This window comes from Mesorhizobium sp. LHD-90 (assembly GCF_030929505.1).
Lineage (GTDB): Bacteria > Pseudomonadota > Alphaproteobacteria > Rhizobiales > Rhizobiaceae > Kumtagia.
Window position 1 is genome coordinate 1 of record NZ_JAVFVV010000006.1, and the last position, 56983, is coordinate 56983.

Below are 56983 nucleotides of genomic sequence, written 5' to 3' on the forward strand. Positions count from 1 at the left end.
CCTTACCGAAGAACATCGATGACCACCCGCACCGCCGCTCGCTCGCTACAGCGCTGTTGAAGGCGCGCTCCCGAGCGACGCCGCTACCGTCGAGCTACACCAATCGGTGGGACACGACCCGCTTCACGACAGCTCCGGCTCCGGCTTTCGCCTCGGCTGGCCGTGCTTAAGCACGTCGTCCAGTGCACCCCGCACGTAGTTGCGGAGGGGGAACCTTCGGACAAAACCTCCCCGGCCATGCTGCTTCGTCGGCAACATGACGGAGGCGCCGGTTCCTCCCCACTTGCGAACGACTCCGGAAGCGTTCCCGGCGGGAGAAACTGACGAGGATTATGGATGAGGTTTTGGGGAGGGGGATAAAGTGGGTCGGATTTTTCGACGAAAAAATCGCAAGCACCTGAAATCGCGTGGAATCATCTTGGCGCGAGAGTTTTTTCCATCCCCGTTTTTTGAAGAATCTGGAGTGCGTCATTGAGGGTCGAAAGGCTTGGAAGCTGAATTTGCCCATCTGGCTGGCGTGTTGAACTGGCCACAAGACCAATCCGCCGCCGGCATCGGGCGCGGCGTTGCTACAGGGAAACCCAAACATCGACCAGCATCAGCGGCACGTACAGCACGGTGATCCATGTCTGTGCCCGCCTCGACTTTGACAGGAAAGCGGCCACCGGCAATACGATCATCGGAATGTCGAGAACGCTCCAAAGGCCAAGTAGCGCCTCCCTGAAAAACCAAAGGTTGACCACGAAGCCGAGGACAAGAAAGCTGGCAAAGGCAAGTAGCCCGTACCGTCCATCGCGCTCGAAATATGTCCGCAACCCTTCGCTCTCATCCTCGGCACGGCTCGGGAGGAGGAGCGCCGCGGACAGGAACAACATCAGCGTCAAGGCCACGAGGAAAACAAAGTCGCCGAAAGCGAAAGCCGGCCTGATCGCGGGTAGCTGATTCACACCCCACCAGAATTGCAGTTGCACGACGAAGACGATGCCGGCCCAAGCCAACGGCATCCAGTCAACGGGCGCGGTCCGGCGAATTCGGAAAACGGTCACCAGCCCAAGCAGGAGCCGTGTCACGCCGAGGCCCAAGATCATGGACAGCACCGTGGCCATCATCCGGAATTCGTCCATGCGCACGTCTTTCCCTGCAACCAAACGTAGCTGTATCGCAGTTGCGGCCGAGTGTCGCCGCAGCTGGCGCGGCGCCTCCGCCGGCATAAAAATTTGGGCAAGGCGTGGGCCGATTCTGTGCCCAAGAAAATGCCCAAATTTGCAAAGCACTTTCTCGGCCCTCTCGGGCCTATCTGTAAGTCTTCGGAATTTCGGGGATTTTGGTGGGTGCGACAGGGATCGAACCTGTGACCCGCTGATTAAGAGTCAGCTGCTCTACCAACTGAGCTACGCACCCGGGCCGCCGCGAAGGCGATGGGCGCGATATAGCCATGACGATCCGGCCTGTCCAGCCCCCTGCGACCGGCATTTGCCGACAAAATGTGCGGCGTGCTGAAGCAGGGGTGCGGCAGCGTGAAATAGGCAGTCGTACCTGCCCGAAGGTCAGGTCGAGATCATCTTCTTCTCGATGCCGACGCCGGCGGCTATCGCCCGCTCGTATTCCAGCGGCACCGTTGCCGAATCCTGCAGCGCGATGCCGGTCGAATCGAAGAGGGTGATCTCGTCGTCGGAGGTGCGGCCCTGCTTCTTACCGGTGATCACCTCGCCGATCTCGCCGGCGATGTCGGCCTCGGTGATCAACCCTTCCGAGAGCGGCACGTTGATCTCGCCGTCGGTGCGGCACTGGCGGATGTCGTCGACGAAGATTCGGGCGCGCGTCAGCAGTTTTCCTTCCAGTTCCTGGTCGCCCTTCTTGTCGGCGCCGACTGCGGCGATGTGGGTGCCGGGCGCAATCCAGTCGGCCATGACGATCGGGTCGCGCGCCGGCGTCAGCGTCACCACCACGTCGGCGCCGCGTACCGTCTGTTCGAGGTTCTGGGATGGCTTGATCTCAAAACTTTCGAATTTCGGTTGCTGCTCTTTCACGAAATGATCGAGCGTGTCGCGGCTGCGGCTCCAGACGCGCACCTCCTTCCACTTGAACACCTCGTTGCAGGTGGCCAGCGCGCCCTCGGCCATGTGGCCGGCGCCGACGATGGCGAGTTTTGTCGAATCCTTGCGCGCCATCCATTTGGTGGAGACGGCCGCGGCGGCGCCGGTGCGCATCACCGTATGATAGCTGCCGTCGACGATCGCCAGCGGAAAGCCGGTCTCGGGGTGCGTGTAGATGAGGATCGAGAAGACGGTCGGCAAATTGTAGTTTTCGCGGTTCTTCTCGCGGATGGAGACCCATTTGCAGGCGGCGGCGTGCGGCTCCTCGATATAGGAGGGCATTGCCTCCCATTCGCCGGGAAAACGGTCGAGCACGATGTGGCCCTTGGGATCCATGTAGTAGCGGCCCTCGCCATGCATGCGGTAAGCCTGCTCGACGCAGTCGTTGTATTCGTGCGGCTTGAGCAAACCGATCATCTCGCTCCTGCCGAGGATCAGCGTCTTGCGGTTGGCCCAGTTTTCCATCGCCATGTTCCCTTGCGTCGGATGATTTTGGCGGGTCAGGTCATGTAGGCCCTGCCGACCCTCTGGCTGGTCTCGATGAAGCGGCGTTTGGCGCTGCTGATGCTGGCGCGCCGCCAGGCGAGATGGCTTTCCACGATCACCGGCGGATCGGTGACGATCGGCCTCGGCGCGATCGCCTGCTCGCCGCAGAAGCGCGGCATGCCGGTGAAGATGGTGATGCCGACGCCGGCCGTCACAAGGCCGAGGATGCCGACGAGGCTCGGCGCTTCCTGTGCGACGTTGAGCACCTGGCCCGCGGTCTGGAACGCGTCGACGACGATGCGGCGAAGCGTCGGCCATTCGGCGTTGGTGCCCATCACCAGTTGCTCGCGGGCTAATTCCTCGACGGTCAGTTCCGACTTGGAGGCAAGCGGGTGCTCCGGCGGCAGCAGCGCCATCAGGCGATGGCGGGCGACCGGGCGGGATTCGATCTCGGAATTCTGGAACGAACCTTCGATGAAGCCGAGGTCGATCTCGTCCTGAAGGATCTTGTCGCGTTGGGCGGGCGCGTGGAGATAGGTCAGTTCGACCCGCACATCGGGATTGGCGATCCGGAACTCCCGGGTGATGTCGGGGACCAGCGAATGACCGGTGATGGTGGTGTAGCCGACGCGCAGGATGGCCTTGGTGCCGGAGGCCAGCAGGCGCACCGTGTTCTCGGCAACATCGATGCGGCCGAGGATTTCCTGGGCCTCCTCCAGCAGATACCGGCCGGACTCGGTCAGCCGCACCTTGCGCGTCGTACGTTCGAGCAGCTTGACGCCGAGCCTTTCCTCCAGTTCCAGGACGATGCGGCTGACCGCCGGCTGCGCCATGGTCAGCCGTTCGGCGGCGCGATGGAAGTTCAACTCTTCCGCTACGGCAACGAACGTCGCAAGGTGCTTGAGGTCGTAGCGCAAGATTGATACCGATGTCAGATCAATTGTTGTGCAAATAATTATTTCACATCCCAAAGGAGGCTGTCTACGACTTATATCAATTGAAAAAAGCGCCGCACAATGGCGCTAGGGTGAACAGATCAATGGGTTCTTCTGCGTTTCGCTCGCGCGGACATCGCGTGGCCATGCCGGGCATCCTCCCAAGCCCGACCGGAGCGTCGGGGCACAGGGGACAGTTTACTTTCTTTCGGCAGAAAGGCTGCGGCGGTTCAGAAGTCGCGCGGGCCGAAGAAAATAAACTGCCCCCAACCGTTCTCTGGAGATACGCATGATCCGGGTTGGCGTGGACGTAGGCGGCACTTTTACCGATATCGTGCTGGAGCGGTCGGGCGAGGGCGGCGAGCGCAAGGTCGTCGTCACCAAGGTATCGTCGACACCCCACGATCAATCGGAAGGCGTGGTCGAGGGCATTTTGAAGGTCTGCGCATTGGCCGGCATGAAGCCCGGCGAGATCGACGCGGTCTTCCACGGCACGACGGTATCCACCAACATGGTGATCGAGCGCGCCGGCGCAAAGGTCGGCATGATCACCACCCGCGGTTTCCGCGACATTCTCCACATGGCCCGGCACAAGCGGCCGCACAATTTCTCGCTGCAGTTCGATCTTCCCTGGCAGTCGAAGCCGCTGGTGAGGCGCCGTGACCGGCTTGTGGTCACCGAGCGCATCATGCCGCCTACCGGTGAGGTCGCCGTGCCGCTGGCCGAGGACGAGGTGAAGCAGGCCGCGGAACTGTTCGCCAAGCGTGGCATGGACGCCGTCATCGTCGCCTTCCTGTTCTCCTTCCTCAACAATGAGCACGAGCAGCGCGCCAAGGAGATCGTGAGGGGCATATTGCCGGATGCCTTCGTCTCGGCTTCGTCGGACGTGGTCAACACGATCCGCGAATATGAGCGCTTCTCCAGCGCGGCCATGAACGCCTATATCGGCCCGCGGACGTCGGTCTATCTGCGTAGCCTCGAAGGCCGGCTGCGGGCCAACGGCATCGACGCCATCGTGCGCATCATGCAGTCGAATGGCGGCATCTCGACCATCGAAAACTCTTCCGAACTGCCGATCGGCCTGCTGCTCTCCGGGCCGGCGGGCGGCGTCATGGGCGGCCGCTGGACGGGCGCGAATTGCGGTCGCGACAACATCATCACCATCGACATCGGCGGCACGTCGGCCGACATCTCGGTCATCCAGGGCGGTGAACTGCGCATCAAGAACCCGCGCGACACCGAGGTCGCCGGCCTGCCGGTGCTGGTGCCGATGATCGACATCGACGCCATCGGCGCCGGCGGTGGCTCGATCGCCTATCTCGACCCGGGCGGCGCCTTCCGCGTCGGGCCGCGATCGGCCGGCGCGGCGCCGGGGCCAGCCTGCTACGCCAAGGGTGGCGAAGAACCGACCGTCACCGATGCGCAGGTGGTGCTTGGACGAATGGATCCGGAGCATTTCTTGGGCGGCGATCTGAAGATCGATGCGACGCTGTCGCAAAAGGCGATCGCAAGGTACATCGCCGAGCCGCTGAAGCTGTCTGTGGAGCAGGCCGCTCTTGGCGTGCTGAAGATCGTCAACAACAACATGGCGCTGGCGATCAACGCCAACTCGGTGGCGAAAGGCATCGATCCGCGCAATTTCTCGTTGATGGGCTTTGGTGGGGCAGGGCCGCTGCATTCGGTTTCGCTCGCCGAGGCGATCTTCGCCAAGGACGTGCTGGTGCCGATGCACCCGGGCATCACGGCCGCGACAGGCCTTCTCGTCACCGACCTGCAATATGAATACACCCATTCGCTGCTGCTGACGCTGGACAGGGCAAGTGACGCCGAGTTCCAAAAGGTCAACGCCGCGCTCGACGAGTTGATCTCGCGCGCCAACCAGCAGTTGGACGCCGATGGCATTCCCGCCGAAAAACGCCGTTTCCGCCAGGTGGCGGAGTGCCGATACGTCGGTCAGGGGTTCGAACTGCGCGCCGACATGCCGAACGGCCGCCTTGACGCGGCTTCGGCGGCCGTCATCAACGAGAATTTCTACCAGGCGCACAAACAGGTCTACGGCCACGCTTTTCGCGACCAGTCCTGCGAGATCATCACGCTGCGCGTCATAGCTACGGTGGAGGTGGACACTCTGCAACTTCCGAAACTGGCGAGGGGCGGACGCACAGACCCGGCCGAGGCCGTCCTTTACAGCCGCCGAACGGTGTTCGACGACGGGGAGGCGGCGGATACGCCGCGCTACCAGCGCGAAAAACTGCTCGCAGACGACCGCATCAACGGTCCGGCGCTGATCGTGCAGCACAATTCGACGACGTTGGTGCCACCAGGCTACATCGCCACCGTGATGAGCCGCGGCGACATGCTGATTGCGAAGGCGTGAGGGAGGCTGCGATGGCGAAAGAAATCGATCCCATCAGCCTGCAGGTCATCGGCGGCGCGCTGCATTCCATCGCCGAGCAGATGGGCAACGTGCTCTACCGCATGAGCTATTCGTCGATCATCCGCGAAAGCCAGGATCTCGGCGCCGGCCTGTTCGATCGCGACTACAACACGTTGTGCGAGAGCGATTCCACGCCGATGCATATCGGCTCGCTGCCGGGCTATCTGCGCGGCATCGAGAAGACGATCCCGCTGGATGCCTGGAAGCCGGGCGACTGCGTCATCCACAACCACCCGTACTACGGCGCCAGCCATTCGCCCGACATCGCCATTGTCATGCCGGTGTTTTCCGGTGGCGAACTCGTCGGCTTCTCCGCCAACACGGCGCACCATGTCGACATAGGTGCTGCAACGCCCGGCCTCGTCATCGACATTCCCGACGTGTTCGCCGAGGGCATGCTGCTCAACGGGCTGAAACTCTACAATGAGGGCGTGCGCAACGAAGTCCTCTGGAAATACATCCGCGACAACACGCGCGTGCCCGGCCTGGTCATGGGCGACCTGGAGGCGCAGATCGCCTCGGCCGAACTGGGCGTGCGGCGCTTCGAGGAACTGCTTTCGACCTACGGCAAGGACACGGTGATCCAGGCCACCAAGCAGTTGATGGACTATACGGAAGCCATGCTGCGCCGCGAGATCGCAAAAATCCCCGACGGCGATTATGTGGCGGAGGGTTTTCTTGACGATGACGGCCGCAACCGCGGCGTCACCTTGCCGCTGAAGGTGACCGTCAAGGTGCGCGGCGACGCTGTCGAGGTCGACACGACGGGATCGTCGGCGCAGGTGCCGACCGCCTTCAACGTGCCGTTCGACGGCTCGACCAAGGTCGCGTGTTTCTTTGCCTTCCGGGCGCTGCTGCTCGACACGTATACGCATGAGGAATTCATCCCGCAGAACGAGGGCTCGTTCCGGCCGGTGAAGGTCACGTCGCCGCTGGGATCGATCTTCAACCCGATCGCACCGGCGGCAGCGGAAGCCCGCTTCAGCCAGATCCAGCGTTTGTGCGACCTGATCATCAAGGCGCTGGCCCTGGTACTGCCGGACAAATGCACGGCCGGCAACGCGGCGGTGCTGTCCTTCGCGTCCTATTCAGGCGTGCGGCCCAACGGCGACTATTGGGTGTTCCTGGAGGTAAACGAGGCGGCGATGGGCGGGCGGCCGCTGTCGGACGGACCGGACACGGTGGAGGAGTTGATGCGCAACACGCGCAACAATCCGCTGGAGGATCTCGGCATGCACCTGCCGCTGATTTGCGACCGCTACGAAGTGCGCGATGACGCCCCTCCCGGCGCCGGAAAGTTCCGCGGCGGGGCAGGCGTGGTGAAGTCGCAGCGCTACCTGACGCCGGGTTTCATGACGCATGAGAGCGATCGCAACGAGGATGCGCCGTGGGGCGTGTTCGGCGGCAAGGAGGGCGCCTGCAGCAAGGTCGAGATCAGGAACATCCACACTGGCAAGGTGAGCTACCAGCCGGCGAAATTCTCGGGCCTGCGCACCGAGGAAGGCGACGTCGTCACCTATTATTCGCCGACCGGGGGCGGCTATGGCGACCCGCTGGAACGCGATCCGCAAAAGGTGCTGGACGACGTGCTGGACGGCTTCATCGGCGTCGACCACGCCCGCGACGATTATGGTGTGATCCTGAAAGAGATCGACGACGGATACGGGTGGACGCTCGACGCGGAGGCCACCCGCAGACTGCGCGCCGAACTGGCGCGATCGTAAGCCGGCCAACGGCGCTCGGCTGCGAGCCGGGAAAAGCGGTTGCCGGAAGAACCTCTGCGGAGGATAGTGAGGAAGGGACGTGCATCACTTTCGGGGCGGCGCTGGCCTATCGGCCCGGATCAAAAGACCGGTACAAATCGGCACCGAAGCGGCGGCGTCCAAAGCATACAGACATCTTCAATGGGAGACTTCGACATGAAAAAAACAGGCGGAATACCAAATAAAAGCATCTCGCGCCGCTCGGTGCTGAAGGGCGGGGCGGCGTTGGCAGGCGCGGCGGCCGGCTCGGGCGTCATCACCGGCTTCCCGACGGTCTGGGCTCAGAACATCAAGGACGTGACGCTGGTCCATACCGGCATGTCCTATTCGACCATCATCGACATCGCCAAGCAGGCCAGCCAGGATCTTGGCTTCAAGGTAGAGATGTCCGTGGTCGACCATCCGGGTCTGCTGAACCGCATGGTCAACGATCCGAAATCGATCGACATCGCCGACATGGAGATCTGGCAGACCAAGGTGGCGGTGCCACAGGGCGTCACCCAGGCGGTCGAGATCGACAAGATCAAGAACTGGGCGCAACTGACGCCGCTTTATACTGAAGGCACTTTCGCCGGCAAGCCGGTATCGCTGCAGGGCGACGCGCCGTTCAAGTTCATGTACCGCGACGCGGTCGATGCGACGACCTTCGCTTCGGGCAAGACCGGTTTCGCCACCTTCGTGCCGAGCGTCTACAACGCCGACACGCTGGGTATCCGGCCGGACCTCGTCGGTCGCGACGTCACCACCTGGGCCGACCTGTTCTCGCCCGACTTCAAGGGCAAGGCGGCGATCCAGAACATCCCGACCAACGGCATCATGGACGCCATGATGGCGATGGAGGCCGCCGGCGAGATGAAATACGGCGACAAGGGCAACCCGACCCAGGAAGAGCTCACCAAGACGATCGCGCGCCTGATCGAACTGAAGAAAGCCGGTCACTTCCGCGCGCTGTGGAGCACCTTCGACGAAAGCGTGAACCTGATGGCGGCCGGCGAGGTGGTCATCCAGTCGATGTGGTCGCCGGCCGTCACCGCGGTGAAGGGCCAGGGCATCAAGTGCGTCTATCAGGCGCTCAAGGAGGGCTATCGCGGCTGGGGCAACGGGCTGGCCATGATGGCGCATCTCGACGGCGTCAAGAAGGACGCCGCCCTGGAATACCTCAACTGGTACAATTCCGGCTGGGTCGGCGGCTTCATCGCCAAGCAGGGCTACTACAGCGCCAACGTCGAGACCGCCAAGGCGGCGCTCACCGAGAACGAGCGCGGCTTCTTCTACGAGGGCAAGGCGGCGACCGCCGACATCACCAGCCCGACCGGCGAGAAGACCAACGCGGCCGGCGAGGTGCGCGATGGCGGATCCTACGAGGAGCGTTTCTCGCAAGTGGCGGTGTGGAACAACCTGATGGATCAGGCCGAGTTCCTCTACGCCAAGTGGAACGAGTTCAACGCGGCGTGATGGGGTGACGCTTTTTCCTTCTCCCCGCTTGCGGGGAGAAGGTGGCCCGAAGGGCCGGATGAGGGGCAGCACAAACGTTTGAATGATCGCGCCGCCCCTCATCTGCCTGCCGGCATCTTCTCCCCGTAGAACGGGGAGAAGAAAGACTGCCGCACTGAACGCAATGCACAACCGGGTTCTGGAATGACGCCTACGCCATCCACCAGCAAAGCATCGCTCACGACCTATCTGCAGGTCGCGCCGCTGACGCTGGTCCTCATCCTGTTTTTCGCGATTCCCGTCGCGCTGGTCGTGGTGGTCAGCTTCTTCCGCTACCAGATGCTGGTCGGCATCGTTCCCGACTTCACACTCAAGAACTACATCGACCTGTTCTCCAACCCGACCACCTGGACGCTTTATCTCTCGACGCTGAAATTCACGCTGATCGTGCTGGTCATCACCTTCGTGCTCGGCTTCTGGATCGCCTATTTCCTCGTTTTCCACGTCCGCAACCTGATCACCGCCATCGGCCTGTTCCTGGTCTGCACGGTGCCGTTCTGGACCTCCAACATCATCCGCATGATCTCGTGGCGCCCGGTGCTCGGCACGGAGGGTTTGATCAACAGCGCCCTTCTCAAGCTGGGCGTCATCGACCAGCCGCTGCAATGGCTGCTCTATTCCGATTTCTCGGTGGTGGTGGCCTATGTCCACCTGTTCACGCTGTTCATGATCGTGCCGATCTTCAATTCGATGGCACGTATCGACAAGTCGCTGCTGGAGGCGGCCGTCGACGCAGGCGCCACCCGCTGGGGCGTTGTCTGGAACGTCGTGCTGCCGCTCTGCAAGACCGGCATCGCGCTTGGCGCGCTGTTCGTCGTCACGCTGGTGATGGGCGATTTCTTCGTGGTCACCGTGATGAGCGGCGGCCTGTCGGGCTCGGCCACCTCCGGCATCTTCAACGATCTGCAGTTCCTCAACTATCCGCGCGCGGCTGCCAACGCCGTCATCCTGCTGATCGTGGTGCTGCTGATCGCGTCAGCCATCTTCAGATTGGTCGACGTGCGCAAGGAACTGGTGAGGTAGTCCGATGTCCGCTTCACCATCCTACGGCTCGCGCCCCTGGACGTTCTACGCCCTGGCATTGCTGTTCACGCTGTTCGTCATCTTCCTCTACGGGCCGATGATCGCGGTTCTGGTGCTGTCCTTCCAGGGACCATCGGCGTCGCTGGTCTTCCCGCTGCGCGATCCCGGCTTCATGTGGTTCGACGAACTGTTCAGCCCGCGCCGCACCGGCGACGTGGCTGGCGCCTTCAACCGCTCGCTGCCGCTGGCGATCCTCGTCATGTTGCTGACGGTGCTGATCTCGGTCACCGCCGGCTTCGCCTTCCGCCGGCGCTTCCGCGGCTCGACGGCGATCTTCTACATGGCGATCGCCAGCCTGATCGTGCCCGGCCTGGTTCTTTCGATCGGCATCCTCGTCACCTTCCGTTATCTCGGCCTGTCGGCGACCTGGTACGGCTCGGCGCTCGGCGCGCATCTCTCCTGGGCGCTGCCCTTCGGCCTGTTGATCATGTTCGCGGTGCTCGGGCGCCTCAACCCCTCCTACGAGGAAGCGGCGCACGATCTCGGCGCCTCGCGCTGGCAGACGGTGAAGGACGTCGTCGTACCGATCGTCTTCCCTGGCATGATCGCGGTGGCTTTGTTCGGCTTCACGCTGTCCTACGACGAGTTCCCGAGAAGCTGGCTCACCGTCGGTACCAAGAACACGCTGCCGCTCGAAATCTGGACGATGACCACGAACGTCACGTCGCCCGCGCTCTATGCGCTGGGCACGGTGACCACGGTCGTCTCCTTCGCCGTGATCGCGCTCGCGCTGTCGTCGATCATCATCATCCAACGCAGACGTTCCCGCGGAAGATAGGAAAGCATGGCAAATTCACCACCCAAGAGCGGCGCGGCGCAGGGATCAGGCGAGATCCGCCTGGTCAACGTGACCAAGCAGTTCGGCAATTCCTACGCGGTCAAGGACATCAACTTGACCATCCCGCACGGGTCCTATTGTTGCCTGCTCGGTCCGTCCGGCTGCGGCAAGACGACGATCCTGCGCATGATCGCCGGGCACGAGACGCCGACATCGGGCGAAATCTACATCGGCAACGACATGGTGGTGGGAAAACCGCCGGTCGAGCGCGGAACGGCGATGATGTTCCAGAGCTACGCGCTGTTCCCGCACCTCACCATCCAGGACAATGTCGCCTTCTATCTGAAGATGCGCGGCGTCGGTAAGGAGGAGCGGCGGCGACGCGCGCTGGAGATGCTGCAGCGGGTGCAACTCGACCATCTCAAGGACCGCATGCCGGCGCAGCTTTCCGGCGGCCAGCAGCAGCGCGTGGCGCTGGCCCGCTCGCTGATCACCAACCCGAAGGTGCTGCTGCTCGACGAGCCGCTGTCGGCGCTGGACGAATTCCTGCGCCTTCGCATGAGGGGCGAGTTGAAGAGCCTGCAAAACGAACTCGGCATCACCTTCGTGCACGTCACCCACACCCAGCCGGAAGCGATCGCGCTGGCCGACATGGTGGTGGTGATGGACACCGGCCGCATCGATCAGGCTGATACGGCGAATGTCATCTTCGACCGGCCGGCGACGCCCTATGTGGCGCGCTTCATGGGCGGGCAGAACGTGCTGACCGGCACCGTCACCGGCGGTGGTGGGCCCGGAACGATCCGCCTGAAGGCGGCGGACGGCTCGCATTTCGAGACCATGGCCAATGGCGAGAAGCCGAAATCCGAACTGTCGGTGGCGGTGCGGCGCGATCGTATCGCCTTACGCCGGCGCAACGGTGACATAGCGTCCAACGCCGTCAATGCGCTGTGGGGCGTGGTTTCGGCCACCGAATACCAGGGCAGTTACGTCAAGGTTACGCTCGACGTTGGCGGGCAGGTGTTCGTCGCCAATGTGTCGGACCGTGACTATTTCGCCGAGCCGGTGGAGCGCGGCGATCCGGTGGTGGCGAGCTGGAAGACGGAGGACGTGCACATACTTGGCAAGGTCGATACCGGCGCCGCCGGCGATCCCTACCTGGATGCCGGGCACTAGCGAGCGCATGCGGCGGCGCGCCGCCGCGGCCTAACGGAAGACCGGTCCGGATCGCGGCAGCGATTTAACCGGCTCCCGACAAGAGATCACGGCCGCCCTCGTGCGGGCGGCAGGCATGCGGGCGTTTTGCTCGCGTGGAGGAGATGTGTTGGGCGGTCGGCGTCATGAACGGCGTTCGCACCGCGCGGAGATGCAAACGAAGACCGGTCCGCCGCGTTGCGGCGGACTAGACGTTGCGTGCATGCCGCGCGCGACGCGGACCAGGCATTGCCGGCGATCGTGTCGCCGCAGACAGGGAGCAGGACGTGTCCGATATCGAAAGCATAGCCAGCCGCACGGCCGCAGGCATAGCGCTCGCCTACAGGAGCGGCGAGGCCGGGCCGGTGGCGGTCACCGAATGCCTGCTCGACCGGATCCGCAAGGCGAAGGCCGACAATATCTTCATTGCTGTCACAGTCGACAGGGCGCTGGACGAGGCGCGCAGGGCCGAAGTCCGCTACAAAAGCGGCAATCCGCTGTCGGCGCTCGACGGCGTGCCGATCGCTTGGAAGGACATTTTTGACGTGGCCGGCACGCCGACCACGGCGGGCTCGATCCTGTTTCGCGATACACCGGCGAAGACTGCGGACATGCCCTGTGTGGCGAATGTCGCGGCGGCGGGCATGGTTTCGGTCGGAAAACTAAACATGACCGAGTTCGCCTATTCGGGCCTCGGCCTCAATCCGCATTTCGGCACTGCACTCAACCCGAACGACCGCGCCACGCCGCGCTCGCCGGGCGGCTCCTCCTCGGGTTCGGGCGCTGCCGTCGCCGCCCGGCTCGTGCCCTGCGCCATCGGCTCCGACACAGGCGGCTCGGTGCGAGTACCGGCCGCCTTCAACGGCACCGTCGGCTACAAGACCAGCACCGGCCGCATCGACAAGACCGGCCTCGTGCCGCTCGCCACGACCTATGATACGATCGGCCCGCTGGCGCGCTCGGTCGAGGACTGCGTTCTGGTCGACATGTTGCTGCGTGGTGAGGCCGTCTCGCCGGTGAGACGCGCCGATCTGCGCTCGCTGACGCTGGTCGCGCCCACCAATGTGGTCACGGACGACATCCAGCCTGCCGTGCTGGAAAATTTCGAGCGCTCGCTCGAGGCGCTGGCGAAGGCCGGCGTCACCATCCGCCGTCAGCGGGTCGAGGCACTCGACCGCGTGGTCGAGATGACCGCGCAATTCGGTACGCTGATCGCCGCGGAAGCCTACACCGAATACCAGGAAATCGCCGATGGCGAGCAGGGGCAGCGCATCGACCGTCGTGTGCTGTTCCGCATGCTCGGCGGCAAGAAAATGTCGGCGCGCGACGTGCTGTCGATCCAGCGCGGCCGGCAGCGGTTCATTCCAATGGTCGAGGCGGTACTCGCGGGTGCGCTGCTCGCCATGCCGACCACTGTCATCACTGCGCCGGAGGTTGCGCCGCTGGAGGCGGACGACGACCTCTTCCACAAGGTCAATCTGAGGACGCTGCGCAACACGGCGGTCACCAACGTGCTCGACCTTTGCGGTGTGGCGTTACCCAACGGCCACGACGGCGGCCGTCTGCCGACCAGTTTCCTGGTTTCGGCGCCGCATGGCGACGACACGCGCCTTCTCGGCTACGCATTGGAGATCGAACGCGTGGTGCGCGAGGCAGGCGCGATATGATGCAAGATCGGGAGTTTTGACCATGACGACCAGCAAACCCAGATCGGAAAAATTCGAGCGCGGACTGAAGACGCGTCGTGCCGTGCTTGGCTCGGAGTATGTCGACCGCTCGCTCGAACAGGCCGACGATTTCAACTGGGCGATGCAGCAGCTCACCACCGAATGGTGCTGGGACGAGATCTGGAACCGGCCCGGCATCGACCGGCGCATGCGCTCCGTGCTCAATCTCGGCATGATCGCCGCGCTCAACCGGCCGCACGAGCTCAAGCTGCATGTTCGCGGCGCGATCAACAACGGGCTGAGCAAGGACGAGCTGAAGGAAATTTTCCTGCAGGTCGGCGTCTATTGCGGCGTGCCGGCCGCGCTCGACAGTTTTCGCATCGCCAAGGAGGTGTTCAAGGAGATGGGAATTGACTGACGCCGCCGACCCGGGACCGGTCGCTTTCGTCGGGCTCGGCATGATGGGCCTGCCGATGGCCTCGCGGCTCGCCGCCGCCGGCTATTCCGTTCGCGGCAGCGACCTCTCGACAGACGCGCTTGCCGCTTTCGAAAGGGCGGGCGGCAAACCCTGTGCCTCACCACAAGAGGCGGCCGAAGGCGTCTCGGTGCTGATCACCATGTTGCCGAACGGCGCCGCCGTGCGCGACGTGCTGCTGGGCGCCGGAGCGGCCGCCTCCGCGCTCCGGCCGGGAGCGCTGGTGATCGACATGAGTTCCTCGGCGCCGATGGAAACCCGCTGGCTGGCCGAGGATTTGTCGGCGATTGGAATCTTCCTCGTCGACGCACCGGTGTCCGGCGGCGTCAAGCGCGCGGCGGCCGGCACGCTGGCGATCATGGCGGGCGGCGATCCGGTGCAGATCGAGCGGGCGCGGCCAATTCTTTCGGCTATGGGCAGCACGATCGTTCCGACGGGGGAGCCGGGCTCGGGACACGCCGTCAAGGCGCTCAACAACTATGTTTCGGCGGCCGGCCTCGTCGCCGCCTGCGAAGCCGTTTTGATCGCCGAGAAATTCGGCGTCGACCCCAACGTGCTGGTCGACGTGCTCAATGTTTCCACCGGCAAGAACAATTCCACCGAGCTGAAGTTGAAGCCATTCATCCTGTCCGGCAGCTTTGCGTCCGGCTTTTCGATGGCCCTGATGGCCAAGGATCTGCGCACCGCAGCCGACCTGTCGGAACAGCTTGGCGTCGACGCCGAGGGCGCGCGAGACGCGGCTGCGCTGTGGGCGGAAGCCTCGGCCGCGCTCGGAAGAGCTGCCGATCACACCGAAATCCATCGCTTCGTCGCCGGGCGAAGCGGAAAGCCGGAAAAGGGAGGCTGAGAAATGGCACGCATCGTTCATGCGGCGGCGGCGCAGATGGGACCGATCGCCAGATCGGAAACCCGCAAGGATACGGTCCGCCGCCTGGTCGCGCTGATGCGCGAGGCGAAGGGCAGGGGCGCCGAACTCGTTGTCTTCACCGAACTCGCGCTCACCACCTTCTTCCCGCGCTGGCTGATCGAGGATGAAGCCGAGCTCGACAGTTTTTATGAAAAGGAGATGCCGGGGCCGGAAACCCAACCGCTGTTCGACGAGGCCAAAAAGCTCGGCGTCGGCTTTTATCTCGGCTATGCCGAGCTGGTGGTCGAAGACGGCCGCAAACGGCGGTTCAACACCTCGATCCTGGTCGACCGTTCTGGCGCTATCATCGGCAAATACCGGAAAGTGCATCTGCCGGGTTTCGCTGAGCCGCAGCCGCGCGACCACCAACATCTGGAGAAGCGTTATTTCGAACCGGGCAATCTCGGTTTCCAGGTCTGGCGCGGTTTTGGCGGCGTCATGGGCATGTGCATCTGCAACGATCGGCGCTGGCCCGAAACCTATCGCGTCATGGGCCTTCAGCAGGTCGAGATGGTCATGCTTGGCTACAACACGCCGTACAATCACACCGGGCACCCCGACATCGACAGCCTGACGCAATTCCACAACCATCTGTCGATGCAGGCCGGCGCCTACCAGAACGCCACCTGGGTGATCGGCACGGCAAAATGCGGAGTGGAGGAAGGATCGAACATGGTCGGCCAGAGCGCCATCATCGCGCCGTCGGGCGAGATCGTCGCTCAGGCGGTGTCGCTGGAGGACGAGATCATCACCGCGCGCTGCGACCTCGACCTCGGCAAGCGCTATCGCGAGACCATCTTCAATTTTGCCAAGCATCGCGAGCCGGAAGCCTATAGGCTGATCGTCGAGCGCAAGGGGGCGGTGCCGCCGCCCGAGAAATAAGACGCCGGGAACCATCGGGATCGGTCGGATGACCGCAGAAAAAGGAGAAGCTTGATGTCGACAGTGATCAAGGGCGGGACGATCATCGCCGCCGACCGGACCTATGAGGCGGATATCCTCATCCAGGGCGAGACGATCGCCGCGATCGGCGACAACCTGAAGGGCGACAAGGTCATCGACGCCGAGGGTGCCTACATCATGCCGGGCGGCATCGACCCGCACACCCATCTGGAAATGCCGTTCATGGGCACCACCGCCGCCGAGACCTGGGAAAGCGGCACTTTCGCCGCGCTTTCCGGCGGCACCACGCTGGTCGTCGATTTCGTCATCCCCGGCGAGGCCGGGATGCTGGCTGCACTTGACGAATGGGAAGCCAGGGCGAAGCGCCAGGCTTCGTCCGACTATTCGCTGCACATGTGCGTCAACGGCTGGTCGAAGAAACATTTCGACGAGATGCCGAAGGTGATCGAGCGCGGCATCAACACCTTCAAGCACTTCATGGCCTACAAGGGCGCGCTGATGGTGAACGATGACGAGATGTTCGCCTCGTTCCAGCGCTGCGCGGCGCTTGGCGCGCTGCCGCTGGTGCATGCCGAGAACGGCGACATCGTTGCCGCGCTCCAGCAGAAGTACATGAACGAGGGCAATACGGGGCCGGAGGCGCATGCCTATTCGCGTCCGCCGGAGGTCGAAGGCGAGGCGACCAACCGCGCCATCATGATCGCCGACGCCGCCGGCGTGCCGGTCTATATCGTCCACACCTCTTCCGAGCAGGCGCATGAGGCGATCAGGCGTGCGCGGCAAAAGGGCATGCGTGTCTATGGCGAGCCGCTGATCCAGCATCTGACGCTCGACGAGACGGAGTATTTCAACAAGCAGTGGGACTATGCCGCGCAGCGCGTGATGAGCCCGCCCTTCCGCGACAAGAGCCACCAGAATTCGTTGTGGGCCGGCCTTGCCGCCGGTTCGCTGCAGGTGGTCGCTACCGACCATTGCGCCTTCACCACCGCGCAGAAACGCACCGGCCTCGGCAATTTCACGAAAATCCCGAACGGCACGGGCGGCCTCGAGGACCGGCTGTCGGTGCTGTGGACCAAGGGCGTCGAGACCGGCCGGCTGACGCAGAACGAGTTCGTGGCGGTAACCTCGACCAATATCGCCCGCATCCTCAACATCTACCCACAGAAGGGTGCGATCCTGCCCGGCTCCGATGCCGATCTGGTCGTCTGGGACCCGAAACTGTCGAAGACGATCTCGGCGGCCAACCAGAAGTCGATCATCGACTACAACGTGTTCGAGGGCGTCAAGGTGAACGGACAGGCTCGCTACACACTGTCGCGCGGCGATGTGGTGTGGTCTTACGGCCAGAACTCGCAGCCACAACCCGGTCGCGGCAAGCTGGTCAAGCGCCCGGCGTTCCCGGAGGTCAACCGCGCCCTGTCGACCTGGAAGGAACTTACCGCGCCGCGCGCCGTGACGCGCTCCGCCGAGCACATGCCGATCGGCGTGTAACCTCTTCCGCGGGCGGCGACCGCCGCCCGCTTCCCTAACGCTGGAAAGTTCATGACCGAAACCATTCTGCTGACCGGTGCGGCCGGGCTGATCGGCCGCGCCGTTCACCGCATGCTGCGCGAGCGCGGCGACCGCGTCATTGCGATAGACCGGATCGGTGGCCAGGACATCGTGGCCAGCGACCTGACCGAGGTGCACCGGCTCCACGAACTCGCTGCAAGCGCGACGGCGGTCGTCCACTGCGGCGCCATCTCCGGCCCGATGGTGGCGCGGGACAATCCCTATCTCATCGTCTCGTCGAACGTTGTCGGCACGGCGAACATTCTCGAACTGGCGCGGGTTCGAAAAATGCGGCGTGTCGTCTGCTGCTCCTCGGTCAGCGCCTATGGCAACACCCCGGCTGGGCTCGACCTCGTGCCCGAAGACGTGCCGCTCAAACCGACCAGCGTCTACGGCGCCAGCAAGGCAGCCGGAGAACATTTGCTCGACGGCTACGCGATCCAACATGGCATCGACGGTGTCAGCATCAGGCCGGCCTGGGTCTACGGGCCGGGGCGCACCACCGACTGCGCGATCCGCACGATGATCCTCGATGCACAGGCCGAGCGCGCTACGCCTTTCCCGTTTGGCCGCGATTTTTATCGGCAATATGTGCATGTCGACGACGTCGCCACAGCGCTCGTCTTGGCGCTCGACGCGGAAAAACTGCCGCGCCGCAGCTATACGATCACCGGCGGCAGCTACGTCACGCTGGCGGAGGTCGCGCGGACGGTCAAAGCCGCGCTGCCGCAGGCCGACATCACCATGGGCGCCGGCCCCGATCCGATCGACGACGTGCAGGCGCGGTTCGACATTTCGGCGGCCGAACGCGATCTCGGCTATCGCCCGCGCATTTCGCTGCTGGATGGCATCCGCTCCTATGCGCAGTGGCTGGCGGCGCGTCGCTGACGTTCGGACCGACCGGAAGCACCGCGCAGAGCGAGTGCGGCCTGTCTCACGAGCGGCGGACCACTTCATTGCAGCGTCCATGTCCGCAAGATGTTGTACTTCGTCAGCCACAACTCACTGTGGATCAAGGCAAATTCCGTGACCTGAAAGGCGATCGGCGCGATCGCTCGCGTCGGCACGAATTGTTCGTTGTAAGAAAGCGTCAGATGCGGCCGAAATTCCTCCGTGACACGGAACTGATATTTCCTCAAACCGCTGCCAAGCAGATCGTAGAGGCCTCTTATCGGCCCGTCGTCGGCCAGTAGGACCAGCGGATGCCGGAGCGGACGGTCCTTTTTCTGCATGCCTCGGAAGCTGCCCATTCGGCCGAAGGTTAGTTCGAAGGCAGGAATGCTGACGGCATTGGCTGCCAGTTCCGCTGCAAATCTGTCGGGGCTGCGCAGGCGCTTACGGTCGCTGACATGGATCAACGACGTGTGAAGCCGCAAGGCTTTCAGGCGTTCGCCGGTCAGTCCGATCTCCGTCGAGAAACGTCCACTGAATCGGCCGATCGCATTCGCGGTAACTTCGTCGGGAAATACCCCGAGGAACAGCCGCTCGCGATATTGGGGCCGGGGCGGCTGGCCGGCCATGAACTCGAATTCACCCTGACGAAACATGTCCGTACTCCTTGACACGGCATGCCGTTGATGACTAGAACAAATCATGAACATAAGGAGGAGTCAATGCTCATGTCCGGATTTGGGCGTAGGGCGCAGTCTCGAAATAGGGGAGTGAGGAGGATGGTTCGCGGAGGCTCCGGAATGAACGCGTGGCCTATCCGTTGCGGAAGCGGATCGGCTGCGCGCCTTCCCACAGCGCCAGCCGGCCGATCTCCAGCAGCCGCTCAAGCCCGGATGTCAGCGTGATGAAATGATTGCCGGCGAGTTGCCCCATCTTCGATGCGAAATGCACGCCGCCATAGGCGAGCAAGATCTCGGTCTCGGAAATGCCGCCGGGATAGAGCAGGATCTGTCCGGGCGCTGGATAGCTCGTATGGTTCTCGTAGCCGACGCCGAAATCGGTGTCGCCAAGCGGTATCCACACGGCCTCGCCGCTCCAGCGCACATGTACGACCTTGCCGTCGAAAGGCAGGCGGCTGGCGAAGGCCGCGCAGGTCTTCGGGGCCTTTTCCGTCTCGAAGCGGGCGTCGAACGCCATTCCAGCGATCTCGATGACAAGTTTCATGATGTTTTTCTCTCTTCCCAAATGGTGCGCAAGCCCGGCGATATGAATCCCGCATCAATTGATGCGGCATTCATCTTAATGTTCAGCCTTCTCCGCCTAAACCCTTATCAGGGATAAAGAAAAATCTGGATTTTTCAATATTCTCATGATCCTATTCGGACCGGGAATGAGACATCGGACGCGCTGCGAAAGCAGGCAGAATGGGAGAAAGACGATGGCGAAGAAAGAAATCATCTGCGCATTCGGTACTGATATCGATTCGGTCGCAGGCCAGATCGGCTCTTACGGCGGCGGCGATTCCCCGTCGGACATCCAACGCGGCATTTTCGCCAGCGAGGTCGGCAACATCCGGCTGCTCAACCTGTTCAAGAAATACAAGCTCAAGACCAGCTTCTTCATCCCCGGCCATTCGATCGAGACGTTCCCCGACCAGGTGAAGCGCATCGTCGACGAAGGTCACGAGATCGGCGCGCATGGTTATCTGCATGAGAACCCGATCGCCATGACCCCGACCCAGGAAGAGGCGGTGCTGGCGAAGTCGGTCGACCTGATCGAAAAACTTTCCGGCAAGAAGCCGCGCGGCTATGTGGCGCCGTGGTGGGAAATGTCGGCCTCGACCGCCGCGCTGCTGCAGAAATACGGCTTCAAATACGACCACAGCCAGGGCTATCGCGACTTCCAGCCTTTCTACGCCCGTGTCGGCGACTCATGGAACGTCATCGACTACTCCAAGAAGGCCGAGGAGTGGATGCACCCGCTCAAGCACGGCAAGGAGATCGACCTCGTCGAGATCGGCGCCAACTGGTATGTCGACGACCTGCCGCCGATGATGTTCATGAAGAAGGTGCCGAACAGCCACGGCTTCATGAACCCGCGCGACATCGAGAGCATGTGGCGCGACCAGTTCGACTGGGTCTATCGCGAGATGGATTACGGCGTGTTCCCCTTCACCATCCACCCGGACGTCAGCGGCAGGCCGCAGGTGCTGTTGATGCTGGAGCGGCTGATCGAGTACATCAACGGCCATGACGGCGTGAAATGGATGACCTTTGAGGAGATCGCCGAGGATTTCCGCAAGCGGTTCCCGTTCGCTGGCAAGGCGCGGCCGGAAGTCATCTGACGACCGTCGACAAGGGGAGGGCGGCATCGCCGCCGTCTCCGCTACGGAGACGAAAAGATGTGCGCAAATTGCGGAAATCCCGCCGCGCCGGGCCACTGGACCGAGGCGGGCGCCGCGGGTCCGGGCGAGCGGTTGCGCGCGCGCTTCCGCCGTTCGCAGGTACTGAAGTCTGTTCTGCCGGCCTACGGCCTCACCGCGCATGACGGCGCGATCATCCCGGGCATCCAGCTTTCGACGCTGTCCGGCCAGGAAGTGATCGTGCAGAACCTGGAAGAAGTCTGGGCCGAGGCGGAGCGGATGATCGGCCGGCCTGTCGACCCGCTCGATCCGCGTTTTTTGGGCGCCGCGCAGGAGCGCGAGGTGGCGTGATTGTGGACGGGGTCGAGACCCGCATGCGGCTTACCGTGCTGGGCGGCTTTCTCGGTTCCGGCAAGACGACCTGGCTGCGCCATCAACTGCATCACGGCCGGTTCCGGGATGCGCATGTCGTCGTCAATGAGGCCGCGGAGACGCCGGTCGACGACGTGCTTCTGGGCAAATCATCGGCCCTGACGGTGCTGGCAGGCGGCTGTGCCTGCTGCGAGGGACGGGCCGATCTCATCGCCGCCTTGCGAAAACTGTGCGACGAACGCAGCCGCACGTTTTCGAGCGAGAGCCGGTTGCAGCGCATCGTGCTGGAAACCAGCGGGCTGGCCGACCCCGGCGCCATCGTCGAGGCGATCCGCGCCGACGCCATGCTGATACACCACATCGTCGTCAGCGAGATCATCGTCGCCGTCGACGGGCTGAACGGGCTCTCGCAGCTAGCGTCTGAGCCGTTGGGGCGGCGGCAGGCGGAAATCGCCGACCGTCTGGTGGTCACCAAACTCGACGCAGCCGATCCGGAGACGATCGCGCGGCTCGCAGCCACCTTAAAACACCTCAATCCCGGCGCGGCGATCGGTGGTGCGATCAACGGGTCGGACGTTCCGCCGCCGGATGGCACAGGCGTGGAGCCGGCCGATCTGCCGGACCTATCGGGCGAACGCGCCGCACCGATCTTTGCCACGCGGCTGGCTCTCGACGAGACTGTGGACTGGACGGCCTTCGGCGTCTGGCTGTCGGCCCTGCTGCATGCGCGCGGCGACCAGGTCATGCGCGTCAAGGGCGTGGTGCGCACGCCGGCCGGCCGGCTGCTGCTGCAGAGCGTGCGCAAGATCGTGCAGTCGCCCGAAATCCTGCCGGGGCAGGACGACGATGCCTCGCGCGAGGACGACACGATCGTGGTGATCGGCCGTGGCTATCGCGCGGAGGATTTGCGCAGGTCGCTGAATTATTTCGCCGGCTTGCGCTGACAACGGGTTGGGAGGGGACGATGACCGACGACGCGGATGTCTACAGCAGGCAGCAGTTCGGCGGCAGGACTGGTTTTGGAAAGTCGGCGGCGCTGCTCGTCATCGATTTCGTCAACGGGTTTCACGATCCCGAAATCCTCGGCGGCGGCAACATCGCCGAGGCGGTCATTGCCACCCGCCCGCTTCTCGAATTTTTCCGCGCGCGCGGCCTGCCGGTCGTCTTTACCCGCATCGTCTATGCCCAGGACGGTTCGGATGCGAGCCTGTGGTCGGAAAAGCTGCCGCGCCTGCGCAGCCTCACTGAGACCGCCCATGAGAGCCAGGTAGTGGAGCATCTCGCACCGCTGCCGGGCGAGATCGTCGTGCGCAAGACACAGGCCTCCGCCTTCTTCGGCACGCCGCTCGCGGCATGCCTGTTTCGTCACGGCGTCGACACGCTGGTCGTCACCGGCTGCACGACAAGCGGCTGCGTGCGCGCCAGCGTCATCGACGCCATGAGCCTCAACTACCGCACGGTGGTGGCCACCGATTGCGTCGGTGATCGGGCGCTGGGACCGCACCACGCAAATTTGTTCGACATGGGCCAGAAATATTCCGACCTGCTGACCGCCGACGAGATCATGGAAGCCCTTTCCTGATTTTTCGCGGGCATGACTGCCAGGCGAAGCGGCTGATATCCGCCATGATCGGCGCTATCGTCGTGGCCATGAAGGCAGTTCTTTTCGCCTTGGCATTGGCCGCGGCCGATCCGTCCCAGGCGCTGGCCTGGGGCCGTTCCGGACATGCGATCGTCGCCGAGATCGCCGGCGCCATCTTTCGCCCGCTGCGCGCGCCGAGGTCGAGGCGCTGCTCGGCACCGAAGGGGCGAAAAGCATGGCGGAGGTGTCGCTGTGGGCCGACCTGATCAAGGCGCTGCGCATTCCCGACCAGCCGTCGCATGTAGTGCGCCTGCCGCTCGACCGTTCCGGCTACGACCCGGCGACAGTATGCAAACGGAACCGCTGCCTCGTTGCCGCGATCGACACCTATGCGGCGGTGCTGGCCGACCGTACCAATCCGGCGACGGCGCGCGTCACCGCACTCAAATACCTGATCCATCTCGTCGGCGACCTGCACCAGCCGCTGCATGCGAGCGCCGACACTGGCGCCCGCGCCGTCGTGCTCCACGGCACGGTGACGACGCTGCACGACGTCTGGGACGATGCGATCGTCGACAGCCGCGGCAAGGATCGGCAGGCGCTGGTCGACGTCGTCGAGGCAGCGTCGATGCGCCCGGAGACAGGCTCGACGCCGGCCGACTGGGCGCTGGAGGGCAGGGACATCGCCCGCGACACGATTTTCGAGGATCCCCGCCTGGAGACCCGCCGTCGCGACGTGCTGCCATGGCTGCCCAAAACCTATCTCGACGACAACTGGCCGATCGCGCGCGACCGGCTGAAAGAGGGAGGCTACAGGCTGGCCGCGTTGCTCGACCGCATCCTCGCAAATGGCGGTGCGGCCGACTGAAGGCTCATGCCTTCTTCTTGTTGTAGAGATCGAAGGCGACCGCGCCGAGCAGCACCAGGCCCTTGATGACCTGCTGCCAGTCGATGTTGATGCTCAACAGGCTCATGCCGTTGTTCATCACGCCCATGATGAAGGCGCCGATGACCGCGCCTGCGACTTCGCCAACGCCGCCCATGGCGGATGCGCCGCCGACGAACACGGCGGCGATGACGTCGAGTTCCATGCCCGCGCCGGCCTTCGGCGTCGCCTGGTTCAGGCGGGCCGTATAGATCAGGCCGGCAAGTGCGGCCAGCATGCCCATGATGACAAAGATGTAGAAGGTAAGCCGCTCGGTGTTGATGCCGGAAAGGGCGGCCGCCTTTACGTTGCCGCCCATCGCAAAGACACGCCGCCCGAAGGTCATCCGTTTGGTGATGAACACGAAAAGGGCGATCAGGATGCCCATGACGATCAGCACGTTGGGCAGACCCTTGTAGGTCGCGAACTTGTACATCAGGAACAGGATGATGCCTCCCATCACCAGGTTCTTCAGGATGAAGAAGGCAAAGGGTTCGGCCTCGTAGCCATGGCTCTCCCGGTCCCGGCGGCTGCGCAGCGCGAAATAGAGCATCGCCACAATGATCAGCACCCCGATCAGCATCGTGGTCGAATGCAGCACGAGGCCGGTGTTGGGCATCGGATTGCCGGCTGCGTTGAGCGTGGGCGCGACGATGGTCCACGGGCCGATGACATCGGGAATGAAGCCGGCGCTGAGCATCTGGAACTCGGTGGGGAAGGGGCCGACGGATTCACCCCCCAACAGCCAGAGCAGCAGTCCCTTGAACACCAGCATGCCGGCCAGAGTCACGATGAATGAAGGGATTTTCATATAGGCGATGAAATAGCCCTGCGCCCCGCCGATGACCGCGCCCACTCCGATGGAGACCAAGGCGGCAACCAGCGGGTTCAGGCCGTATCTGACCATGAGCACCGCTGCGACCGCGCCGATGAAACCGGCGACCGAACCCACCGACAAGTCGATATGGCCCGCCACGATGACCAGCAGCATGCCGAGCGCCATGACGATGATGTAGGAGTTTTGCAGCACCACGTTGGTGAGGTTGACGGGTTTGAACAAGATGCCGTCGCGTAATGCCGGGTAGATACCGCTGATGGCGTCGCCGAAGGATAGATGGGCAAACCACCCGTCTTTCATCGACGCGCCTAGCCAGCCTTGAAACTGCGGACTGCTGGTCAACTGGAAGAAGATCATGATGGCGATGAGCGCCAGCACCAGACCATATTCGCGCAGGTTCGACATCATGGCGTCGCGCGCCGAGGCCCGCGATGCATCGACCGTGGCGGTGGTGGCTTCGGTGCTCATGACGCGGCCTTCTCTTCCCCGCGGACGATCGCCCGCATGATCTTTTCCTGGCTGGCTTCGTCGGCGGCGAGCTCGCCGACGATGCGCCCTTCGTTCAGCACGTAGATGCGGTCGCAGATGCCGAGCAGTTCCGGCATCTCGGAGGAGATCACCAGTATGCCTTTGCCTTCGCCGGCCAGCTTGTTGATGATGGTGTAGATTTCATACTTGGCGCCGACATCGATGCCGCGTGTCGGCTCGTCGAGGATCAGCACGTCGGGATTGGCGAACAGCCATTTCGACAGCACGACCTTCTGCTGGTTGCCGCCGGAAAGGTTGCCGGTGATCTGGTAGACGCTGGAGGAGCGGATGTTGGTGCGCTTGCGATAGTCGTTGGCGACCTTGAGTTCGCCCATGTCGTCGATGACGCCCGAGCTCGACACGCCGGGCAGGTTGGCGATGGTCACATTGTGCTTGATGTGGTCGATCAGATTGAGGCCGAACACCTTCCGGTCCTCGGTCGCGTAGGCGAGCCCGCTCGCGACAGCCCGGTGAACCGTCGAGGTATCGGCCGGCTTGCCGTGCAGGAATACTTCTCCGGTGACGTTGACGCCATAGCTGCGGCCAAAGACGCTCATCGCCAATTCGGTGCGCCCGGCGCCCATCAGGCCGGCGATGCCGACCACCTCGCCCTTCTTGACATGCAGGTTGATGCCCTTGATCACCTGCCGCTCGGGATGCTGAGGATGGTAGACGGACCAGTTCTTCACCTCGAAGATGGTTTCGCCGATATTCGGCGTTCGCGTCGGGTAGCGGTTCTCCAGCGTGCGCCCGACCATCGAGGTGACGATGCGGTCTTCGGTGATGTCGGCCTTGTCCATCGTCTCGATCGACTGCCCGTCGCGGATGACGGTGATCTGGTCGGCGATGCGTTTGATCTCGTTGAGCTTGTGCGAGATCATGATCGAGGTCAGGCCCTGCGTCTTGAATTCAAGCAGCAGGTCGAGCAGCGCCTGGCTGTCCTTTTCCGAAAGCGACGCCGTCGGCTCGTCGAGGATCAGCAGCTTGACGTCCTTGGCCAGCGCCTTGGCGATCTCGACAAGCTGCTGCTTGCCGGTGCCGATGTTGGTGATCAGCGTGTCGGGGTCCTCGCGCAGGCCGACCTTGCGCAGTAGCTCGGCGGCACGCCGTCTCGTCCTGTTCCAGTCGATGACGCCGGCGCTTGCCTGCTCGTTGCCCAGGAACATGTTCTCGGCGATGGAGAGCATCGGCACAAGTGCCAGTTCCTGGTGGATGATGACGATACCGACCTTTTCGGAATCGTGGATGCCGTGGAAGCGGCACTCGTTGCCTTCGTAGCGCACGTCGCCGTCATAGCTGCCGAAGGGATAGACGCCGGAAAGAACCTTCATCAGCGTCGACTTGCCGGCGCCGTTTTCGCCGCAAATGGCATGGATGTCGCCGCGCCGGACCTTCAGATTGACGTTCTCGAGCGCCTTCACGCCCGGAAAGGTCTTGGTGATGCCGCGCATCTCCAAAATGATGTCGTCCATGCCCTCGTCCCGCCAAAAGTCCTCCCGTGGCAATCTACGGGAAGCGGAAAGGAAACGAAAGAACCCCGCGCGGGAGGCGCGGGGTTCTTCGATGCAGTCGGTCTTATTTCAGATCTTCGGCCTTGATGTAGCCCGAGCCGACAACGATCTGCTCGTAATTCGACTTGTCGACGGAGACCGGGACGAGCAGGTAGGACGGGACCACCTTCACGCCGTTGTTGTAGGTCTTCTCGTCGTTGATCTCGGGCTTGCCGCCGGAGAGCGCGGTGTCGACCAGCGCCGCGGTCACCTTGGCCAGTTCGCGGGTGTCCTTGAACACGGTCGAATACTGCTCGCCGGCGATGATCGCCTTCACCGAAGGCGTCTCGGCGTCCTGGCCGGAGATGATCGGCCACGGCTGATCGGCCGATCCGTAGCCGACGCCGCGCAGCGACGAGATGATGCCGCGCGACAGGCCGTCATACGGAGCCAGAACCGCGTCGACGCGGCTGCCGTCCGAGTAGTTGGCCGACAGGATGTTGTCCATGCGGGCCTGCGCGACCGCGGCGTCCCAGCGCAGCGTGCCGACCTTTTCCATGCCCATCTGGCCCGACTTCACCACCAGCACGCCCTTGTCGATCAGCGGCTGCAGCACGCTCATGGCGCCGTCGTAGAAGAAGAAGGCGTTGTTGTCGTCCGGGGAGCCGCCGAACAGCTCGATGTTGAACGGACCCTGCTTCTCCGGATAGCCGAGACCCTTGAGAAGCGACTCGGCCTGCAGCACGCCGACCTTGAAGTTGTCGAAGGTGGTGTAATAGTCGACATTCGGGCTCTCGCGGATCAGGCGGTCATAGGCGACAGTGATCGCGCCGCCGTCCTTGGCCTGCTGCAGCACCTGGCTCAGCGTGGTGCCGTCGATCGAGGCGACGACCAGCGCCTTGGCGCCCTTGGTGACCATGTTTTCGATCTGGGCGAGCTGGTTCGGGATGTCGTCCTCGGCATACTGCAGGTCGACGGTATAGCCCTTGGCTTCCAGCGCGGCCTTCAGTTCGTTGCCGTCGCTGATCCAGCGCAGCGAAGATTTCGTAGGCATGGCGATGCCAACGAGGCCCTTGTCCTGCGCGAATGCCGGCATGGACAACGCGGAGCAGGCGGCGAAGCCCGCCGCCGCGACGGCAAGAATGGTTCTTCTGGTAAAGTTCACGATAGTTTCTCCCTTTAGGAATTTCGAGGCGCCTTGCGCGGTCGCCCGGTCACTGAGCCGGCCCTTACGGGCATTGTTGTTTTTCTGCTTATTCCTCCCGCCGCTCGGGCCGCCCCGTGGCGCACGCAAACCCTCGCGCTGCCAAGGGAAAACCCCGAGACGATCCGACCCTGTTCTCAAATCGATATAACTGTCAAATTAAAACTATGACGATCATTATAACAAATTCGGTATAAGGCTGGCTGCCGCCGCGGCAGGGAGGATTTTTGTGATGTCGGCCATACGAACCGATTTAGGTGTGTCCGACCGGCTCGAAATCCCGGGATTAGGCGCCGATACGCTGCTACGCAGCGGCCTGAAGCTCGCCCATATGCGCATGATGGTGGCGTTGGACGACCACGGACAGGTGAGCGCCGCCGCGCAGGTACTCGGCATGTCGCAGCCGGCTGCCTCGCGCATGATTTCGGAGATGGAGGGCATTTTGAAGGTGCCGCTCTGCGAGCGGCTGTCGCGCGGCGTCGGGCTCACGCCGTATGGCCAGGTGCTGGCGCGGCGGGCGCGCGCCATCCTGCTCGAGCTGCGTGAGGTCGACCGTGAGATTTCCGACCTGCGGCTCGGCAAGGGCGGCTCGGTCTTCATCGGCGCGGTCACAGCGCCCGCGATCGAACTCGTCGTACCCGCGATCCGCAAGATGCGCGAGAAGAACCCGCGGCTGGAGGTCAACATCCAGGTCGACACCAGCGCCGTGCTGGCGCGCGAGCTGCTCGCCTCGCGCCACGATTTCATCGTCGCCCGCATACCCGACGACCTCAATCCGCGGCTGTTCGAGAGCCGCGAGATCGGCGTCGAGCGCGCCTGCCTGATCGTGCGGCGCGGCCATCCGCTCGCCGGGCGCGGCATGGTCGCGGCGGAGCGGCTGGCCGATTACGACTGGGTGTTCCAGCCGGCGGGGTCGCTGCTCCGCAGAAGCATGGAGCGCATCCTGCTGTCGCGCAGCATCCCGCTACCCGAACGCGTGCTCAACACCGGGTCGCTGCTGCTCACTCTGGTTATGGTGGCGCAGTCCGACGCCATCGCACCCGTGTCGGTCGAGGTCGCGCGGTTCATCGGCGGCGAGAACGGTCTTGGTGGCGCGATCGACGTGCTGCCCATCGATTTCGACATCGAGGTGCAGCCCTATAGCCTGATCAAGTTGCGCGACCGGGTGCTGTCTCCCGCCGCGGCAGGGCTCTACCGGCACGTGCTGGAGGAGATCGGCGCGCCAGCGGCCGCTTAAGAGGTGGGGCGTGTTGCAGTGCCGTGCGTTGTCGAGGCACCTTTTCTCTCAAATTCCCGGCCCTTCTTTTGCTATGCAGGAGAGGGCCAGTCTGCTTTTAATCGCTGGACCGCTCAAAAGTCATACTATATAACTTTAAGGGACGATCGGACTCGTCATTCGCGAGATTGGAGGAGCCGGCGGCCCGCCGGTGCGTACTTAATGGCTTTGAGATTGGTTCAGCTCGTTCATGATGGCGAGCGTCGGGTGGCGGCTGCCGAAGACGACGGCGCGGCGAGGCTGGTGGGCGGTGTCTCCTCCACCTACGACCTGGCGCAGCGCGCCATCGCCGACGGCAAGAGCCTTGAGGCGACGGTTGCGGCGCTGCCGCAGGGACCCTATGTCGATCTCGCCGCTGCGCTGGGCCAGGGCAGGGTACTTGCCCCGATCGACCATCCCGATCCGTCGCACCTGATGCTGGCTGGAACCGGCCTCACCCATCTCGGCTCGGCCGAGGGCCGCGACAAGATGCACAAGGCCGCCGCTTCCGCCGAGAAGCCGACCGATTCGATGCGCATGTTCCTGATGGGCGTCGAGGGCGGCAAGCCGAAGCCGGGCGCGACCGGTGCACAGCCCGAATGGTTCTTCAAGGGCGACGGCTCCAGCGTGATCGCGCCGGAGGCTCCCTTGGTGTCGCCTGCCTTCGCGCAGGACGGCGGCGAGGAGCCCGAGATCGCTGCCATCTACGTCATCGGCCCGAACGGCACGCCGTTCCGCGTCGGTTTTTCGCTTGGCAACGAGTTCTCCGACCACATCACCGAACGTCACAACTACCTGTGGCTGGCGCATTCGAAGCTGCGTCCCGCTTCGATCGGCCCGGAACTGCTGACCGGGCCTCTGCCCGGCCATGTCGAAGGCTTTTCGCGCATCCGGCGCGGCGGCAAGGTGATCTGGGAAAAGCCGTTCCTGTCGGGCGAGGACAACATGTCCCACACCATCGCCAATCTGGAACACCACCACTTCAAATACGATCTGTTCCGCCGCCCCGGCGACGTGCATGTCCACTTCTTCGGCACCGCGACGCTGTCCTTCTCCGACGGCATCAAGCCGGAGAACGGCGACGTGTTCGAGATCGAGGCAAAACCCTTCACGCTTCCGCTGCGCAACCCGCTTGCCACCGACAAGGCGAGGCCGGTGGCGGTGAAGGCGCTGTAGGCCGGCCATGACTCCCATCCGCATCGCCATCGTCGGCGTCGGCAAGATCGCGCGCGACCAGCACGTCCCGACCATCGCCCGCGACGCCGGTTTCGAGCTTGTCGCCACCGCCTCCCGCCACGGCAGCGTCGAGGGCGTCCCAGGCTTCCCCGACATCGAGACGCTGCTCGACAGCGTCGGAAAGCTGGATGCCGTCGCGCTCTGCATGCCGCCCGGCCCGCGCCACGCCGCCGCGCTGAAGGCGCTTTCCGCCGGCAAGCATGTGCTTCTGGAAAAACCTCCGGGCGCCACGCTGTCGGAACTCGACGATCTCGTCGCCGCGGCGACGGCGTCGAAAGTCTCCCTGTTCGCCACCTGGCATTCGCGCCACGCCGCCGGCGTCGCCGCCGCGAAAGACTGGCTCGCCCACCGCTCGATCCGCTCGATGCGCGTCGACTGGAAGGAGGACGTGCGCCGATGGCATCCCGGCCAGGCGTGGATCTGGGAGCCGGGCGGCTTCGGTGTGTTCGATCCGGGCATCAACGCGCTGTCGATCGTCACCGAGATCCTGCCGATGCCGATCTATCTCACCTCGGCGACGCTGCTGTTCCCGAAGAACCGCGCCCAGCCGATCGCCGCCGACCTCACCTTCGCCGACGCCGCCGGCGCGGATCGGGTCACCGCCACCTTCGACTGGCGCCAGACCGGCCCACAGACCTGGGACATACGCGTCGCCACCGACGAAGGCGAACTTTTGCTGCAATCCGGCGGCGCGAAATTGTTCATCAAGGGCGAGGCGGTCGTGAACGAGGGCGACGTCGAATATGCCGGCGTCTACCGGCGTTTCGCCGGCCTGATCGCCGCCGGCAAAAGCGACGTCGATCTCAGGCCGCTGCGCCATGTCGCCGATGCCTTCATGGCCGGCCGCCATGATTTTACCGACGCCTTCGAAGACTGATACCGGACCGGAGGGCACGCCAGCTACCACGCTGACGCCCTCCACGAGGAAACGCCAGGAAAGCAAGCATATGAGCAAGCCAGGAAACGGAGCCCACCACCCCAACGGAAAGCTGACGCGCCGCTCCCAGGCGTGGTTCGACAATCCCGGCAACCCCGACATGACCGCGCTCTATCTCGAGCGCTACATGAATTTCGGCATCAGCCAGGAAGAATTCCAGTCGGGCCGGCCGATCATCGGCATCGCCCAGACCGGCTCGGACCTGTCTCCCTGCAACCGCCATCACCTCGACCTCGCCAAGCGCGTGCGCGAAGGCATTCGCGAGGCGGGCGGCATCGCCTTCGAATTCCCCGTCCACCCGATCCAGGAGACGGGAAAGCGCCCGACCGCGGGTCTGGACCGCAACCTCGCCTATCTCGGCCTGGTCGAGGTGCTTTACGGCTATCCGCTCGACGGCGTCGTGCTCACCATCGGCTGCGACAAGACCACGCCGGCCTGCCTGATGGCGGCCGCCACCGTCAACATCCCGGCCATCGCGCTCTCCGTCGGGCCGATGCTCAACGGCTGGTTCCGCGGCGAGCGCACCGGCTCCGGCACGATCGTCTGGAAGGCGCGCGAGATGATGGCCGCCGGCGAGCTGGACTATGCCGGCTTCGTCAGCCTGGTGGCCTCCTCGGCGCCGTCGACCGGCTACTGCAACACGATGGGCACGGCGACCACGATGAATTCGCTTGCCGAGGCGCTCGGCATGCAGCTTCCCGGCTCGGCCGCCATCCCCGCGCCGCACCGCGACCGCCAGGAAATGGCCTATCTGACGGGAAAACGCATCGTCGACATGGTGAACGAGGATCTGAAACCCTCCGACATCCTTACCCGCGACGCCTTCATCAACGCCATCCGCGTCAATTCGGCCATCGGCGGCTCGACCAACGCACCTATTCATCTCAATGGGTTGGCGAGGCATGTTGGAGTCGAACTTTCGATCGACGATTGGCAGACCTACGGGGAAGAAATCCCGCTGCTGGTCAATTTGCAGCCAGCCGGCGAATATCTCGGCGAGGACTATCACCATGCGGGCGGCGTGCCGGCCGTGGTCAACCAGTTGATGCGCAAGGGCCTCATCAACGAGAGCGCGCTCACCGTCAACGGCAAGACCATGGGCGAGAATTGCCGCGACGCCAAGATCGAAGACGAGCGGGTCATCCGCCCGATCGACCGGCCGCTGAAGGAACATGCCGGCTTCCGCGTGCTGCGCGGCAATCTGTTCAACTCGGCCATCATGAAGCTCAGCGGAATCTCGGCGGAATTCCGCGACCGCTATCTCTCGAACCCCAAGGACCCGAACGCGTTCGAGGGGCCGGCCGTGGTGTTCGACGGGCCGGAGGACTATCACGCCCGCATCGACAATCCCGATCTCGGCATCGACGAACATACGGTGCTGTTCATGCGCGGCGCCGGCCCGATCGGCTATCCGGGCGCGGCCGAAGTCGTCAACATGCGTGCGCCCGATTACCTTATCAAGCGCGGCATCAAGGCGCTCGCTTGCATCGGCGACGGCCGCCAGTCCGGCACGTCGGGTTCGCCGTCGATCCTCAACGCCTCGCCGGAAGCGGCGGCCGGCGGCGGCCTCGCCATCCTGAAGACCGGCGACCGCGTGCGCATCGACCTCGCCAAGGGCACGGCCGACATCCTCGTCCCCGACGAGGAATTGGCGCGCCGGCGCACCGAACTGGAGGCCAGCGGCGGCTACAAATACCCCGCCCACCAGACGCCGTGGCAGGAAATCCAGCGCTCCATGGTCGGCCAGATGGAGACCGGCGCGGTACTGGAGCCGGCAGTGCACTACCAGCGCATCGCCCAGACCATGGGCATTCCGCGGGACAACCATTGAGAGGCTGATGTCAGGAACACCCTTCGTCTCGGATGAGGGGTGTTCCAGATACTGCATAGCTAGCCGGCCGGAATGGTCCACTATCGAGATTGACGAGGTATTTGGAGGCTTACGAAAACCGACAATGGGCCTTCTCCAGACGGTGATCTCCGGCCAGAGGCTGCGCAACAACCATGCGCACATAGTCGATTCGCTCGGCCGCGACATCGTCTCCGGCGCCATCCCCAGCGGCGAGACCCTTCCCGGCGACGCCGAACTGATGGCCCGCTTCGGCGTCTCGCGCACCGTGCTGCGGGAAGCGCTGAAGACACTGGCCGCCAAGGGACTGATCGTGCCGCGCGCCCGCATCGGCACGAAGGTGACCAGCCGCGAAAGCTGGAGCCTGTTCGACCCCGACATCCTCAACTGGCACTTCGAGGCCGGCATCGACGAGTCCTTTCTCGTCCATCTGAGCGAGATCAGGCTGGCTTTCGAACCCTATGCGGCGGGGCTGGCCGCCCGCCATGCCACGGCCGACGACATCGCCATGCTGGAGCGCCTGGCGATGGACATGGGCGACACGGAGCACACCGCCGAGACCCACGCCATGGCCGACCTGCGCTTCCATCTCGCGGTGGCGGAAGCCTCGCGCAATCCGTTCATGCGCTCGGTCGGCGCGCTGATCGAGGCGGCGCTCGTCGGCGTGTTCAAGCTATCATCGCCCAGCGCCGACCTGCGCGAAATCCACAAGGCGGAGTCCACCCACCGCCGCATCGTCGACGCCATACGCCGCCGCGACGCAGACGGCGCGCGCGATGCAATGGAGGCGGTGATCGTCAACGGCGTCGAGCGGGTGCGAGCGGCGTTGCGGAGCGCGTAGTTCCTTATGGCACCTCTACCGGCTCCGCCGCCTTGCGCCGCACGGCGAGGTTCAAAAGGTTGCCGGACAGGATGAGCACCGTGCCCAGGACCGTGAACAGGTCGACCTTTTCCGAATAGACGAAATAGCCCAGCGCCGCCGTTGCCGGCACGCGCAAAAAGTCCATCGGCGTCACCACGGTTGCGTCTGCGTTGGAGAGCGCCTGCGCCATGCAATAATGCGCGTAGCTGCCGCCGAAGGCGATCAGCAGGATCCACGGCCAGAGGCTTGCCGACGGCGTCTTCCACACCAGAACGGCCGGCACGAGGCCGATGAGCGACTGGATGACAAGCATCCAGAAGATGATGCGCACCGCCGACTCGGTGCGCGTCAGCGATTTTGTCATGGTCATGGAGACGCCGAAGGCGACCGCCGCGGCCAGCACGATCATTTGGCCGGCGTCGAAACTGGCGACGCCCGGCCGCACGATCACCAGCACGCCGATCAGGCCGAGCGCGATTGCGATTGTCTTGGGCGGCGTCATGCGCTCGCCCAGAAAGCTGACCGCCAGCAGCGCCGTCCAGATCGGCGTGGTGAACTCGATGGCGATCAACTGCGCCAGCGGAATCATCGTCAGCGCCATGAGCCACAGGAACTGGCCGGCATAATGCGCCACGTTGCGGCCGACATGCTGAAGCGGCCGTTTCGCAGCCATGGCGCGGAACCCGCCGGCCAGGCGGATCAGCGGGTAGAGCATCAGCAGGCCGATCAGCGAGCGCATCTCCATCACCTGGAACACGTCGAGTTCGCGCGTCGTCTCGCGCCCGGCCCATGTCATGATGAGCATGCAGCCCAGCGAGCATGCCATCCAGAAGGCCGCCTTGAGATTGGATTGGGTTTGCATGCGGGCCGTTTGGCAAGCATCGGCGGGCGATGCAACTGTTAGTCGCCGGCAAAGGCTGGTCCAGGCGGTGCGTCATCGTGGTAAACCAAGCCTTAAGCCATTGCGGTCATGATGAACGCATGGCCAAGAAACCGGCAAAAGCAAAGTCCCGTTCGAAATCTGCGGCAGCATCCATGATGAAGCTGCCGCGATTGCGATGGCTGGTGCTTGGCGCCGTGGTGGCCGGCGCCTGGGCGATGATGCAGGAGCCGCCGAAGCGTGAGCACTGGCAGCGCCAGCGCGACGAGCACGCGTCGGTTGAAAAGAAGAAGCCCTCGCCGCCGGCGGCTGTTGCCGCCGCGCCCGCGCCAAAGCCGGCGGAGATCGTCACCGCCTCGATCCCGCGTCCGCAAAAACCGGTCGCGCGCACCGAGACGCTGCTGACCAGCGAGAAGGTGCGCCTGCGCAAGGAGGCGAGCACGTCGAGCGCCGTGGTTGCGACGCTGAAGGGCGGGCAGCCGGTAGAGGCTACCGTCGCCGAAGGTAAATGGCGAAAGGTTTCCGTCGACGGTCTGGTCGGCTGGGTGCATGGCGATTACCTGAAGGCCGGCTCTCCCTCGGTCGCGCGGCCGGCCGACCCGATGAGACCGACGCCTGCCGTGGCCACCGTGCCGCAGGTCGCACCGGCTCCTGAACTCGCTTTCGCGCCGCGACCCAAGGAGGACGTCGCGCCGGAGCCTGGGGCTGAGCCCGCCGTCGCGGAGGAGCCGACGCCGACGGCTATGCCGATCTCGCTGCCCGAGGACAAGTCGATGTGGGGCGCGCTGCGTCCCGCCCGTGCGCCACAGGAGGGCGACTGCCAGTGTCCCTACGACCTGATGCTCAACGGCAAGCAGTGCGGCGAGCGCAGCGCCTACGCCAAGGGCAAGGGCCCGCAGTGTTACTTCTAAGTAGAGCCTGAAGATCGGCAGGGGTCGGCTGTGGCCGCCCCGGACAACAAGACCCTTCGCAAGGCAGCAAAAAGGCCGGACGCAACGCCCGGCCTTCCTGAATTGGATGCCTTGAAGCCTAGAAATGCAGGCCGAGGCCGACCTGCACACGATGGTCACTGGCGTCGACATTGCGACCGCCGCCGACATCGAAATCCGCGTTGCCGTAGTCGGTGTAGCGGTACTCGAGGCGGCCGAACACCTTTTCGGTGAGCTTGACGTCGGTGCCGACGCCGGCGGTCCAGCCGAGTTGGGTCTGCGAATCCGAGTCGCCGGCCGCCTCCACCTTCATCTGCTTGGCCGCGCCGCCGGCCGTCACATAGGCCAGCCAGTCCGGTGTAACGGTGTAGCCGAGGCGGCCGCGCAGCGAACCGTCGACGCCACCCTTGACCCTCACGCCGTCATTGCTGCCTTCGACGCCGCTATAGCCGACGTCGCCTTCGATGCCGGTCACGACGCCGTTGCCGAGGTCGTAATTGTAACCCGCGAAGGCGCCACCGACGAAACCGTCGGTCTCGACCCTGGCGCCGGTGCTGTCATCGTCAGAGCGGCCGGCGAAGCCATAGCCTCCCGTGACGCCGAGATAGGCGCCGGTCCAACTGGCGACGGGCGGCACTTCCATCGGCACCGCCGGTTCCGGCACGGCCTCGATGGCGTCGGCGGCCTGCGCCGCGGTTGCGCCCAGCAGGGCGACGAGGCCGATTGCGGCCGCGGCGGGGCGTGCGAATTTTAGTCTTGCTGACATATTTATGCTCCTTCGCCACAGATACGCGTTACGCTGTGGTCACGTTCGGAAGAGCCCAGCCCGAGACGGGAGGAACAGGGCGGGGTGCTCGACGGTTCCGAATGTCGCGTTCAATTGAGGCCGCAGCGCACAAAAAATTTGATCTTTCGCGGGCGGGATTGAGGCCATGCCGACCTGTTGCGCCCGTGCAACGGACGTTTGTCAGCAACCTCGCGCGACCGCCGCCCGCGCCGCTTGGTGCAAGGGTTTCGGCGCCTTATATAGCCGGTTCCGATAAGCCGGCTTGTTCGCCGCACGGCGGTAAATGTGGCGGCCTCGTCATAATCCCGCCCGATCAACGAATGAGCGGTAAATCGGTTTTCCGGCGACTGCGCTGCGGACGCCCATTCACCACAGAGGCAGGAAAATTGTCCCAACATTCCGCAAACGTGCTGGTGACTGGAGGCGCGAAACGCGTCGGCCGGGCCATCGTCGAGGATCTGGCGGAAAACGGCTTCGGCGTCGCTGTCCACGTCAACCGGTCGCGGGCGGAAGGCGAGAGGCTGGTCGCCGATATCCGCGCGCGCGGCGGCAGGGCGGCGCTGGTGACGGGCGACCTGACCGACATGGCGGTCGCAGAAAGTCTTGTCGGTGAGGCTGAGACCGCGCTTGGTCCAATGTCGATCGTCGTCAACAACGCGTCGGTCTTCGTGGACGATTCGGCGACCGATTTCGACTGGGAGGTCTGGGACCGGCATTTCGCCATTCACGTCAAGGCGCCGGTGGCGCTGGGGCGGGCGCTTGCCGAGCGCCTGCCGGACGACGGAGAGGGGTTGGTCGTCAACATCGTCGACCAACGGGTGCTGAGGCCCAATCCGCGCTATTTCTCCTACGCGCTTTCGAAGTCGACGCTGTGGGCGGCGACCCGCACCATGGCCCAGGCGCTGGCCCCGCGCATCCGTGTCAACTCCATCGGGCCGGGGCCGACCTTCGCCAACGAGAAGCAGCAACCTTCCGATTTCCAGGCACAGGTCGACGGGCTGATCCTGAGGCGTGGCCCGGAACTCGCCGAGTTCGGAGCGACGATCCGCTACCTGTGGCAGGCGCGCTCGGTCACCGGCCAGATCGTCTGCCTCGACGGCGGCCAGCATCTTGCCTGGGAGACGCCGGACGTGTCAGGCATGGTCGAATGAGCTCAGCCGCCCGCCAGACCGGAATGCCGCCGATCCCGAAGAAGGGCGAGGCTGCGGACGACGTTGCCGGCTATCTGCCCGACGCCGTGACGGATGAGGAAGACGACATTCCGGTCGAGGTCGCTCCGGCGGCGGGTCCGGAACTGCCGTTCACCGCGATCGACTGGAGCGCGCACCGCGGCGACGCCGATGGCAAGGTCGGCGCCGACGTCATCCAGACGCTGGTCAAACGCCTGCCCAACGCGCCCGGCGTCTACCGCATGATGAACGCCGCCGGCGACGCGCTTTATGTCGGCAAGGCGCGCAGCCTGAAGAAGCGCGTCACCCAATATGCGCAGGGCCGTTTCCACACCAACCGCATCGGCCGGATGGTGCGCGAGACCGTCACCATGGAATTTGTGGTGACGCGCACCGAGATCGAGGCGCTGCTGCTTGAAGCCAATCTTATCAAGCGCTTGCGGCCGCGTTTCAACGTGCTGCTGCGCGACGACAAGTCGTTTCCCTACATCCTCGTCACCGGCGACCATCCCGCGCCCGGCATCTTCAAGCATCGCGGCGCGCGTTCGCGAAAGGGCGACTATTTCGGCCCCTTCGCTTCCGCCGGCGCTGTCGACCGCACGATCAACGCGTTGCAGCGGGCATTTCTTCTCAGGAGCTGCACGGATTCGGTTTTCGAGGCGCGCACACGGCCCTGCCTGCTGTTCCAGATCAAGCGCTGCTCCGGCCCGTGTACCAGCGAGATTTCCTCGGGCGACTATGCCGAGCTGGTCGGCGAGGCGAAGGATTTTCTGTCCGGCCGTAGCCTCAAGGTGAAGACGCAGATCGCCGAGGCGATGCAACTGGCCTCGGGCGATCTCGATTTCGAGCGCGCCGCCATCTATCGCGACCGCCTCGCCGCGCTGTCGCATGTGCAGAGCCACCAGGGCATCAATCCGCAATCGGTCGAGGAGGCGGACGTTTTTGCTCTCCACCAGGAGGGCGGTCAGAACTGCATCCAGGTGTTCTTCTTCCGCACCGGCCAGAACTGGGGCAACCGCGCCTATTTCCCCAGGGCCGATCCGGCGCTGGAGGCGGCCGAAGTGCTCGGCTCCTTCCTGGCGCAGTTCTACGATGACAAGCCGCCGCCGCGCGCCATCCTTCTCGCGCAGGCGGTCGAGGAACAGGAACTGCTGGAGCAGGCGCTGTCGACCAAGGCCGGCCACAAGGTGGCGATCGCCGTTCCGAAGCGCGGCGAGAAGAAGGACCTGACCGACCACGCGCTCCAGAACGCCCGCGAGGCGTTGGCGCGCCGGCTGGCCGAGACCTCGACCCAGGCCCGCCTGCTCGAGGGTCTGAAGGAGACGTTCGGGCTGGAGAAGACTCCCGTACGCATAGAAGTCTACGACAACTCGCACATCATGGGCACCAACGCCGTCGGCGCGATGATCGTCGCCGGCCCGGAAGGGTTCGTGAAGAACCAGTACCGCAAGTTCAACATCCGCTCGACCGACATCACGCCCGGCGACGATTTCGGCATGATGCGCGAGGTGATGGAGCGCCGGTTTTCCCGCCTGCTGAAGGAAGCGGCTTCCGAAGGAGAACCGGCCGCGACTGCCGACTTGGAAGATTTCGAGCCGGCCGGCGGCGTCTTTCCGGCCTGGCCGGACGTGATCTTCATCGATGGCGGTCAGGGCCAGATGTCGGCCGTCCGCTCCATCCTGCAGAACCTCGGCATCGCCGGCCGCGTCACCGCCATCGGCGTCGCCAAGGGCCGCGACCGCGAGGCCGGCCGCGAGCAGTTCTTCGCCGAAGGCAAACCGTCCTTCTCGCTGCCGGTGCGCGACCCCGTGCTCTATTTCGTGCAGCGCCTGCGCGACGAGGCCCACCGCTTCGCCATCGGCTCGCACCGCGCCCGCCGCAAGAAGGAGATGACGAAAAACCCGCTCGACGAGATCGCCGGCATCGGCCCCGGCCGCAAGCGCGCGCTGCTGCTCGCCTTCGGCACCGCCAAGGCGGTCAGCCGCGCGGCCATCGACGATCTCATGGCGGTGGAGGGCATTTCGGAGTCGGTTGCACGGACCGTCTACAACCACTTTCACGAGAGCTGAGGAGTGGCTGGGGCCGGCGTGCGCAAAGCGCGATGTCGCGCGAATACAAATGTCCGCGTCGACAAGCCGCAAGCCGGTTTTGGATCGTGCAAAGCGCGTTTTTGGGGCCGAAAAACAAGCCCGCCGGCGCTTTTTCGACTTGCTGACAGGCTAACATCATGAAGATGTTGAATCTTCCGGACTTCACGCGCGTCGCGGAGCGTTCGGCCTTGGCCGGACGGGCGGGGATAAATAGCGATGCCCGGGAAACGAAAACCCTTGCATTACAGGCTGGTCCATCCGATTTGGCCAGTTGACCCCCCACGTCCTCGTCTGATTTGAGTACGGCTAGGCAAAAGCGACGAAAACAATGGCCAAACGCGCGTTCAATCTCCCGAATATGCTGACCTACGGGCGGATTCTCGCGGTTCCGCTGGTGGTTCTTTGCTTTTTCCTCGAAGGCCGCCTGCAATCCAGCGAATTCGCCCGCTGGAGCGCCTTCGCGATTTTCATCATCGCCAGTCTCACCGACTACCTCGACGGCTACCTGGCGCGGGCCTGGCAGCAGACTTCCAACATCGGCCGCATGCTCGATCCGATCGCCGACAAGCTGCTGGTCGCCACCTGCCTGCTGCTGCTTGCCGCCGACACCGACCATCGCGGCGGCATCGCCGGCTGGTCGCTGTGGGCGGCCATCATCATTCTCTGCCGTGAAATCCTGGTGTCCGGCCTGCGCGAATATCTGGCGGAACTGAAGGTCAGCGTGCCGGTGACAAAACTTGCCAAGTGGAAGACAACCGCGCAAATGGTTGCAATCGCTTTCCTTTTGCTCGGTCCGGTCGGCGACCGGATCCTGCCCTACTGGACGCAGATCGGCATCTTCCTGCTTTGGGTTTCGGCTATCCTGACCCTATATACCGGCTACGATTATTTCCGCGCCGGGCTGAAGCACATCGTTGACGAATGAGCGAAAAAACCGTCAAGCTGATCTATTTCGCCTGGGTGCGCGAGCGCATCGGAACCGGGCAGGAAGAGGTCAGCCTGCCGGCCGAGGTGGAATCCGTCCGCGACCTTCTGCTTTGGCTGCGCGAGCGCGGCGAAGGTTATGGCGACGCCCTGAAGTATCCCGAGGCCATCCGCGTCGCCATCAACCAGGAGCATGTCGGCCACCACGAGCCGCTAGCAGGAGCGCGTGAGATCGCACTGTTCCCGCCGATGACGGGAGGTTGATCTGTTGGGCGTGCTCGAGCCCGTCGTGCGCATCCAGGCGGAGGACTTCGACACCGCCGCCGAGATCGGCCGACTGACCGAGGGCAGGGCGGATGTTGGCGCAGTCGTCACCTTTTCGGGCCTGTGCCGCGACGAGGCCGGAACCCTGGCCGCGCTGGAACTCGAACACTATCCCGGCATGGCGGAGGCCGAAATAGCCCGCATCGCCCGCCAGGCGATCGAGCGATGGCCCTTGCTCGGGCTCACCGCCATCCACCGGCACGGTCGCATCGAACCCGGCGAAAACATCGTGCTGGTCGTTGCGGCCTCCTCCCACCGCCAGGCGGCATTCGAGGCGGCGTCCTTTCTCATGGACTTCCTGAAAACCCGCGCCCCTTTCTGGAAGAAGGAGCACCGCCGCGACGGATCGGCCGGCGACTGGGTCGAGGCAATGGAAGCGGACGAGGCGGCGGCAAAACTTTGGAATCCGCGCGCATAGGCCGGTTTTCGCGCGGATTTTAGCCGTTCGGTTTCCTACGCGCCGTTTAGACTATTCTAATGTCCGCCTCCTATGGTTGCGTCGGGGAAATCGTTCGCGGCGGGTCATGCAATCGCTTCTGAGCGCAGTCTACGAGCTTGGCACCGGCAAGGAATGGCTGCTCGCGGCGAGCCTGTTGTTTTCCGCCCTGCTTGCCTATTGGGTGGTGCGTTATCGGCGCCTCTATTTCAGCAGCCTCGATGACCGAGAGAACAACAGGGAACTGGTCGAGAACCTTTCCGAGGGGATCTACCGCTCGTCGCTGGAAGGCAAGCAGTTGAGCGCCAACAAGGCGCTGGTAAAGCTGAACGGCTACGACAACGAACCCGAGATGCTCGCCGGCGTTCTCGACATCGGCAAGGAATGGTACGTTCGTGCCGATCGGCGCGACGAGTTCCGTGCCATCCTCAACCGTGACGGCAAGGTCGAGGATTTCGTCTCGGAGATCTATCGTCACAAGTCGCGCGAACGCATCTGGATCACCGAATCCGCTCGGCTCGTCCACGACAGGACGACGGGCAAACCGCTGTTCTATGAAGGCTCTGTCCGCGAGATCACCGAGACGATCAGGCGTTTGGTCATTGAAGAACAGTTCCGAAAGCTGACGCAGCGGCTTCCAGTCGGGCTTTTCCATTTCGTCCGCCGGGGCGACGGGCATAGCGACGTGCTGTTCATAAGCGAAGGCGCCTCGCGCATAAGCGGCATTCCGCCGGAGGAGCAGATCGCCAATCCGAAGATCTTCGACGAACTGCTCTTCGACGAGGACAGGTCCCATTTCTACGAGACTTACTGCAGATCCGCCGACGAACTCGTTCCCTGGGACTGCGAATTCCGCATCCGCGCACGGGACGGGACCGAGAAATGGGTGCGGATCAACGCCCATACCGAGGCGGTGAACGGCGAGATCAACTGGTATGGCTATATCTCCGACATCTCCGCCCGCAAACGGCAGGAAATGGAGATCGAGGAACTGGCCTATTACGATCCGCTCACGAAACTGCCGAACCGGCGCATGTTCCTCAGCCGCATGACGGAGGCGCTGGCGCATTGCGAGCGCAGCGGCGAGCACGCGTCGATGCTGTTCATCGACCTCGATAACTTCAAGGTGCTGAACGACACGCAGGGGCACGACATGGGCGACCTGTTGCTCGTCCGTGTCGCGGACCGGCTTCGTTCCTGCGTCGAGACCAAGGATATCGTCGCGCGTATCGGCGGCGACGAGTTCGTGGTGGTCGTCGACCAGACCGAAAGCGAGACGGCGCTGGCGACCCTGAAGGCCATCACCGCCGGCAACCGCATCCTGGCGGAACTGAACCAAGGCTTCGACCTAGGCGGCCAGCACCATGTTGCGACAGCAAGCATCGGCGTTGTCGTTTTCAACGGCGTCAGCCAGCGCGCCGACGAGATCATGAAACGCGCCGACCTTGCCATGTACCAGGCGAAGGCCGCTGGGCGTAACGGCCTGGCGCTGTTCGATGCGGCGAACATGGACCGGCAGTCGGAACGCTTCGAACTTCTGTCGGACTTGCGTAATGCCTTCACGCGCGACCAGCTCGACCTGCATTTCCAGCCGTTGGTGGACTTCACGGGCCGCGTCGTCGCGGCGGAGGCGCTGGTGCGCTGGAACCACCCAAAGCACGGTCAAGTTCGCCCGGACCAGTTCGTGGCGCTGGCCGAACAATATGGTCTCAACGACGACCTGACGCGCTTCGTCTTCGATGCGGGTTTCAGGGCGCTGGCCGACTGGAGCACCCGGCCGGCGATGAGCCACTTGCGGCTGTCGTTGAACGTCAGCGTGCAGTCCTTCTCCAGCGACGATTTTTCGCCAATGGTCCGCAGGCTTGTCGCCAAGCACGGCATCGACCCGCGCATGCTGACCTTCGAACTGACCGAGCACGTGATGGCAAAGGATCATCAGCATGTGCGGTGGCGCATGGCGGAGATCAAGGAACTCGGTATCCGGCTTTCGCTCGACGATTTCGGCACTGGCTACTCGTCGCTGGCCTATCTGAAGCAGCTTCCATTCGACGAGGTGAAGATCGATGGCGGCTTCGTCGCCGACATCGAGCACACGGAAAGCGATCGGGCGCTGGTCAAGACAATCCTGGCCATGGCGCGCACGCTCGGTCTGAAATCGGTGGCCGAGCATGTCGAGAACGTCCGCCAGGAAGCGTTTCTGCGGGCCTTCGGCTGCGACTATCTGCAGGGTCACCTGTACAGCCGGGCGCTGCCCATGCCGGAATTCGAGCAATTGTTCCTGCCGGCGACGACGGGTGACCAGGCGGCCCCCGGAATGCAGCGTCAGCTCGCCTGACGGGCGACCAAAAGAAAAGAGCCGGCGAGCGCCGGCTCTCGAAACGAATCAGGCAGTTGCGTCCGTTTCCGGACGCATTGTCTCAGCCGACGATCTCGGTGTCGGAGAACCAGTAGCGGATTTCCTGCGCCGCGGTCTCGGGAGCGTCCGAGCCGTGCACGGAATTCTCGCCGATCGACAGGGCGTGCACCTTGCGGATGGTGCCGTCGGCGGCGTTGGCCGGGTTGGTGGCGCCCATCACTTCGCGGTTCTTCGCGATCGCGTTCTCGCCTTCGAGGACCTGGACGATGGTCGGGGCCGACGACATGAACTCAACGAGTTCGCCGAAGAACGGCCGGTCCTTGTGGACGGCGTAAAAACCCTCGGCCTCGCGGCGGCTCATCCACACGCGCTTGGAGGCGATGACGCGCAGTCCGGCGTCCTCCAGCATCTTGGTGATTGCGCCGGTGAGGTTGCGCCGCGTCGCATCGGGTTTGATCATCGAAAAAGTGCGTTCGATCGCCATGGAAAATCCTTGTGAACCATCGGAAAGGGGGAATGGCGGAGCCTATACAGGCGGTCCGCCGCCTTGCCAAGGGGAGGGACGTCAGGCGGCTGCGGCAACGCGCCGGCCGGTGCCGTCATGCAGGTCGAGGCAGCGTTCGAACCAGGCGGCCACCGGATCGTCGGCGGCGAGCACCTGGAACGGCGAAACGATGCGGAGCCACTGGAAGGCGCCGAACACGATGTAGTCGGCAAATAGCGGCGAGGCTCCGCCGATGAACGGCTGGTAGGACAACATGCTGCGCAACGGCTCCAGCGCGGCGCGGAAGTTCGCGAGCTTCTGCTCGCGGTCGCCCGGCACCTGTTCGATAGGCTTGCCGAAGCGTTTTTCGCGGCTCTCGCGAAAATAGGCCTGGTCGACTGGCGCCAGCATGCCGTGGATGTCCATCAGGGCCGCCGCGCCGAGGAAGGGGTGCACGGTGAGTTGCGACCAGCGTTCGATAAAGCGCGCGGTTGCCATGCCGCCGGGACCGCCGAACAGGCTGGGGCGGTCGGGATAAGTCTCATCGAGATAAATCGCGATGGCAAAGGAATCCGGGACGACGCGGTCGCCGTCGCGGATGACGGGCACGGTTTTCGAGACGCCGCCCTCGACCCGCGGAACCTGCGTGAACGGGGTCGCGACGGTCTCGTAGGGTAGGCCTTTGTGCGCCAGCGACATCACCGTCTTCCAGCAATGCGGGCTGAAGGGCCGCGAAGAATCGGTTCCGGCGAGTTCATAGAGCAGAATGGTCATTGGCGGCCCTTGATTTCACGAATAGGACTGCTGCCAACTTCGCCGCGCCGGTCGCAAAAGGAAAGCCGATGAAGCAGCATTTCGAGATGTTCGCGGCCTACAACCGTTGGGCCAACCAGCGCGTCTACGACGCCGCGGCGGACCTGACGCCTGAAGAATTCAACCACGAAACCGGCGCCTTCTTCAAATCGGCGATGGGCACGCTGAACCATCTGCTGGTGACCGACCGGATCTGGATGAAGCGGTTCAGCGGACTGGGCGATGCGCCGACGGCGCTGGATACGATCCTCTGCACCGATCTTGAAAAACTGCGACAGGCGCGGATTGCTGAGGACTGGCGTATCATCGGCTGGATCGCGGGCCTTTCCGCCAGGGACCTCGCCGGGCGCTTCACCTACACCACGCTTTCGGAAATGCGCACCATCTCGCAGCGGCTGGCGCCGGCACTGGCCCACGTCTTCAACCACCAGACGCACCATCGCGGCCAGATGCACATGATCTTCACCGCGCTCGGCAAGCCGAGTCTTTCGCTCGACCTCGTTCAGTTCCAGCGAACGGAGGAGGGCAGGGAGTTTGTGTGAGGGCGGCCTGTCCAGCACCACTCAGGTCAGACGGTTGTAGATCTTCAGTCCGAGTTCGGATTCCATGATGGTGAAGTCGCGATCATTGTGCAGCAACTCGGTGTCGTTCTCGATGCACCAGGTTGCGATAATCATGTCGATGGTGCCGCGAACGGTTATGCCTTTCCCGCGTAGCCGCCGGTAATTTGTCGCCGCCTTGCCGGCAATCTCGATCCCGCACAGGTCTCTGGTGGGAAGTTGCAGCAGAGCCGAGGCGATCAGCTTTTCTTCCCTTGCGCCCTTTATGCCTTGCAGAACTTCCGCGGCGATCAAGTCGCCGGCGAGAACTTCCTTCGCCGCCAGCAAGCTATCCAGCGCGAGCGTATAGGGTGAATCGGCCTGTCTGAAGAAAGCGATCCAGACCGACGTATCGACGAGGATCAAAAACGGTCGCGCCGCATTGCGTCGAGGTCGCCCTCCCATTCAACCTTGCCGCGCAAGCTGCGCAAGACGTCGATGGCACGCTGCTGCCGTAACTGATCGCGCACTGCGTTGTTGACGGCTTCCTTCATTGTCTTGGCGCCGGTGAGGGCCATCAGTTCCTTCAGGGCCTTTTCGTCGATATCGATGTTCGTACGCATCGGCCGTATCCCGTGTGTATAGATCGCTACGAATATACACATCGCGGCTTGCGCATTCAACTTCGGTCCTTGATCTTGCGGGCCGTGTCCGCCACAAGCGCGCTGCCATGCTGACCATAAACGACCTTTCGCTCCGCATCGCCGGGCGCCTGCTTCTCGACCATGCCACCCTGTCGCTGCCCGAGGGAGCCAAGGCCGGGCTGGTCGGCCGCAACGGCACCGGCAAGACCACGCTGTTCCGCGCCATCACCGGCGATCTTTCCAGCGAGACGGGTTCGATCTCGTTGCCGAAGAACACACGCATCGGCCAGGTGGCGCAGGAGGCGCCCGGCACCGAGGAGCCGCTGATCGACATCGTGATGGCCGCCGACACCGAGCGGGCGGCGCTGCTTGAGGAGGAGAAGACGGCGACCGATCCGGGCCGCATCGCCGAGATCCACATCAGGCTTGCCGACATCGACGCGCATTCGGCGGAAGCGCGCGCCGCGACCATCCTTGCCGGTCTCGGCTTCGATTCCGAGGCGCAAAGGCGGCCGGCGTCGTCCTTTTCGGGCGGCTGGCGCATGCGCGTGGCGCTTGCGGCGGTGCTGTTCGCGCAGCCGGACCTTCTGCTGCTCGACGAGCCGACCAACTATCTCGACCTTGAAGGCACGCTCTGGCTGGAAAACTATGTCTCGAAATACCCGCATACGGTGCTGCTGATCAGCCACGACCGCGACCTTCTCAACCGGGCGGTCAACTCCATAGTCCACCTCGACCAGAAGAAACTGACCTTCTGGCGCGGCGGCTACGACCAGTTCGAGCGCCAGCGCTCGGAGCAATTGGAGTTGCAGGAAAAGAGCCGGATCAAGCAGGAGGCGCAGCGCAAGCACCTGCAGTCCTTCGTCGACCGTTTCCGCGCCAAGGCCTCGAAGGCCCGGCAGGCGCAGTCGCGCATCAAGGCGCTGGAGAAGATGAAGCCGATCGCCGCCGTGCTCGACGATACGGTGCGGCCGTTCAGCTTTCCCGAGCCGGTGAAGACGGTCGCCTCGCCTATCGTCGCGCTGTCGGGCGTCAATGTCGGCTATCAGCCGGGGCAGCCGATCCTGAAGAAGCTCAACCTGCGTATCGACAACGACGACCGCATCGCGCTGCTGGGTGCCAACGGCAATGGCAAGTCGACCTTTGCAAAACTGCTTGCGGGCCGACTGAAGGCCGAGACCGGCACGATGACGGTTGCGCCGGGGCTGAAAGTGTCGATCTTCGCCCAGCACCAGCTCGACGATTTGCGGCCGGAGGAGAACGCCTACGAGCATGTGCGCCGCATGATGCCGGAGGCGCCGGAATCGAAGGTGCGGGCGCGCGTCGCCCAGTTCGGCCTGACCACCGAGAAGATGAACACGCCGGCGAAGGATCTTTCCGGCGGCGAGAAAGCGCGGCTCTTGATGGGGCTGTCGGCCTTCGACGGGCCGAACCTGTTCATCTTCGACGAGCCCACCAACCACCTCGACATCGACTCCAGAGAGGCGCTGATGCTGGCGCTGAACGATTTTCCGGGCGCTGTCATCCTGATTTCCCACGACCGCCACCTGATCGAGGCGACGGCCGACCGACTTTGGCTGGTGAAGGACGGTTCGGTTGCTCCGTTCGACGGCGACATGGCGGATTACCGCCAGGTCGTCACCGGCGTCTCGACCGACCGGCGCGAGAAACGCGAGGCCGACAAGGCATCGAAGGCCGACCGCCGCCGCGAGGCCGCCGCGCGCCGTGCCGCCGCCGAACCGTTGGCCAAGGAGATCCGCGCAACCGAGGCGCTGATGGACCGGCTGCGCAAGCGCATCGACCAGCTCGAGGACCGGCTCGCCGACCCGACGGTCTACGAAAAGGATCCGACGACCGCCACCCAGCTCGCCAAGGAGCGCTCGCAGCTTGGCGCTCAACTCTCTCAGCAGGAGGAACGCTGGCTGGAGATGTCGGCGGAGTATGAGGAGGCGATCGCCGAGTAGGGAGGCAGAGCCCCGCATCCCGTTTGCTTGTCGACCGGCAGGAACGCAAAGCCGCAACGCCAGGCGGAATTGCGATCCCCATCTCGCAACTACAAATGTCGCGAATTGTCAGGAGAGGTTTTTGCGGAAGCTGCCTGGCAGCCGCAAAGCTGGTATAGGCGTCGGCTCGCTTGGCAAGCCAAGCTGAAAAAACCTCTTTGCTCCCCAGGGATCGATCGCGATGAACGATGCTTCCTCTGCAAGGACCCTCAGCTATGTCACCGAGGCCGTGCCCTTGGCCATTGCCGCGCACGGCATGAAAAAAGCCTTCGGCGACGTGCGTGCGGTCGATGGAATCGACCTGGAGGTGCCGCGCGGCATCATCTTTGCCATTCTGGGTCCCAATGGCGCTGGCAAGACCACGCTGATGCGCATGCTCGCCACCCTTGCCCGTCCCGACGCCGGCTCCGCCACCATCATGGGGCACGATCTCGTTCAGGCACCGCACAAGGTCCGCGAGGTCATTGCCATGACCGGCCAGTTCGCCTCGCTCGACGAAGACCTGACCGGCCGGGAAAATCTCATGCTGCTCGCCCGGCTCTGGGGTTTTCGCGGCCGCGCCGCGAAAGCCAGGGCCGACGATCTGCTGGCTACGTTCGGCTTGTCCGACGCGGCCACCAAGCAGGTGAAGGATTATTCCGGCGGCATGCGGCGACGGCTGGACATCGCCGCCTCGCTGGTGGTGACGCCGGACGTGCTGTTCCTCGACGAGCCGACCACCGGCCTCGATCCGAAAGCCCGCAAGGACGTCTGGGCGATGATCCGCGGGCTTGCCGATTCCGGCGTCACCATCCTGCTCACGACGCAATATCTGGAAGAAGCCGATCAGCTAGCGGCGCGCATCGCCGTCATAGATCACGGTAAAAAGATCGCCGAGGGCACCAGCCGCGAGTTGAAGGCGGCCACCGGCTCCGGCGTGCTGCATGTCGCGCTTGCCGATCCGGCGCATCTCGACCGGGCCGCTGCCATTCTCGAAAGCCGGCTGGGGCATACGGTCCAGCGCAGCACCGAGGGCGCCGAGCTGTCGATACTCGCCGGGACGGCAAAGGCCGCCAACGAGGCTGTCGCCGTGCTGGTCGCCGAAGGCATCGAGCCTTCGGACTTTTCCATGGGCCAGCCGAGCCTTGACGAGGTGTTTTTCGCCTTGACCGGCCAGCCGGGCTCGGGTGAGAGCCAGAAGGACGAAAGCCGATGAGCGAAACGATCGTCTTGCGGCGCCCGCAGAAGGTCGCCCGCCCGGCCCGACCCTCCGCCATTTCCAATGCACTCGTCTTCGGCTGGCGCGCGGTGCTGAAATTCAAGCACGTGCCGGAGCAGCTTTTCGATCTGGTGATGACGCCGATCATGTTCACGCTGCTGTTCACCTTCGTCTTCGGCGGCGCGCTTGCCGGCTCGCCCGGCGATTATCTGCAGTTCTTCCTGCCCGGCATCCTCGTGCAGACCGTTGTCTTCAACTCGGTCTATTCGGGCATGGGCCTGTCGACCGACCTCGGAAAAGGCCTGTTCGACCGTTTCCGCTCGCTGCCGATCTGGTCGCTCTCGCCCTTTGCCGGCCTGATGGTCGGCGATGTGCTCCGCCATCTGATCGCCGGGTCGATCATCCTCGGCATCGGCCTGATCCTCGGCTACCGGCCGCAGGAAGGTTTTTTCGGCGTGGTTGCAGCCTTCGCGCTGCTGATCGCCATCGGCTTCGGCGTCGGCTGGATTTTTATCGTGCTCGGCCTTTTGATCCGCACGCCGATGACGGTGATGACCATCGGCTTCACCTTCATCTTCCCGCTGGTCTTCGCCTCCAACATCATGGTCGACCCGGGCACCATGCCCGGCTGGCTGCGCGCCTTCGTCGACGTCAATCCGGTGTCGTCGATGACCACGGCCCTGCGCGGGCTGATGGACGGCGGCGCGACTCTTGGCCAGATCGGTCTGGCACTGGTCGCACCCATAGTGCTGACTGCGATCCTGGCCCCGACCACCGTGTGGCTGTATTTGAGGCGGTGAGGGAGCGGCGCTGGCACTGTGCTTCAAGTAAGGGGGCAATCGCCGGAAATTTAGGCTCCGTAGGCGGACTAAATTGAGAAGTGGAGTCAATATGCTCTGCGGACAGAAGTGATGCTTTGCATTCCGACCACAACCCCACGTATCGTGAGGCGAATCAACTTCTCACACTGCTGCAAAAGGGCCGTCGCCTCCCATGCCGCTCCTATCCATCTGGCAATCCAATCCTGAGGCGATTGATCAATTCACAATCGAGCAGGTCGTATCCTCCGCGGGAGATGGGAACCTTCGGGATGGTTCCGTCTGCTCGTCAGAGTTAGTGACATTTTTCTCAGAGGTTCCTTCGGAAAAGCTGGCCAAATATGTCCAACACTGCCTAGGTTCAAAATTTGAAAAGGGAGGGATGGTTCTCCAAGATTTGGTCAATGAGCTTGGCCGACGCCTCGACTATGAGGTGGCCAATGGTCGCTATCAAGGTACATCAAATTCCATTGGATTCGACGGTCTATGGAAGTCACCCGAAGGAAGAACCGTCGTTGTTGAGGTGAAAACTAGCGACGCCTACCGTATCTCATTGGATACGCTCTCTGAGTATCGACAGAAATTAATCTCTTCTGCGGTAATTTCCGAAAATTCATCTATTTTGATAGTGGTTGGTCGTCAGGATACCGGTGAGCTCGAAGCTCAGATAAGAGGTTCACGTCATGCATGGGACATTCGCCTGATAAGCGCCGAAGCGCTGATCAAGCTTGTGACCTTGAAGGAAGACTCCGACGAGCCGGAAACGGGTAGCAAGATACGGAGCGTGTTGACGCCAGTCGAGTACACCAGACTCGATGGCCTGGTTGACGTGATGTTCACGACGGCAAAGGACATAGAGCAAGATCTAGCGGCGGAGGTCGCAACCGATTCAAAGGTTGAAATAAGAGAGGAAACGCGGACTGAATCAGCCTCTATCACTCATGGAATGACAGACAGCCGCCAGTTGCAGATCAAGCGGGACGCGATTGTGGCGGCGATGTCGTCCCACCTTGGTGATCCGTTGGTCAAGAAGAGCCGTGCTCTCTACCAAAGCGCAAATCATGAAAAACGAATCGCCTGCACGATATCCAAGAGATATGCAGCCGGCTCAACATATTGGTATGCCTACCACCCGAAGTGGGATGCCTTTCTGAAGGATGGAGTTGAGGGATTCTTTGTTCTCGGTTGTATGGATTTAGACCTAGCGTTTGCACTGCCGAGAAATGCGGTAGCCGAAATCCTAGATGATCTGCATGTGTCGGAAACGGCTTCCGGGATGTACTGGCATATTCACATCACAGAGCGCGGCAAGTCGAGATACGAGCTGGTTATTCCAAGGAAGCAGAACATAGATCTCAAACGATTTGAGGTTAGCTTGTGAAGCTTTTTGTCTGACTGGGTGCGTAGCAGTGGTCCAGCCATCCAGTCCGAACAAGTGACTGGCTCTACACCTGCGTTGCAAAACCGGCTAGACACGCGGCCATGAACCAGCACGCCAGCATCGCGCAAGCCAAACTCCGCATCGGCCATTCGGCCTGTCCGCACGACTGCCCGTCGACCTGCGCGCTCGACGTCGAATTGCTCGACGAGCGCACGATCGGCCGCATCCACGGCGCCAAGGCAAACACCTACACGGCCGGCGTGATCTGCGCGAAGGTCGCGCGCTACGCCGACCGCGTCCACCATCCGGACCGCCTGTTGAAGCCCTTGGTGCGCGCCGGCGCAAAGGGCGATGGCATCTGGAAGGAGGCGAACTGGGAATCCGCGCTCGATCTCGTCGCCGAAAAATTCGTCGCGGCGGAAGAGAAATACGGCAGCGAGACGGTCTGGCCGTACTATTATGCCGGCACAATGGGCCTGGTGCAGCGCGACGGCATCCATCGGCTGCGGCACGCAAAAAGATATTCCGGCTTTTTCGGCTCCATCTGCACCAATCTCGCCTGGACCGGCTGGATGATGGGCGCCGGAAAACTCGCCGGGCCGGATCCGCGCGAGATGGCGAAGTCCGATTGCGTGGTGATCTGGGGCACCAATGCGGTGGTCACGCAGGTCAACGTGATGACCCACGCGGTGCGCGCCCGCAAGGAGCGCGGCGCCAAGATCGTGGTGATCGACATCTACGACAACGCCACCATGAAGCAGGCCGACATGGGCCTGGTGCTGAAGCCCGGCACCGACGGGGCACTGGCCTGCGCGGTCATGCACGTGCTGTTCCGGGACGGACTGGCCGACCGCGCCTATCTCGAAAAATACACCGACGATCCGAAGGGGTTTGAAGCGCATCTGGCCGACAAGACGCCGGAATGGGCGGCTGACATCACCGGTCTCTCCGTGGCAGAGATCGAGGCCTTCGCGCGACTCGTCGGCACCACCAAACGCACCTTCTTCCGGCTCGGCTACGGGTTTTCGCGCCAGCGCAACGGCGCGGTCAACATGCATGCAGCGCTGTCGATTGCCGCGGTGACCGGCTGCTGGCAATACGAAGGCGGCGGCGCCTTCCACTCCAACTCCGGCATTTTGAAACTCAACACCGATCTCGTCGAGGGCACGAGGCTGCGCGATCCGAACATCCGCTATCTCGACCATTCCCGCATCGGGCCGGTGCTGACCGGCGCGCCGGACGCGCTGTTCGGCGGGCCGCCGGTGACGGCGATGCTGATCCAGAACACCAATCCGGCCAACGTCGCGCCGGAGCAGCGGCTGGTGAAACAGGGCTTTTTGCGTGACGACCTGTTCACCTGCGTGCACGAGCAGTTCATGACCGACACGGCAAAACTCGCCGACGTCGTGCTGCCGGCGACGATGTTCCTGGAACACGACGACATCTACAAGGGCGGCGGCAACCAGCACATCACGCTCGGCCCGAAACTGATCGATCCGCCGGAAGGGCCGCGCTCCAACCATTTCGTTATCGAGGAACTGGCGAAACGCCTCGGCGTCGCCGACCGGCCGGGCTTCGGCCTGACCGAGCGTGAGCACATCGACATCATGCTGGACAAGAAGGGTCTTGGAACCTTCGAGACCTTCAAGGAACAGCGTTGGGCCGACCTGCAGCCGGAGTTCGAACAGGCGCATTTCATTAGCGGGTTCGGCCACCCGGATGGGAAATATCGCTTTCGTCCTGATTGGACCGGCACGCCAGCGCCCAACCGCCCGCCGAAGAGCATGGGTATCTTCGGTCCGCACCAGCGGCTGCCGGAATTCCCGGACCATGTCGACCTGATCGAGGTGGCCGATGACGAGCACCCGTTCCGGCTGGCGACCTCGCCGGCGCGCAATTTCCTGAACTCCAGCTTCACCGAGACGCCGGTCTCGATCGCCAGGGAAATCCGCCCGCAACTCTTGATCCATCCCGACGATGCAGCGTCGCTTGGGCTGGACGAGGGTGCTCGAGTAGAGATCGGCAATCCGCGCGGCGAGGTGGTGCTGCACGCAAAGCTCTTCGACGGCGTCAGGCGCGGCGTGGTGATCGCCGAAGGCGTATGGCCGAACAGTGCGCATGAGCGCGGCGAGGGCATCAACGTGTTGACCGGCGCCGACGCGCCGGCGCCTTATGGTGGTGCTGCGGTTCATGACAACAAGGTGTGGGTACGGGCGGCGGCGTGAGCCCGCTGACCGATCGGCGATTCGGCGCGAAACCTGCCGTCCGGCGGTCATTCAGCGAAAATCCTTAGGCCTCAGGAAATGCGTGAGCCGCGCCGCGCCGGGGCCGAGTTGGTCCCATCTGCCGGCGAAGACGAAACGGACAAGCCCCGCGGTCGGGAATTTTTCGCGCAGGCGGGTCAGCGCTCCGGATTCGGAATCGGCGGACGCAAGCAATCCGGAAAAATCCTCCAGCGCGGGATTGTGCCCGAGCACCAGCAGGGTATCGGCTGCCTTGGGCGCCTTGCGGATCTCCGTCAGCAGCCCATCGGCCGAGGCTTCATAGATGCCTTCCGCGAAACCGGGCTTCGGCGGATCGGGCAGTTCAGCGGCCACGAGGTCCCACGTCTGGCGTGTCCGCAGCGCCGGCGACACCATTGCGGCGTCGGGCAGCCAGCCGCGCCAGACCAGTTCGCGCGCCATTCGCGGCGCTGCCTGGATGCCGCGCGGCGCGAGCGGCCGATCGAAGTCGGCGAGCCCGGCGTCCTCCCAGCTCGACTTGGCGTGACGGAGGAGGAGCAGCGTTTTCATGGCGCTCAGCTTTGCGCGCGCTGCCACGGGTTGACGCGTCCCGCCGCCTTCCAGATGCGGCGGCCCAGGCCGAGGCAAACGAGCATGTCCTCCAGCCACCAGCCGATCAGAACCTTGCGGCCGCGCACGAGGGGAATCCATGCGGTGTCGAGGAAGGTCAGCGGATTGAAGGGGTTCGGCCGCATCGACGCATAGATTTCCACCCTTGTGGACGATCTGGCGGACAAGCCTCTGGCATGCAGTCCAAATGTGTCGGCGACGACGAGCGTGTTGCCCGGTACGGCGAAGACGTGACGGGGCGGCAGGTGCAGATGCCGCAGTTCGGCGTCGGTAACGCGGAAGGCCCCACCCTTCAGCGCGCCTTCCGAAGAAAGCACGCTGCGCCTCTTGTGCCATGCCTGCCGGCGTTCGGTCGGAAGATGCGAACCGGGAACATAGGTGAACGGCCCCTGATCCGGCGCGACGTCTTCCAGGAACAGCCACGCCTTCATCGTCGGATGAAACGTGTCCGTGTGCAGCCGAGTCTGGGGATCGGAGCTTGAGCCACCGCTCGCGGCTTCGCCGAAGATCGTCTGGACACAGACGATCGGCTCGGCATCGAAGCCGCCGACATAACGGGTGAGGCCGGACCATTCCGGCGAGGCCAGAAACTGCCGCAGGGCGGGCATGTCGGCGAGAAGGTCGGGCGTTACCCCGATGCGGCGGGTGACGGCAGCGCCTTCCTTCATCTCGCGGGCCGGCGCGGACAAGCTACGAAGTTCGGCCAGTAGCGCGGCATGATCGGGCGCGGCAAGCGCATCGCGGATTTCGACAAAACCGTTGGCGGCGAACTCGTCCCTGTGCCGGTCGGAAACCAGCTTCTCCAGTCGCTTCCTTCGATGCCTCGTCACGGCGTGGGCGAGGCGCAAGCGCCATACGTGCAGGCCCCGGCGGTTCAGCGACACACTGCCGAGATAGGGGTCGCGGAATGATTTGTAGCCCGAGAACAGGCGCAGGGCGGAGACAGGCAGGAGCAGATATCGCAGTGGATTTCCGGTCATCGCGACCGCGGTCCGTTTCCCGTCGATCCGACGCCTCCGTCCCGCCTCATGGTGTGATGCGCGCCAAATGCTCGAGATCGTAGTCGGTCTGGAGCGGCTCCGGCGCGAAGAGGGTGCCGGAGCGGTTGGCATTGGCGTCCTCGAAACCCGAAAAGACGACGTCGACGCCTTCCATGCGGGCCTTGTCCTCGGCGACCAGCCGCAGCGCCAGTGGGTAGAGACGGTGCTCTGCCTTCAGCACGCGCGCAGCGAGCTTTTCTTCCGTGTCCCCGACCGGCACCGGCACCGCAGCCTGCGCGATGATCGGCCCGTCGTCCATCTGCGGCGTCACGAAATGCACGGTACAGCCGTGGATGCGCACGCCGGCCTCGATTGCGCGGCGATGCGTGTCGAGGCCCTTGAACAGCGGTAGCAGGGCAGGGTGGATGTTGATCATCCGTCCTGACCATTCGGCGACGAAGGCGTCGGTCAGCAGCCGCATATAGCCGGCGAGGCAGACGATCTCGGCACCGAACACATGCAGCGTCGCGTCGATCGCCTGGTCGTGCGCTTCCTTGCTGTCGAAATCGACGCGCGGGAGCACTTTGGTGACAATGCCGGCTGCATCGGCATAGGCCAGACCGGGGGCATCCGCCCTGTCGGAGACGACGCCGACGATCTCGGCGGGAAAATCCTGCTCCCTGGCCGCAGTGATCAGCGCGGCCATGTTCGAGCCGCGACCCGAAATCAGGATCGAAACGCGCTTCTTGACGATCATAGGGCAAGTGTCCCGCGATAGATCACGCCCGCGTCGCGGCGCGGCACGATGCGGCCGATCGGCGCCACCGTCTCGCCGGCCTCCTGCAGCACCGCGGCCACCTGGGCCGCCTGTCCCGCCGCGACCACGGCGATCATGCCGACGCCGCAATTGAAGGTGCGCATCATTTCTTCCGGCGCGACGCCGCCGGTGCGCGCCAGCCACGAGAAGACCGGGGGGACGTCGATCGATTCGAGATCGATCTCGGCGGAAAAATCCTTGGGCAAAACGCGCGGGATGTTGTCGGGAAAACCGCCGCCGGTGATATGCGCCAGCGCCTTGATGCCGTGGGTGCCGCGGATCGCCTGCAAGAGCGGTTTCACATAGATGCGGGTCGGCTCCAGCAGGGCTTCGCCCAGGCTCAGGCCGTCGGCGAAAGGAGCGGGGTCATTCCAGCCGAGGCCGGACAGTTCGACGATCTTGCGCGTCAGCGAAAAACCGTTGGAATGCAGGCCCGAGGAGGCGAGGCCGAGAATGACG

The 56983-nt window shown here is 63.7% G+C and carries 53 protein-coding genes and 1 tRNA gene (1 of these 54 cut by a window edge); 35 read left to right on the forward strand and 19 right to left on the reverse strand.

What is annotated here, in order from left to right; all coding sequences use genetic code 11:
* Window positions 1-569 precede the first annotated feature (569 nt).
* The 4 genes from RB623_RS09485 to RB623_RS09500 all read right to left on the reverse strand — a co-directional run bounded on the left by RB623_RS09485 (window position 570) and on the right by RB623_RS09500 (window position 3499).
* Window positions 570-1124, reverse strand: coding sequence for a hypothetical protein (locus RB623_RS09485; protein ID WP_308056549.1), 555 nt, complete (start codon window positions 1122-1124; stop codon window positions 570-572).
* 201 nt (window positions 1125-1325) lie between these two features.
* Window positions 1326-1401 (reverse strand) — tRNA-Lys (locus tag RB623_RS09490).
* A 146-nt stretch (window positions 1402-1547) separates the two neighbouring features.
* Window positions 1548-2561: a saccharopine dehydrogenase NADP-binding domain-containing protein gene (locus RB623_RS09495; protein ID WP_308056550.1), complete on the reverse strand. Its 1014-nt coding sequence runs from the start codon at window positions 2559-2561 to the stop codon at window positions 1548-1550.
* A 35-nt stretch (window positions 2562-2596) separates the two neighbouring features.
* Window positions 2597-3499 (reverse strand): LysR substrate-binding domain-containing protein, encoded by a 903-nt coding sequence (locus RB623_RS09500; RefSeq protein ID WP_308056551.1) that lies wholly within the window; start codon window positions 3497-3499, stop codon window positions 2597-2599.
* 307 nt (window positions 3500-3806) lie between these two features.
* On the opposite strand from RB623_RS09500, the gene RB623_RS09505 reads away from it, so the two are divergent.
* The 12 genes from RB623_RS09505 (at window position 3807) to RB623_RS09560 (ending at window position 18657) form a co-directional block, all read left to right on the forward strand.
* Window positions 3807-5894, forward strand: coding sequence for a hydantoinase/oxoprolinase family protein (locus tag RB623_RS09505; protein WP_308056552.1), 2088 nt, complete (start codon window positions 3807-3809; stop codon window positions 5892-5894).
* An 11-nt stretch (window positions 5895-5905) separates the two neighbouring features.
* Window positions 5906-7678 (forward strand): hydantoinase B/oxoprolinase family protein, encoded by a 1773-nt coding sequence (locus RB623_RS09510; RefSeq protein WP_308056553.1) that lies wholly within the window; start codon window positions 5906-5908, stop codon window positions 7676-7678.
* A gap of 195 nt (window positions 7679-7873) precedes the next feature.
* Window positions 7874-9172 (forward strand): PotD/PotF family extracellular solute-binding protein, encoded by a 1299-nt coding sequence (locus RB623_RS09515; RefSeq protein WP_308056554.1) that lies wholly within the window; start codon window positions 7874-7876, stop codon window positions 9170-9172.
* Window positions 9173-9355: 183 nt separating this feature from the next.
* Window positions 9356-10234, forward strand: a complete 879-nt coding sequence (locus RB623_RS09520) for an ABC transporter permease (RefSeq protein WP_308056555.1) — start codon at window positions 9356-9358, stop codon at window positions 10232-10234.
* A gap of 4 nt (window positions 10235-10238) precedes the next feature.
* Window positions 10239-11072 carry an ABC transporter permease gene (locus RB623_RS09525; protein WP_308056556.1) on the forward strand — a complete coding sequence of 278 codons (834 nt, stop codon included), beginning with the start codon at window positions 10239-10241 and terminating at the stop codon, window positions 11070-11072.
* A gap of 6 nt (window positions 11073-11078) precedes the next feature.
* Window positions 11079-12248: an ABC transporter ATP-binding protein gene (locus tag RB623_RS09530; RefSeq protein ID WP_308056557.1), complete on the forward strand. Its 1170-nt coding sequence runs from the start codon at window positions 11079-11081 to the stop codon at window positions 12246-12248.
* Between the two features lie 305 nt (window positions 12249-12553).
* Window positions 12554-13933, forward strand: coding sequence for an amidase family protein (locus RB623_RS09535; protein ID WP_308056558.1), 1380 nt, complete (start codon window positions 12554-12556; stop codon window positions 13931-13933).
* 22 nt (window positions 13934-13955) lie between these two features.
* A complete protein-coding gene (locus RB623_RS09540) occupies window positions 13956-14351 on the forward strand; it encodes a carboxymuconolactone decarboxylase family protein (RefSeq protein WP_308056559.1) in 396 nt (131 codons plus the stop codon).
* A complete protein-coding gene (locus tag RB623_RS09545; protein WP_308056560.1) occupies window positions 14344-15255 on the forward strand; it encodes an NAD(P)-dependent oxidoreductase in 912 nt (303 codons plus the stop codon). The genes RB623_RS09540 and RB623_RS09545 overlap by 8 nt, the downstream gene beginning before the upstream one ends.
* Window positions 15256-15258: 3 nt before the next feature.
* Window positions 15259-16197 carry an N-carbamoyl-D-amino-acid hydrolase gene (locus RB623_RS09550; protein WP_308056561.1) on the forward strand — a complete coding sequence of 313 codons (939 nt, stop codon included), beginning with the start codon at window positions 15259-15261 and terminating at the stop codon, window positions 16195-16197.
* Between the two features lie 54 nt (window positions 16198-16251).
* On the forward strand, window positions 16252-17709 hold the full coding sequence (gene hydA, locus RB623_RS09555; RefSeq protein WP_308056562.1) for a dihydropyrimidinase: 1458 nt from the start codon (window positions 16252-16254) through the stop codon (window positions 17707-17709).
* A gap of 51 nt (window positions 17710-17760) precedes the next feature.
* Window positions 17761-18657, forward strand: a complete 897-nt coding sequence (locus tag RB623_RS09560) for an NAD(P)-dependent oxidoreductase (RefSeq protein ID WP_308056563.1) — start codon at window positions 17761-17763, stop codon at window positions 18655-18657.
* A 65-nt stretch (window positions 18658-18722) separates the two neighbouring features.
* Here RB623_RS09560 and RB623_RS09565 read toward each other — a convergent pair whose 3' ends face one another.
* Together RB623_RS09565 and RB623_RS09570 are read right to left on the reverse strand one after the other, a co-directional pair.
* Window positions 18723-19316, reverse strand: a complete 594-nt coding sequence (locus RB623_RS09565) for a 2'-5' RNA ligase family protein (RefSeq protein ID WP_308056564.1) — start codon at window positions 19314-19316, stop codon at window positions 18723-18725.
* A 157-nt stretch (window positions 19317-19473) separates the two neighbouring features.
* A complete protein-coding gene (locus tag RB623_RS09570; protein ID WP_308056565.1) occupies window positions 19474-19884 on the reverse strand; it encodes a DUF3830 family protein in 411 nt (136 codons plus the stop codon).
* Between the two features lie 214 nt (window positions 19885-20098).
* On the opposite strand from RB623_RS09570, the gene RB623_RS09575 reads away from it, so the two are divergent.
* From RB623_RS09575 to RB623_RS09595, 5 genes are all read left to right on the forward strand, one after another.
* The gene (locus RB623_RS09575; RefSeq protein ID WP_308056566.1) at window positions 20099-21004 is read left to right on the forward strand and encodes a polysaccharide deacetylase; all 906 of its coding nucleotides are present in this window, start codon (window positions 20099-20101) and stop codon (window positions 21002-21004) included.
* A gap of 57 nt (window positions 21005-21061) precedes the next feature.
* Window positions 21062-21373 (forward strand): hypothetical protein, encoded by a 312-nt coding sequence (locus RB623_RS09580; RefSeq protein WP_308056567.1) that lies wholly within the window; start codon window positions 21062-21064, stop codon window positions 21371-21373.
* Window positions 21370-22338: a GTP-binding protein gene (locus RB623_RS09585; protein ID WP_308056568.1), complete on the forward strand. Its 969-nt coding sequence runs from the start codon at window positions 21370-21372 to the stop codon at window positions 22336-22338. The genes RB623_RS09580 and RB623_RS09585 overlap by 4 nt, the downstream gene beginning before the upstream one ends.
* Window positions 22339-22358: 20 nt before the next feature.
* Window positions 22359-22976 carry an isochorismatase family protein gene (locus RB623_RS09590; protein WP_308056569.1) on the forward strand — a complete coding sequence of 206 codons (618 nt, stop codon included), beginning with the start codon at window positions 22359-22361 and terminating at the stop codon, window positions 22974-22976.
* Window positions 22977-23103: 127 nt separating this feature from the next.
* Window positions 23104-23844 (forward strand): S1/P1 nuclease, encoded by a 741-nt coding sequence (locus RB623_RS09595; RefSeq protein ID WP_308056857.1) that lies wholly within the window; start codon window positions 23104-23106, stop codon window positions 23842-23844.
* A 4-nt stretch (window positions 23845-23848) separates the two neighbouring features.
* Here the strand turns inward: RB623_RS09595 and mmsB are convergent, their stop codons facing one another.
* The 3 genes from mmsB to chvE all read right to left on the reverse strand — a co-directional run bounded on the left by mmsB (window position 23849) and on the right by chvE (window position 27853).
* Window positions 23849-25207 (reverse strand): multiple monosaccharide ABC transporter permease, encoded by a 1359-nt coding sequence (gene mmsB / locus RB623_RS09600; RefSeq protein WP_308056570.1) that lies wholly within the window; start codon window positions 25205-25207, stop codon window positions 23849-23851.
* Complete coding sequence (mmsA, locus tag RB623_RS09605) at window positions 25204-26739, reverse strand: multiple monosaccharide ABC transporter ATP-binding protein (protein WP_308056571.1); 1536 nt, start codon at window positions 26737-26739, stop codon at window positions 25204-25206. Before mmsA ends, mmsB begins: the two co-directional genes overlap by 4 nt.
* 103 nt (window positions 26740-26842) lie before the next feature.
* On the reverse strand, window positions 26843-27853 hold the full coding sequence (gene chvE / locus RB623_RS09610) for a multiple monosaccharide ABC transporter substrate-binding protein (RefSeq protein ID WP_308056858.1): 1011 nt from the start codon (window positions 27851-27853) through the stop codon (window positions 26843-26845).
* Between the two features lie 340 nt (window positions 27854-28193).
* Here chvE and RB623_RS09615 point away from each other — a divergent pair, with 340 nt between their 5' ends.
* The 5 genes from RB623_RS09615 to RB623_RS09635 all read left to right on the forward strand — a co-directional run bounded on the left by RB623_RS09615 (window position 28194) and on the right by RB623_RS09635 (window position 34079).
* Complete coding sequence (locus tag RB623_RS09615) at window positions 28194-29198, forward strand: LysR family transcriptional regulator (protein WP_308056572.1); 1005 nt, start codon at window positions 28194-28196, stop codon at window positions 29196-29198.
* A gap of 201 nt (window positions 29199-29399) precedes the next feature.
* Complete coding sequence (araD1, locus tag RB623_RS09620; protein WP_308056573.1) at window positions 29400-30392, forward strand: AraD1 family protein; 993 nt, start codon at window positions 29400-29402, stop codon at window positions 30390-30392.
* Between the two features lie 7 nt (window positions 30393-30399).
* Window positions 30400-31329 carry a Gfo/Idh/MocA family oxidoreductase gene (locus RB623_RS09625; protein WP_308056574.1) on the forward strand — a complete coding sequence of 310 codons (930 nt, stop codon included), beginning with the start codon at window positions 30400-30402 and terminating at the stop codon, window positions 31327-31329.
* Window positions 31330-31399: 70 nt separating this feature from the next.
* Window positions 31400-33220: an IlvD/Edd family dehydratase gene (locus RB623_RS09630; RefSeq protein WP_308056575.1), complete on the forward strand. Its 1821-nt coding sequence runs from the start codon at window positions 31400-31402 to the stop codon at window positions 33218-33220.
* Between the two features lie 124 nt (window positions 33221-33344).
* Complete coding sequence (locus tag RB623_RS09635; RefSeq protein ID WP_308056576.1) at window positions 33345-34079, forward strand: FadR/GntR family transcriptional regulator; 735 nt, start codon at window positions 33345-33347, stop codon at window positions 34077-34079.
* A 4-nt stretch (window positions 34080-34083) separates the two neighbouring features.
* On the opposite strand, the gene RB623_RS09640 is transcribed toward RB623_RS09635, so the two are convergent.
* Complete coding sequence (locus RB623_RS09640) at window positions 34084-34962, reverse strand: DMT family transporter (protein WP_308056577.1); 879 nt, start codon at window positions 34960-34962, stop codon at window positions 34084-34086.
* A 173-nt stretch (window positions 34963-35135) separates the two neighbouring features.
* Between RB623_RS09640 and RB623_RS09645 the strand changes: the two genes are divergently transcribed.
* Window positions 35136-35891 (forward strand): SH3 domain-containing protein, encoded by a 756-nt coding sequence (locus tag RB623_RS09645; protein WP_308056578.1) that lies wholly within the window; start codon window positions 35136-35138, stop codon window positions 35889-35891.
* 118 nt (window positions 35892-36009) lie between these two features.
* Here the strand turns inward: RB623_RS09645 and RB623_RS09650 are convergent, their stop codons facing one another.
* A complete protein-coding gene (locus RB623_RS09650) occupies window positions 36010-36675 on the reverse strand; it encodes a porin family protein (protein ID WP_308056579.1) in 666 nt (221 codons plus the stop codon).
* A 407-nt stretch (window positions 36676-37082) separates the two neighbouring features.
* On the opposite strand from RB623_RS09650, the gene RB623_RS09655 reads away from it, so the two are divergent.
* From RB623_RS09655 to RB623_RS09680, 6 genes are all read left to right on the forward strand, one after another.
* Window positions 37083-37847: an SDR family oxidoreductase gene (locus RB623_RS09655; RefSeq protein WP_308056580.1), complete on the forward strand. Its 765-nt coding sequence runs from the start codon at window positions 37083-37085 to the stop codon at window positions 37845-37847.
* Window positions 37848-37870: 23 nt separating this feature from the next.
* On the forward strand, window positions 37871-39934 hold the full coding sequence (gene uvrC / locus RB623_RS09660; protein WP_308056859.1) for an excinuclease ABC subunit UvrC: 2064 nt from the start codon (window positions 37871-37873) through the stop codon (window positions 39932-39934).
* 349 nt (window positions 39935-40283) lie between these two features.
* A complete protein-coding gene (gene pgsA / locus RB623_RS09665) occupies window positions 40284-40880 on the forward strand; it encodes a CDP-diacylglycerol--glycerol-3-phosphate 3-phosphatidyltransferase (RefSeq protein ID WP_308056581.1) in 597 nt (198 codons plus the stop codon).
* A complete protein-coding gene (moaD, locus tag RB623_RS09670) occupies window positions 40877-41143 on the forward strand; it encodes a molybdopterin converting factor subunit 1 (protein WP_308056582.1) in 267 nt (88 codons plus the stop codon). Before pgsA ends, moaD begins: the two co-directional genes overlap by 4 nt.
* 1 nt (window position 41144) lies before the next feature.
* Window positions 41145-41621 (forward strand): molybdenum cofactor biosynthesis protein MoaE, encoded by a 477-nt coding sequence (locus tag RB623_RS09675; RefSeq protein WP_308056860.1) that lies wholly within the window; start codon window positions 41145-41147, stop codon window positions 41619-41621.
* Between the two features lie 106 nt (window positions 41622-41727).
* A complete protein-coding gene (locus RB623_RS09680) occupies window positions 41728-43974 on the forward strand; it encodes an EAL domain-containing protein (RefSeq protein ID WP_308056583.1) in 2247 nt (748 codons plus the stop codon).
* A gap of 82 nt (window positions 43975-44056) precedes the next feature.
* Here the strand turns inward: RB623_RS09680 and ndk are convergent, their stop codons facing one another.
* Window positions 44057-44479, reverse strand: a complete 423-nt coding sequence (ndk, locus tag RB623_RS09685) for a nucleoside-diphosphate kinase (protein ID WP_308056584.1) — start codon at window positions 44477-44479, stop codon at window positions 44057-44059.
* A gap of 81 nt (window positions 44480-44560) precedes the next feature.
* On the reverse strand, window positions 44561-45253 hold the full coding sequence (locus RB623_RS09690) for a glutathione S-transferase family protein (RefSeq protein ID WP_308056585.1): 693 nt from the start codon (window positions 45251-45253) through the stop codon (window positions 44561-44563).
* A gap of 68 nt (window positions 45254-45321) precedes the next feature.
* Between RB623_RS09690 and RB623_RS09695 the strand changes: the two genes are divergently transcribed.
* Complete coding sequence (locus tag RB623_RS09695; RefSeq protein ID WP_308056586.1) at window positions 45322-45834, forward strand: DinB family protein; 513 nt, start codon at window positions 45322-45324, stop codon at window positions 45832-45834.
* Between the two features lie 21 nt (window positions 45835-45855).
* On the opposite strand, the gene RB623_RS09700 is transcribed toward RB623_RS09695, so the two are convergent.
* Both RB623_RS09700 and RB623_RS09705 read right to left on the reverse strand, forming a co-directional pair.
* Window positions 45856-46257, reverse strand: a complete 402-nt coding sequence (locus RB623_RS09700; RefSeq protein WP_308056587.1) for a PIN domain nuclease — start codon at window positions 46255-46257, stop codon at window positions 45856-45858.
* Window positions 46254-46454, reverse strand: a complete 201-nt coding sequence (locus tag RB623_RS09705; protein ID WP_308056588.1) for a type II toxin-antitoxin system VapB family antitoxin — start codon at window positions 46452-46454, stop codon at window positions 46254-46256. The genes RB623_RS09700 and RB623_RS09705 overlap by 4 nt, the downstream gene beginning before the upstream one ends.
* Before the next feature lie 107 nt (window positions 46455-46561).
* On the opposite strand from RB623_RS09705, the gene RB623_RS09710 reads away from it, so the two are divergent.
* The 5 genes from RB623_RS09710 to RB623_RS09730 all read left to right on the forward strand — a co-directional run bounded on the left by RB623_RS09710 (window position 46562) and on the right by RB623_RS09730 (window position 54100).
* Window positions 46562-48439 carry an ABC-F family ATP-binding cassette domain-containing protein gene (locus RB623_RS09710; protein WP_308056589.1) on the forward strand — a complete coding sequence of 626 codons (1878 nt, stop codon included), beginning with the start codon at window positions 46562-46564 and terminating at the stop codon, window positions 48437-48439.
* Window positions 48440-48659: 220 nt separating this feature from the next.
* Window positions 48660-49673 carry an ATP-binding cassette domain-containing protein gene (locus RB623_RS09715; protein WP_308056590.1) on the forward strand — a complete coding sequence of 338 codons (1014 nt, stop codon included), beginning with the start codon at window positions 48660-48662 and terminating at the stop codon, window positions 49671-49673.
* Window positions 49670-50476, forward strand: coding sequence for an ABC transporter permease (locus RB623_RS09720; RefSeq protein ID WP_308056591.1), 807 nt, complete (start codon window positions 49670-49672; stop codon window positions 50474-50476). Before RB623_RS09715 ends, RB623_RS09720 begins: the two co-directional genes overlap by 4 nt.
* Before the next feature lie 193 nt (window positions 50477-50669).
* A complete protein-coding gene (locus RB623_RS09725; protein WP_308056592.1) occupies window positions 50670-51875 on the forward strand; it encodes a hypothetical protein in 1206 nt (401 codons plus the stop codon).
* Window positions 51876-51976: 101 nt separating this feature from the next.
* Complete coding sequence (locus tag RB623_RS09730; RefSeq protein WP_308056593.1) at window positions 51977-54100, forward strand: molybdopterin oxidoreductase family protein; 2124 nt, start codon at window positions 51977-51979, stop codon at window positions 54098-54100.
* A gap of 51 nt (window positions 54101-54151) precedes the next feature.
* Here RB623_RS09730 and RB623_RS09735 read toward each other — a convergent pair whose 3' ends face one another.
* The 4 genes in view from RB623_RS09735 to purM are tightly spaced (at most 46 nt apart) and all read right to left on the reverse strand, a layout consistent with a single transcriptional unit that may run on beyond the window.
* Window positions 54152-54667 carry a histidine phosphatase family protein gene (locus tag RB623_RS09735; RefSeq protein WP_308056594.1) on the reverse strand — a complete coding sequence of 172 codons (516 nt, stop codon included), beginning with the start codon at window positions 54665-54667 and terminating at the stop codon, window positions 54152-54154.
* Window positions 54668-54672: 5 nt separating this feature from the next.
* Window positions 54673-55707: a phytanoyl-CoA dioxygenase family protein gene (locus tag RB623_RS09740; RefSeq protein ID WP_308056595.1), complete on the reverse strand. Its 1035-nt coding sequence runs from the start codon at window positions 55705-55707 to the stop codon at window positions 54673-54675.
* 46 nt (window positions 55708-55753) lie between these two features.
* Complete coding sequence (purN, locus tag RB623_RS09745) at window positions 55754-56464, reverse strand: phosphoribosylglycinamide formyltransferase (RefSeq protein ID WP_308056596.1); 711 nt, start codon at window positions 56462-56464, stop codon at window positions 55754-55756.
* Window positions 56461-56983: the final stretch of a phosphoribosylformylglycinamidine cyclo-ligase gene (gene purM / locus RB623_RS09750; RefSeq protein ID WP_308056597.1), read on the reverse strand. The gene runs 542 nt beyond the window's last position; only the last 523 of its 1065 coding nucleotides appear in the window; the start codon falls outside the window, past its right edge — the gene reads right to left on this strand; the stop codon is at window positions 56461-56463. Before purM ends, purN begins: the two co-directional genes overlap by 4 nt.

What these genes read in the sequence shown, in the direction of transcription:
- RB623_RS09650 (WP_308056579.1), bottom strand. Translation starts at nt 36,675, where the DNA reads ATGTCAGCAAGACTAAAATTCGCACGCCCCGCCGCGGCCGCAATCGGC.
- RB623_RS09530 (WP_308056557.1), top strand. Translation starts at nt 11,079, where the DNA reads ATGGCAAATTCACCACCCAAGAGCGGCGCGGCGCAGGGATCAGGCGAG.
- chvE (WP_308056858.1), bottom strand. Translation starts at nt 27,853, where the DNA reads ATGCCGGCATTCGCGCAGGACAAGGGCCTCGTTGGCATCGCCATGCCT.
- RB623_RS09690 (WP_308056585.1), bottom strand. Translation starts at nt 45,253, where the DNA reads ATGACCATTCTGCTCTATGAACTCGCCGGAACCGATTCTTCGCGGCCC.
- hydA (WP_308056562.1), top strand. Translation starts at nt 16,252, where the DNA reads ATGTCGACAGTGATCAAGGGCGGGACGATCATCGCCGCCGACCGGACC.
- RB623_RS09540 (WP_308056559.1), top strand. Translation starts at nt 13,956, where the DNA reads ATGACGACCAGCAAACCCAGATCGGAAAAATTCGAGCGCGGACTGAAG.
- RB623_RS09580 (WP_308056567.1), top strand. Translation starts at nt 21,062, where the DNA reads ATGTGCGCAAATTGCGGAAATCCCGCCGCGCCGGGCCACTGGACCGAG.
- RB623_RS09710 (WP_308056589.1), top strand. Translation starts at nt 46,562, where the DNA reads ATGCTGACCATAAACGACCTTTCGCTCCGCATCGCCGGGCGCCTGCTT.
- RB623_RS09645 (WP_308056578.1), top strand. Translation starts at nt 35,136, where the DNA reads ATGATGAAGCTGCCGCGATTGCGATGGCTGGTGCTTGGCGCCGTGGTG.
- uvrC (WP_308056859.1), top strand. Translation starts at nt 37,871, where the DNA reads ATGCCGCCGATCCCGAAGAAGGGCGAGGCTGCGGACGACGTTGCCGGC.
- moaD (WP_308056582.1), top strand. Translation starts at nt 40,877, where the DNA reads ATGAGCGAAAAAACCGTCAAGCTGATCTATTTCGCCTGGGTGCGCGAG.
- RB623_RS09550 (WP_308056561.1), top strand. Translation starts at nt 15,259, where the DNA reads ATGGCACGCATCGTTCATGCGGCGGCGGCGCAGATGGGACCGATCGCC.
- RB623_RS09495 (WP_308056550.1), bottom strand. Translation starts at nt 2,561, where the DNA reads ATGGAAAACTGGGCCAACCGCAAGACGCTGATCCTCGGCAGGAGCGAG.
- RB623_RS09695 (WP_308056586.1), top strand. Translation starts at nt 45,322, where the DNA reads ATGAAGCAGCATTTCGAGATGTTCGCGGCCTACAACCGTTGGGCCAAC.
- RB623_RS09680 (WP_308056583.1), top strand. Translation starts at nt 41,728, where the DNA reads ATGCAATCGCTTCTGAGCGCAGTCTACGAGCTTGGCACCGGCAAGGAA.
- ndk (WP_308056584.1), bottom strand. Translation starts at nt 44,479, where the DNA reads ATGGCGATCGAACGCACTTTTTCGATGATCAAACCCGATGCGACGCGG.
- araD1 (WP_308056573.1), top strand. Translation starts at nt 29,400, where the DNA reads ATGGCTTTGAGATTGGTTCAGCTCGTTCATGATGGCGAGCGTCGGGTG.
- RB623_RS09730 (WP_308056593.1), top strand. Translation starts at nt 51,977, where the DNA reads ATGAACCAGCACGCCAGCATCGCGCAAGCCAAACTCCGCATCGGCCAT.
- RB623_RS09625 (WP_308056574.1), top strand. Translation starts at nt 30,400, where the DNA reads ATGACTCCCATCCGCATCGCCATCGTCGGCGTCGGCAAGATCGCGCGC.
- RB623_RS09505 (WP_308056552.1), top strand. Translation starts at nt 3,807, where the DNA reads ATGATCCGGGTTGGCGTGGACGTAGGCGGCACTTTTACCGATATCGTG.
- RB623_RS09630 (WP_308056575.1), top strand. Translation starts at nt 31,400, where the DNA reads ATGAGCAAGCCAGGAAACGGAGCCCACCACCCCAACGGAAAGCTGACG.
- mmsA (WP_308056571.1), bottom strand. Translation starts at nt 26,739, where the DNA reads ATGGACGACATCATTTTGGAGATGCGCGGCATCACCAAGACCTTTCCG.
- RB623_RS09615 (WP_308056572.1), top strand. Translation starts at nt 28,194, where the DNA reads ATGTCGGCCATACGAACCGATTTAGGTGTGTCCGACCGGCTCGAAATC.
- RB623_RS09590 (WP_308056569.1), top strand. Translation starts at nt 22,359, where the DNA reads ATGACCGACGACGCGGATGTCTACAGCAGGCAGCAGTTCGGCGGCAGG.
- RB623_RS09515 (WP_308056554.1), top strand. Translation starts at nt 7,874, where the DNA reads ATGAAAAAAACAGGCGGAATACCAAATAAAAGCATCTCGCGCCGCTCG.
- RB623_RS09560 (WP_308056563.1), top strand. Translation starts at nt 17,761, where the DNA reads ATGACCGAAACCATTCTGCTGACCGGTGCGGCCGGGCTGATCGGCCGC.
- RB623_RS09735 (WP_308056594.1), bottom strand. Translation starts at nt 54,667, where the DNA reads ATGAAAACGCTGCTCCTCCTCCGTCACGCCAAGTCGAGCTGGGAGGAC.
- RB623_RS09740 (WP_308056595.1), bottom strand. Translation starts at nt 55,707, where the DNA reads ATGACCGGAAATCCACTGCGATATCTGCTCCTGCCTGTCTCCGCCCTG.
- RB623_RS09635 (WP_308056576.1), top strand. Translation starts at nt 33,345, where the DNA reads ATGGGCCTTCTCCAGACGGTGATCTCCGGCCAGAGGCTGCGCAACAAC.
- RB623_RS09565 (WP_308056564.1), bottom strand. Translation starts at nt 19,316, where the DNA reads ATGTTTCGTCAGGGTGAATTCGAGTTCATGGCCGGCCAGCCGCCCCGG.
- RB623_RS09640 (WP_308056577.1), bottom strand. Translation starts at nt 34,962, where the DNA reads ATGCAAACCCAATCCAATCTCAAGGCGGCCTTCTGGATGGCATGCTCG.
- RB623_RS09720 (WP_308056591.1), top strand. Translation starts at nt 49,670, where the DNA reads ATGAGCGAAACGATCGTCTTGCGGCGCCCGCAGAAGGTCGCCCGCCCG.
- RB623_RS09705 (WP_308056588.1), bottom strand. Translation starts at nt 46,454, where the DNA reads ATGCGTACGAACATCGATATCGACGAAAAGGCCCTGAAGGAACTGATG.
- RB623_RS09570 (WP_308056565.1), bottom strand. Translation starts at nt 19,884, where the DNA reads ATGAAACTTGTCATCGAGATCGCTGGAATGGCGTTCGACGCCCGCTTC.
- purN (WP_308056596.1), bottom strand. Translation starts at nt 56,464, where the DNA reads ATGATCGTCAAGAAGCGCGTTTCGATCCTGATTTCGGGTCGCGGCTCG.
- RB623_RS09715 (WP_308056590.1), top strand. Translation starts at nt 48,660, where the DNA reads ATGAACGATGCTTCCTCTGCAAGGACCCTCAGCTATGTCACCGAGGCC.
- RB623_RS09510 (WP_308056553.1), top strand. Translation starts at nt 5,906, where the DNA reads ATGGCGAAAGAAATCGATCCCATCAGCCTGCAGGTCATCGGCGGCGCG.
- pgsA (WP_308056581.1), top strand. Translation starts at nt 40,284, where the DNA reads ATGGCCAAACGCGCGTTCAATCTCCCGAATATGCTGACCTACGGGCGG.
- mmsB (WP_308056570.1), bottom strand. Translation starts at nt 25,207, where the DNA reads ATGAGCACCGAAGCCACCACCGCCACGGTCGATGCATCGCGGGCCTCG.
- RB623_RS09725 (WP_308056592.1), top strand. Translation starts at nt 50,670, where the DNA reads ATGCCGCTCCTATCCATCTGGCAATCCAATCCTGAGGCGATTGATCAA.
- RB623_RS09520 (WP_308056555.1), top strand. Translation starts at nt 9,356, where the DNA reads ATGACGCCTACGCCATCCACCAGCAAAGCATCGCTCACGACCTATCTG.
- RB623_RS09525 (WP_308056556.1), top strand. Translation starts at nt 10,239, where the DNA reads ATGTCCGCTTCACCATCCTACGGCTCGCGCCCCTGGACGTTCTACGCC.
- RB623_RS09575 (WP_308056566.1), top strand. Translation starts at nt 20,099, where the DNA reads ATGGCGAAGAAAGAAATCATCTGCGCATTCGGTACTGATATCGATTCG.
- RB623_RS09485 (WP_308056549.1), bottom strand. Translation starts at nt 1,124, where the DNA reads ATGGACGAATTCCGGATGATGGCCACGGTGCTGTCCATGATCTTGGGC.